The organism is Kitasatospora sp. NPDC028055 (assembly GCF_040637885.1).
Classification (GTDB): domain Bacteria; phylum Actinomycetota; class Actinomycetes; order Streptomycetales; family Streptomycetaceae; genus Kitasatospora.
Map to the genome: position 1 here is coordinate 26857 of NZ_JBEZXE010000009.1, position 45905 is coordinate 72761.

At 75.3% G+C, this 45905-nt stretch carries 45 protein-coding genes and 3 tRNA genes; 11 read left to right on the top strand and 37 right to left on the bottom strand.

Features of this window, described 5'->3' with window-relative positions; genetic code table 11:
* Positions 1-276 precede the first annotated feature (276 nt).
* Positions 277-1326, top strand: coding sequence for a hypothetical protein (locus tag AB0F71_RS12820; protein WP_360231877.1), 1050 nt, complete (start codon positions 277-279; stop codon positions 1324-1326).
* 316 nt (positions 1327-1642) lie between these two features.
* Here the strand turns inward: AB0F71_RS12820 and AB0F71_RS12825 are convergent, their stop codons facing one another.
* The 5 genes from AB0F71_RS12825 to AB0F71_RS12845 form a co-directional block, all read right to left on the bottom strand.
* Positions 1643-2821, bottom strand: a complete 1179-nt coding sequence (locus AB0F71_RS12825) for a tetratricopeptide repeat protein (RefSeq protein ID WP_360231880.1) — start codon at positions 2819-2821, stop codon at positions 1643-1645.
* A 244-nt stretch (positions 2822-3065) separates the two neighbouring features.
* Positions 3066-4433 (bottom strand): lipase family protein, encoded by a 1368-nt coding sequence (locus tag AB0F71_RS12830; RefSeq protein WP_360231883.1) that lies wholly within the window; start codon positions 4431-4433, stop codon positions 3066-3068.
* Positions 4434-4691: 258 nt separating this feature from the next.
* Positions 4692-6683 (bottom strand): molecular chaperone HtpG, encoded by a 1992-nt coding sequence (gene htpG, locus AB0F71_RS12835; RefSeq protein WP_360231886.1) that lies wholly within the window; start codon positions 6681-6683, stop codon positions 4692-4694.
* 150 nt (positions 6684-6833) lie between these two features.
* Positions 6834-8495 (bottom strand): FAD-dependent monooxygenase, encoded by a 1662-nt coding sequence (locus AB0F71_RS12840; protein WP_360231889.1) that lies wholly within the window; start codon positions 8493-8495, stop codon positions 6834-6836.
* 154 nt (positions 8496-8649) lie between these two features.
* Positions 8650-8853 carry a hypothetical protein gene (locus AB0F71_RS12845; protein WP_360231892.1) on the bottom strand — a complete coding sequence of 68 codons (204 nt, stop codon included), beginning with the start codon at positions 8851-8853 and terminating at the stop codon, positions 8650-8652.
* 92 nt (positions 8854-8945) lie between these two features.
* Between AB0F71_RS12845 and AB0F71_RS12850 the strand changes: the two genes are divergently transcribed.
* Positions 8946-10037: a DUF5937 family protein gene (locus AB0F71_RS12850; protein ID WP_360231895.1), complete on the top strand. Its 1092-nt coding sequence runs from the start codon at positions 8946-8948 to the stop codon at positions 10035-10037.
* A gap of 68 nt (positions 10038-10105) precedes the next feature.
* Here AB0F71_RS12850 and AB0F71_RS12855 read toward each other — a convergent pair.
* The 5 genes from AB0F71_RS12855 to AB0F71_RS12875 form a co-directional block, all read right to left on the bottom strand.
* Positions 10106-10185, bottom strand: a tRNA-Tyr gene (locus AB0F71_RS12855).
* A gap of 21 nt (positions 10186-10206) precedes the next feature.
* A tRNA-Ser gene (locus AB0F71_RS12860) sits at positions 10207-10291 on the bottom strand.
* A 10-nt stretch (positions 10292-10301) separates the two neighbouring features.
* A tRNA-Gln gene (locus AB0F71_RS12865) sits at positions 10302-10373 on the bottom strand.
* A gap of 243 nt (positions 10374-10616) precedes the next feature.
* A complete protein-coding gene (locus AB0F71_RS12870) occupies positions 10617-11483 on the bottom strand; it encodes a serine hydrolase (RefSeq protein WP_360232373.1) in 867 nt (288 codons plus the stop codon).
* A gap of 116 nt (positions 11484-11599) precedes the next feature.
* Positions 11600-12547 carry a LysR family transcriptional regulator gene (locus tag AB0F71_RS12875; RefSeq protein ID WP_360231898.1) on the bottom strand — a complete coding sequence of 316 codons (948 nt, stop codon included), beginning with the start codon at positions 12545-12547 and terminating at the stop codon, positions 11600-11602.
* A 143-nt stretch (positions 12548-12690) separates the two neighbouring features.
* Here AB0F71_RS12875 and bla point away from each other — a divergent pair, with 143 nt between their 5' ends.
* The 3 genes from bla to AB0F71_RS12890 all read left to right on the top strand — a co-directional run bounded on the left by bla (position 12691) and on the right by AB0F71_RS12890 (position 15707).
* On the top strand, positions 12691-13641 hold the full coding sequence (bla, locus tag AB0F71_RS12880; RefSeq protein WP_360231900.1) for a class A beta-lactamase: 951 nt from the start codon (positions 12691-12693) through the stop codon (positions 13639-13641).
* 217 nt (positions 13642-13858) lie between these two features.
* Positions 13859-15196 carry a hypothetical protein gene (locus AB0F71_RS12885; protein ID WP_360231903.1) on the top strand — a complete coding sequence of 446 codons (1338 nt, stop codon included), beginning with the start codon at positions 13859-13861 and terminating at the stop codon, positions 15194-15196.
* Between the two features lie 76 nt (positions 15197-15272).
* Positions 15273-15707, top strand: coding sequence for a hypothetical protein (locus AB0F71_RS12890; RefSeq protein ID WP_360231906.1), 435 nt, complete (start codon positions 15273-15275; stop codon positions 15705-15707).
* A 66-nt stretch (positions 15708-15773) separates the two neighbouring features.
* Here AB0F71_RS12890 and AB0F71_RS12895 read toward each other — a convergent pair whose 3' ends face one another.
* On the bottom strand, positions 15774-16094 hold the full coding sequence (locus AB0F71_RS12895; protein WP_360231909.1) for a hypothetical protein: 321 nt from the start codon (positions 16092-16094) through the stop codon (positions 15774-15776).
* Between the two features lie 51 nt (positions 16095-16145).
* Between AB0F71_RS12895 and AB0F71_RS12900 the strand changes: the two genes are divergently transcribed.
* Positions 16146-16862: a hypothetical protein gene (locus tag AB0F71_RS12900; RefSeq protein WP_360231912.1), complete on the top strand. Its 717-nt coding sequence runs from the start codon at positions 16146-16148 to the stop codon at positions 16860-16862.
* Positions 16863-16972: 110 nt separating this feature from the next.
* Here AB0F71_RS12900 and AB0F71_RS12905 read toward each other — a convergent pair whose 3' ends face one another.
* The 14 genes from AB0F71_RS12905 to AB0F71_RS12970 all read right to left on the bottom strand — a co-directional run bounded on the left by AB0F71_RS12905 (position 16973) and on the right by AB0F71_RS12970 (position 28067).
* Positions 16973-17143, bottom strand: a complete 171-nt coding sequence (locus tag AB0F71_RS12905; RefSeq protein ID WP_360231914.1) for a hypothetical protein — start codon at positions 17141-17143, stop codon at positions 16973-16975.
* Positions 17144-17267: 124 nt separating this feature from the next.
* Entirely contained in the window at positions 17268-18101 is an 834-nt protein-coding gene (locus AB0F71_RS12910; RefSeq protein WP_360231917.1) for a maleylpyruvate isomerase family mycothiol-dependent enzyme, read from the bottom strand.
* Between the two features lie 143 nt (positions 18102-18244).
* The gene (locus AB0F71_RS12915) at positions 18245-19429 is read right to left on the bottom strand and encodes a hypothetical protein (RefSeq protein WP_360231919.1); all 1185 of its coding nucleotides are present in this window, start codon (positions 19427-19429) and stop codon (positions 18245-18247) included.
* Positions 19430-19611: 182 nt separating this feature from the next.
* The gene (gene thpR, locus AB0F71_RS12920) at positions 19612-20217 is read right to left on the bottom strand and encodes an RNA 2',3'-cyclic phosphodiesterase (RefSeq protein ID WP_360231922.1); all 606 of its coding nucleotides are present in this window, start codon (positions 20215-20217) and stop codon (positions 19612-19614) included.
* 71 nt (positions 20218-20288) lie between these two features.
* Complete coding sequence (locus AB0F71_RS12925) at positions 20289-20816, bottom strand: hypothetical protein (RefSeq protein WP_360231925.1); 528 nt, start codon at positions 20814-20816, stop codon at positions 20289-20291.
* 119 nt (positions 20817-20935) lie between these two features.
* A complete protein-coding gene (locus AB0F71_RS12930; protein WP_360231928.1) occupies positions 20936-21286 on the bottom strand; it encodes a hypothetical protein in 351 nt (116 codons plus the stop codon).
* A gap of 268 nt (positions 21287-21554) precedes the next feature.
* Positions 21555-22259, bottom strand: coding sequence for a hypothetical protein (locus AB0F71_RS12935; RefSeq protein WP_360231931.1), 705 nt, complete (start codon positions 22257-22259; stop codon positions 21555-21557).
* The gene (locus AB0F71_RS12940; RefSeq protein ID WP_360232377.1) at positions 22259-22798 is read right to left on the bottom strand and encodes a SigE family RNA polymerase sigma factor; all 540 of its coding nucleotides are present in this window, start codon (positions 22796-22798) and stop codon (positions 22259-22261) included. Before AB0F71_RS12940 ends, AB0F71_RS12935 begins: the two co-directional genes overlap by 1 nt.
* Positions 22799-23119: 321 nt before the next feature.
* Positions 23120-23962, bottom strand: a complete 843-nt coding sequence (locus AB0F71_RS12945; protein ID WP_360231933.1) for a siderophore-interacting protein — start codon at positions 23960-23962, stop codon at positions 23120-23122.
* 102 nt (positions 23963-24064) lie between these two features.
* Entirely contained in the window at positions 24065-24262 is a 198-nt protein-coding gene (locus AB0F71_RS12950; RefSeq protein ID WP_360231936.1) for a hypothetical protein, read from the bottom strand.
* 75 nt (positions 24263-24337) lie between these two features.
* Positions 24338-25012 (bottom strand): hypothetical protein, encoded by a 675-nt coding sequence (locus tag AB0F71_RS12955; protein WP_360231938.1) that lies wholly within the window; start codon positions 25010-25012, stop codon positions 24338-24340.
* A gap of 162 nt (positions 25013-25174) precedes the next feature.
* Positions 25175-26266, bottom strand: a complete 1092-nt coding sequence (locus tag AB0F71_RS12960; protein ID WP_360231941.1) for a vWA domain-containing protein — start codon at positions 26264-26266, stop codon at positions 25175-25177.
* Positions 26267-26425: 159 nt separating this feature from the next.
* Positions 26426-26995, bottom strand: a complete 570-nt coding sequence (locus AB0F71_RS12965) for a hypothetical protein (RefSeq protein ID WP_360231944.1) — start codon at positions 26993-26995, stop codon at positions 26426-26428.
* Positions 26996-27224: 229 nt separating this feature from the next.
* Positions 27225-28067, bottom strand: a complete 843-nt coding sequence (locus tag AB0F71_RS12970) for an SAM-dependent methyltransferase (RefSeq protein ID WP_360231947.1) — start codon at positions 28065-28067, stop codon at positions 27225-27227.
* Between the two features lie 282 nt (positions 28068-28349).
* Here AB0F71_RS12970 and AB0F71_RS12975 point away from each other — a divergent pair, with 282 nt between their 5' ends.
* Complete coding sequence (locus AB0F71_RS12975; RefSeq protein WP_360231950.1) at positions 28350-30638, top strand: MMPL family transporter; 2289 nt, start codon at positions 28350-28352, stop codon at positions 30636-30638.
* Between the two features lie 73 nt (positions 30639-30711).
* Here AB0F71_RS12975 and AB0F71_RS12980 read toward each other — a convergent pair whose 3' ends face one another.
* A complete protein-coding gene (locus tag AB0F71_RS12980) occupies positions 30712-31104 on the bottom strand; it encodes a nuclear transport factor 2 family protein (protein ID WP_360231953.1) in 393 nt (130 codons plus the stop codon).
* A 95-nt stretch (positions 31105-31199) separates the two neighbouring features.
* Here AB0F71_RS12980 and AB0F71_RS12985 point away from each other — a divergent pair, with 95 nt between their 5' ends.
* On the top strand, positions 31200-31646 hold the full coding sequence (locus AB0F71_RS12985) for a MarR family transcriptional regulator (protein ID WP_360231956.1): 447 nt from the start codon (positions 31200-31202) through the stop codon (positions 31644-31646).
* A gap of 68 nt (positions 31647-31714) precedes the next feature.
* Here the strand turns inward: AB0F71_RS12985 and AB0F71_RS12990 are convergent, their stop codons facing one another.
* Positions 31715-32239: a YcxB family protein gene (locus AB0F71_RS12990; RefSeq protein ID WP_360231959.1), complete on the bottom strand. Its 525-nt coding sequence runs from the start codon at positions 32237-32239 to the stop codon at positions 31715-31717.
* Between the two features lie 291 nt (positions 32240-32530).
* Here AB0F71_RS12990 and AB0F71_RS12995 point away from each other — a divergent pair, with 291 nt between their 5' ends.
* The gene (locus AB0F71_RS12995; RefSeq protein WP_360231962.1) at positions 32531-33586 is read left to right on the top strand and encodes an AraC family transcriptional regulator; all 1056 of its coding nucleotides are present in this window, start codon (positions 32531-32533) and stop codon (positions 33584-33586) included.
* A gap of 168 nt (positions 33587-33754) precedes the next feature.
* Here AB0F71_RS12995 and infA read toward each other — a convergent pair whose 3' ends face one another.
* The 6 genes from infA to AB0F71_RS13025 all read right to left on the bottom strand — a co-directional run bounded on the left by infA (position 33755) and on the right by AB0F71_RS13025 (position 39084).
* Entirely contained in the window at positions 33755-33979 is a 225-nt protein-coding gene (infA, locus tag AB0F71_RS13000; RefSeq protein ID WP_188306513.1) for a translation initiation factor IF-1, read from the bottom strand.
* A gap of 93 nt (positions 33980-34072) precedes the next feature.
* Entirely contained in the window at positions 34073-34855 is a 783-nt protein-coding gene (locus AB0F71_RS13005) for a GNAT family N-acetyltransferase (RefSeq protein ID WP_360231965.1), read from the bottom strand.
* A 194-nt stretch (positions 34856-35049) separates the two neighbouring features.
* Positions 35050-36150 carry a chemotaxis protein gene (locus AB0F71_RS13010; RefSeq protein ID WP_360231968.1) on the bottom strand — a complete coding sequence of 367 codons (1101 nt, stop codon included), beginning with the start codon at positions 36148-36150 and terminating at the stop codon, positions 35050-35052.
* A gap of 235 nt (positions 36151-36385) precedes the next feature.
* Positions 36386-37612, bottom strand: a complete 1227-nt coding sequence (locus tag AB0F71_RS13015; protein ID WP_360231971.1) for an FAD-dependent oxidoreductase — start codon at positions 37610-37612, stop codon at positions 36386-36388.
* Positions 37609-37806, bottom strand: coding sequence for a ferredoxin (locus tag AB0F71_RS13020; protein WP_360231974.1), 198 nt, complete (start codon positions 37804-37806; stop codon positions 37609-37611). The genes AB0F71_RS13015 and AB0F71_RS13020 overlap by 4 nt, the downstream gene beginning before the upstream one ends.
* Before the next feature lie 78 nt (positions 37807-37884).
* Positions 37885-39084, bottom strand: a complete 1200-nt coding sequence (locus AB0F71_RS13025; protein ID WP_360231977.1) for a cytochrome P450 — start codon at positions 39082-39084, stop codon at positions 37885-37887.
* A gap of 281 nt (positions 39085-39365) precedes the next feature.
* On the opposite strand from AB0F71_RS13025, the gene AB0F71_RS13030 reads away from it, so the two are divergent.
* Positions 39366-39932, top strand: a complete 567-nt coding sequence (locus AB0F71_RS13030; protein WP_360231980.1) for a MarR family transcriptional regulator — start codon at positions 39366-39368, stop codon at positions 39930-39932.
* Positions 39933-40066: 134 nt separating this feature from the next.
* On the opposite strand, the gene AB0F71_RS13035 is transcribed toward AB0F71_RS13030, so the two are convergent.
* From AB0F71_RS13035 to AB0F71_RS13045, 3 genes are all read right to left on the bottom strand, one after another.
* Positions 40067-40648, bottom strand: coding sequence for a hypothetical protein (locus AB0F71_RS13035; RefSeq protein ID WP_360231983.1), 582 nt, complete (start codon positions 40646-40648; stop codon positions 40067-40069).
* 146 nt (positions 40649-40794) lie between these two features.
* A complete protein-coding gene (locus AB0F71_RS13040) occupies positions 40795-40926 on the bottom strand; it encodes a hypothetical protein (protein WP_360231986.1) in 132 nt (43 codons plus the stop codon).
* A gap of 49 nt (positions 40927-40975) precedes the next feature.
* Positions 40976-42328 carry a M14 family zinc carboxypeptidase gene (locus AB0F71_RS13045; protein ID WP_360231989.1) on the bottom strand — a complete coding sequence of 451 codons (1353 nt, stop codon included), beginning with the start codon at positions 42326-42328 and terminating at the stop codon, positions 40976-40978.
* Positions 42329-42476: 148 nt separating this feature from the next.
* On the opposite strand from AB0F71_RS13045, the gene AB0F71_RS13050 reads away from it, so the two are divergent.
* Entirely contained in the window at positions 42477-45338 is a 2862-nt protein-coding gene (locus AB0F71_RS13050) for an AfsR/SARP family transcriptional regulator (RefSeq protein ID WP_360231992.1), read from the top strand.
* Between the two features lie 19 nt (positions 45339-45357).
* Here the strand turns inward: AB0F71_RS13050 and AB0F71_RS13055 are convergent, their stop codons facing one another.
* On the bottom strand, positions 45358-45768 hold the full coding sequence (locus AB0F71_RS13055; protein ID WP_360231995.1) for a hypothetical protein: 411 nt from the start codon (positions 45766-45768) through the stop codon (positions 45358-45360).
* Positions 45769-45905 lie beyond the last annotated feature (137 nt).

The following is a 45905-nucleotide window of genomic DNA, read 5'->3' on the forward strand; positions in this document are numbered from 1 at the left end:
CCCCGGCCCCCCCCCCCCCCCCCCCCCCCGCGCCCCCCCCCCCCCCCGCGGGGGCCCCCCCCCCCGGGGGGGGGCGGGGGGGCCCCCCCCCCCCGCCCCCCCCCCCCCACGGCCCTCTCATCGCCTGGACCCTCAGCGCCAGTACTACGCACACCAGGAGACATCCGTCCCGGGTGTGACGGCCGTCGAGCGGCCCCGGCAGCGCGGCGCGTACCGGGCCCGGGCTCACGAGCAAGCGTCCTTGCCCTGCGGCGGGGGCCGCGCATACTGGCGGCCGTGTCGAGCGCCGATGCCCCCCAGCAGCCCCCTTCCCGCGAACCGGAGCCGGCAGTGCCGGGCCGGGCGACGCCCGATCCGTTCGAGGGGCTCGTCCTGGACGAGCGGTTGATCGGGGAGGCCACCGTCAAGGAGCCGACCGCCCGGACCCGGATGCTCGCGGCGCGGTGGCGGGAGGAGCCGCCGGTGGACCCGGGCGGCCGCCGCTGGACGCCCGGGGCCGCACCCGGCGCGGCCCGCGGCGCGGCCCGCTCGCGGTGGATCCGGCGCGGGCGTCGGCGCACCGTGCTGATCACGGCCACCGCTTTCGCGGCGCTACTGGCCGTCGCGGTCGGGATGGACCCGGCCGGGGTGCTGAACCGGGACGGCCGGTCGATGCGCAGCCCGCGGCCGGTGCCCGGATCGCCCCGGCCGACCGTGGACGTCGCGCTGCCCGGCGGCGGGGTCTCCGACGGCACCAGGTGCGGCACCAAGGGCTTCCACCACTTCGAGCCGGCGCCCGCGTCCTTCACCTTCGCCGGGTCACCGACCGACACCCCGCCGCCGGGACCCCAACTCGTCCTCAGCGCCTACGGGTTCTCGCGGGGCGCGGCACAGGACCCCGGGCACTTCACCATCGGTCTGGGTCTCGCCCCGGGCCCCGGCGGCCACGCGCTGGACCTGTCCGCGCCGCTCGGTCCGCAGGGCGTGGCGGTCGAGATCGAGGGCCCCGACGGCCTGGTCGCCGGGGCCCACGGCCTCCCGCTCACGCACGGCGACGGCGACGGCGACGCTCCGTCCGACCCGGGCGGCACCGTCCACGTCGGGCCCGAGGGCGGCGCGTCCGTACAGGTGACGCTCCCGGCCGCGGCCCTGTGCCCGGGCTTCGACGGCTTCGCCGTCCAGCAGCGGCTGACGGCACCGACCGACTCGAACAACACCGTCACCGGCCAGCCGCCCTACCGGCTCACCGTCTCCATCGCCGATCCGGCGATCGGCGCGCTGCGGCGCCAGCTGGGCTCGACGGTGCCGGGCGACGTGCTGGCGACCGACAACCGGGTGCAGCGGTAGGGCGGTACGGCGGTCCGCCCGGTGTTCACAGGCTGCGGGGGCGCGGGGCCGAGGGGCGTGGCCCGTCAGGGGCGGGTCAGCGCCGCGAGTTCGGCCTCGACGGCCACCGTGGACGGGTGCCGGGCGCCGAAGTGCTCGCGCCAGGCGGTGGCGCAGCGGGTCAGCTGTTGTACGGCCTCGGGGTGTCGGCCTCGGGCGTGTCTGACAATTCGCGTCGGATCAGCGCGCGGCGTTGGGGTGCGTGCATCGCAAGGCGGAGGATGGGGGCACCTCCCGGCCGAAGGCTGGGGGAGCGTCGCGCGCCCGGCGGGAATTGTCAGACACGCCCGAGAGCGGCGAGGGCGCGGCCCAGGGTGGTGGCGGCTTCCAGGGCCCGGTGGTTGTCCGGGTGGTAGTGGGCCCGGGCGAGGTCGACCGCGCGCCTGGCCCGGGCCTCGGCCTCCTCGGGCCGGTCGAGGCCGAGCAGGGCCTGGGCGGTGAGGAAGCCGAACAGCACGGCGAGCGCTCCCCCACCGATCCGCGGGTTGTCCGCTTCGGCGTCGGTGAGGACCTGGAGCGCCTCCGCGGGCCGGCCGAGGGCGGTGAGACTGCGGGCGAGGCCGGCGGAGAGGCCGGTCCCGGGGTGGCGGGCCAATGCCGTCCGGGCGAGGGCCTCGGCCTCGGTGTGCCGGCCGGCGCTGTTGAGGGCGAAGACCTGCGCGCTGGTCACGGAGCGGCGGAGCCTGTCGTCGTCGGGAAGGTCGGACAGCAGGGCCTGGTACTCCCGTTCGACCTGGTCGTGCTCGCCCAGGACCGCGAGTTGCTGGAGCCGGTGCGAGCGGGACGCCAGCAGCAGCCGGTGCCGCTCGCCGAGCACGGCCGGGGCGGCGGTCAGGAGCGTGGTGTACTCGGCGGCGGCCTCACGGTGGCGGCCGAGGCTGTTGAGCGCCAGCGCCCTGGCCCTCCACGCGCGCACGCGTACCAGGTCCACGGCGGGGTGCGCGGTGAGCACGGCGCGCGCCAACTCCTCGGCCTGGTCCGGGCGTCCGGTGGCGATCAGGACGCGTCCCAGCAGGAACCGCAGCTCGTGGACCTCGTCGTGGTCCTCTCCCCGGGCCGCGACGGCGAGCGGGAGGACGGCCCGCAGCTCGGGCTCGGCCTCGTCGTAACGCCTCGACTCGACCAGGGCGCGGCCGAGCACCGCCCGCAGCCCGCGGACCTCGTCGTGGTCCTCTCCCCGGGCCGCGACGGCGAGCGGGAGGACGGCCCGCGCCTCGCGGCCGGCCTCCTCGTGGCGTCCCAACGCGCCCAGGACCGCGGCCCGTTCGCCGCGCGCGGCCAGGGTGGCGGGCGCGTGCGGGCCCAGGTGGTCGGTGCGCAGCTGGATGATCTGCCGCTGGACGGCTTCGGCCTGCGGCCACCGGCCCGCGGCCGCGAGGCGGACCGACTCGTCGGTCAGGGCGTCCGCGAGAGCGGCGGCGCGCCGCTGGGACCGGTTTCGCCACCACGCCGGCATGTCCGCTCCTCTCCCCCGGTCGTCCCGTCGCCCCGGCCCCTTCCAGGGTGCGGCGATGATCATAGTGGCGCACGGGTGCGGGCCGGACAGCGGGACGCGGGGAGGGCGGGGATCACCTGGCCCGGCCCGCACCCGGCCGCGTCCGGGGAGGGGCGCAAGCCGTCGTACCGGGGTGCCGAGTCCCGTTGCAGTACCCCGGTATGACGGTGGCCGGTGCTGCGGGTGCTTCTCGTTCCCGTCCGGGTCAGTGGGTGGGGGTGGGCTGTTGCGGGGTGAGGGGGTTGCCTGGCGGTATGTGGCCGCAGTCGGAGGGGGCGGGGCGGCCGGCGAAGCGGTCGTCGAGCCAGGCGAGGGCCTGCGGGGCCCAGACGACGGGAACGCCGAAGTGGCTGAGGAGGTCGTACTGCTGGTAGGAGACCGGGCTGGTGCCGGTCGCGCAGTACTGCCGGGCGAGTGCCCGGACGTCCCCGGCGACCATCACGCCGTCGCCCGTGCCGATGCCGGCCGGGCCGGCGAAGGTGCCCTCCAGGAAGCCGCCGTTGCCCTGGGCCATGGCGCCGGGCACGGTCGGGGTGGGGGCCGAGCCGAGGTTGTTCCGGTTGATCGCGTCGACGAAGGGCGGCACCGAGTTCGGGTCGGCGTACTGGGGCTTGGCCATCGCCTTCCAGGTCAGCCCGGGGTAGTGGCCCAGGGCGTCGACGATCGAGCCGTGCTCCAGCCGCTGGTAGAGCGAGCGGCCGTAGTCGTTCAGGTAGGGCATGAGGTCGATGCCCAGGGAGCGCGAGACCCCGATCACGGACAGCGGGATGATCCCGCTCCACGCCAGCGAGCCGTCCACGTAGCCGAGGTTGTGCGCCGGGTCCACCAGCAGCCCGCCCACGGTGTAGCCGACCAGCTTGGCGTTCACCTCGGGCGCGTAGCCCGGCGCGAGCGCGGCCGCCCAGCCCGTGGCGACGGCGCCGCCGGAGTACCCCATCAGCCCGAAGCGGGTGTCGGGGCCCATGCCGGTGGCCGGGGACCGGGTCGCGGCCCGGATCGAGTCCAGGGTGTTGGTCGCGTACTCCGGCCCGGCCGCGAAGTCGGCGTTCTGGCCCTCGGTGTCGGGGATGACCACGTTGTAGCCCTGGGCGAGCAGCGGCACCAGGAAGACCGCCTCGATGTTGGGGATCGCGCCGCCGAGGCTGAGGTCGCCGGCCACCGCCCGGGAGGGGCCGTCGCCCGGGTCGAGCGAGTCGTAGAAGGACTGGTACGAGACGGCCTTGCCGCCGTCCCCGGTCAGGCTGCGCACCACGGTGGTGACGTTGGCGGACGGGCGGCCCTGCGCGTCGGTGGTGCGGTAGAGCAGTTGGACCGCCGTCACCGGGGTGGGCAGCCCCAGCACGTGGTACGGCAGGGTCCGCGTCTTGAGCACGGTGCCCGGGGTGAGCGAGGCCAGTGGCGTGCTGCCGTCGTAGGCGTAGAAGGGGTCGCTCGCGGCGGCGGAGCGCGGGGCCGCCGTGGCCGCCGCTCCAGCCGTGGCCGCGGCGGCCGGGCCGACGGTGACGGCCGTGGCGGTGGCGGCCAGGGCGGCGGTGACGGCGGCGGCGAGCAGCCGGGACGTGCACGTGCGCATGGTTCCCCCGGGTCGTGGGATTCCTGGTGGTCCGTCGGAGAACGCCGGGTTACCAACTGGTAGGCAGCGCCCCGGAGAACATCATGTCGGCGGCCCGGCGCACTGTCCCCTGGCCAGGTCACAAAGATTCCGGACGCGGCTTGTGACCGGTCACAAGCTGACACCCCGTACGACACCCTGTACGACACCCCTGTGCGACACCCCCGTGCGGCGGCCGGCCCGGGGTACGGCCGGCCGCCGCGGTGACGGGCTGCGGGGTTACAGGCTGTGGGTGAGGTGGTCGGTCAGGAGGCGGGTGAAGCGGGCCGGGTCGGGCAGGTCGCCGCCCTCAGCGAGCAGGGCGCTGCCGTGGACGAGTTCGGCGATGTCGGCCAGGGCCGGGTCGTCGGACTTCGCCCGGTGGGCCCGGTGCAGGGCGGTGACCAGGGGGTGGGTGGGGTTGAGCTCCAGGATCCGCTTCACGGGGGGCAGTTCCTGACCCATCGCCCGGTACATCTTCTCCAGGGTGGGGGTCAGGTCGTGGGCGTCGCCGACCAGGCACGCGGCGGAGGTGGTGAGCCGGGTGGAGAGGCGGACCTGCTTGACGTGCTCGGCCAGGGTGCCCTGCAGCCAGGTGAGGAGGTCGGCGAAGTCCTCCTCGCGCCGGGCCTTCTGCGCCTTCGCCTCCTCGTCGCCGTCGCTGTCGGCGTCGTCGCCGAGGTCGACCTGGCCCTTGGCGATGGACTGGAAGCGGTGGCCCTCGAAGGCGGGGACCTGGTCGGTCCAGACCTCGTCGACGGGGTCGGTGAGGATCAGGACCTCGTAGCCCTTGGCGGTGAAGGCCTCCATGTGCGGGGAGTTCTCCACCATCTGACGGTTCTCGCCGGTCAGGTAGTAGATGGTGTCCTGGCCGTCCCTCATCCGCTCCACGTACTCGCGCAGCGTGGTCGCCTTCTCCGGGTCGGCGGTCGAGGCGGCCGAGACCAGCGGCAGCAGCGCGTCGGTGTTGTCGCGGTCCTCGATCAGACCTTCCTTGATCACCCGGCCGAACTGCTCCCACATCGTGGCGTAGGCCTCGGGGTTGGTGGCCTGCATGTCCTTGAGGGCGCCGAGGACCTTCTTGACGAGTCGCCGGCGGACCGCGGTGATCTGGCGGTCGTGCTGCAGGATCTCGCGGGAGACGTTCAGCGACAGGTCGTGGGCGTCGACGACACCCTTGACGAAGCGCAGGTAGTTCGGCATGAGCGCGTCGCAGTCGTCCATGATGAACACCCGCTTGACGTACAGCTGCACGCCCCGCTTGGTGTCCCGGGAGAACAGGTCGAACGGCGCGTGGGCGGGGATGAACAGCAGCGCCTCGTACTCGAAGGTGCCCTCGGCGCGCATGTGGACGGTCTCGGCCGGGGGCTGCCAGTCGTGGCTGATCTGCTGGTAGAACTCGTGGTACTCGGCCTCGGTCACCTCGCTGCGCGGGCGGGCCCACAGGGCCTTCATCGAGTTCAGCGTCTCGAGCGCGCCGGCGGGTTCGGCGCCGTCCACGGCCTCGTCCGCGGCACCGTCCACGGTCTCGGCACCGTCCGAGGCGGCGGATCCGGCGGCAGGTCCGGCGGCGGGTTCGGCGGCCATGCGGATGGGCCAGCGGATGAAGTCCGAGTACTGCTTGACGATCTGGCGGATCTTCCACGCCGCGAGGTAGTCGCCGAGACCGTCCTCACCGTCGGCCGGCTTGAGGTGCAGCGTGACCGAGGTGCCCACCGGCAGGCCGTCGACCGGCGCGATCGTGTAGGTGCCCTCGCCGTCGGACTCCCACGCGGTGCCCTGCTCGGTGCCGGCGCGGCGGGTGTGCAGGGTGACCTTGTCGGCGACCATGAACGCCGAGTAGAAGCCGACCCCGAACTGGCCGATCAGGTTCTGCGCCGCTTCCGCGTCCTTGGCCTCCTTGATCCTGGCCAGCAGGCCGGCGGTGCCGGACTTCGCGATGGTGCCGATCAGGTCGACGACGTCCTCACGGGTCATGCCGATGCCGTTGTCCCGCACCGTCAGGGTGCGGGCCTGCCGGTCGACCTCCAGGGTGATGTGCAGGTCGGAGGTGTCGGCCGCGAGGTCGGTGTCGGTGAGGGATTCCAGGCGGAGCTTGTCGAGGGCGTCGGAGGCGTTGGAGATCAGCTCGCGCAGGAAGATGTCCTTGTTCGAGTAGATCGAGTGGATCACCAACTGCAACAGCTGGCGGGTCTCCGCCTGGAACTCCAGCGTCTCGGTCGGGCTGGCCACGAGGGGTCTCTCCTTTTCGTGTTCGTGCGCACCACGTGGTGACCAGGCAAGGATACGGAGGCCGGCGGTGCTCGGCGAAGGCCGGCCGGTGACGACTGCGGCCCGGGTCAGCCGCGTTGCGCGGGAAGGCCCCTCGCGCGATCGCCGGGATCACCGCGCCCCTGGGGTGCGGAAGACGCGGGCCAGGTGGGCGGTCAGGCCCTCGGCCGTGGGTGGGTGGAGGCGGGCGCCCAGGTAGCCGTCCGGGCGGATGACGAAGGCCGTCGGGCCGTCCTGGGTCGCGTAGGCGCGGGCGAACTCGCCGCGGGTGTCGCGGTACACCGGGAGCTGCGTCCCGCCGGCCGGGCGCCGTGCGCCGTCGGCGAGGATCACGCAGGAAGATGTCTGATGACCAGTCAGTTCGCTTGCGAGGGAGGCGAGTTCGTCGAATCGGGCGGTCGACTCCCGGCCGGTGCCGTACAGCAGCAGCACGTGTTCGCCGACCCGCAGCACGTCGTACAGGCGCTGCGGGTAGGTGGCGATCTCCCCGGTGAGGCCGGCGCAGTCGGGGGCCCGGTCGCCGGGGCGGGGGGCCGGCCCGGCGTCGGCGGCGGCATCTGCGTCGGCGGCGGCATCGGCATCAGCGTCCGGGGGGCCGACGATCGGGCTGTCCCGGTAGCCGACGAGCAGTTGGGCTTCGCGCAGCAGCAGGGTCGCCGGGTCCTCCGGGTCGGCCTGGACGCCTTCGGCGGCGTGTCGGACGGTGCGGCCGACCACCTCCTCGCCGACCGGGCGGCGTTCGGCGTCGTAGCTCGCGAGGAGGTTCTGCCGGGCGGCGCCGCCGATCGTGAGGGCGAGCTTCCAGGCGAGGTTGTAGGCGTCCTGGATGCCGGTGTTCATGCCCTGCGCGCCGGTGGGCGGGTGGATGTGCGCGGCGTCCCCGGCGACGAGGACCCGGCCCTCCCCGTACCGGTCCACCAGCCGGTGGCTGATCCGGAAGACCGAGGACCAGCGCATGGCCGAGGCGGTGGTCGGCTGCGGGGAGAGCCGGTCCAGGACCGCCTGGACGTCGGGCAGCGCCGGGCCCCGGCCGGCCCCCAGGCCGTGCGCGATGCCGGAGGCGGCCGGTGCTGCCGACAGCTCGGGCGGCACCGGCATCGACATCCGGTAGCGGCCCCGGCCGGGCAGCGGGATGCAGACCAGCAGGTCGTCGACGCGGCCGTCCTCGGCCCGGTGCACGGCGCGCACGCCGTAGCCGGAAGGCAGGTCCCAGTCGACCTCGACGTCGGCGAGCATGTACTCCTCGGGAAACGCCCCGCCCCGGAAGCCGAGCCCGAGCCCCTTGCGGACGGTGCTGTGCGCACCGTCGCAGCCGATCAGGTACCGGGAGCGGACCTCCTCCTCCCCCTCGGAGGTGGCCAGGCGGCTGGTCACGCCGTCGTCGTCCTGGGTGAACGACACCAGTTCGCTGCGGCGCTCGATCCGGCCCCCGAGGCGGATCAGGTGCTCCTCCAGGATCCGCTCGGTCTCGTACTGGGGCAGCGCCGCGAAGCCGTACGGCACTTCGGGCGGCAGCGCCAGGTCGGTCCGGAGCTGCTCGGTGCCGTTCTCGTAGAGCAGTTGCCCGCGCATCGGGACGGCGGCGTCGAGCGCGGCCCGCACCAGCCCCATCCGGTCCCAGATCTCCAGCGTGCGCGGCTGGACTCCGACCGCTTTCGCGAACGGCAGCCGCTGCGGCAGCCGTTCGACGAGCCTGCATCCGATCCCCCGCCTGCGCAGTTCCACGGCTGCGGTCAGGCCGACCGGTCCGGCGCCCACGACGAGTACGTCCACTGGAAACCTCCCGGGTGCGTCCCGGTACGTCCCCCCTGGTCCACTTCCCATGGTGGCGGGCCGGGCGGGTGACGGCGACCGCGCCACGGCCCCGGCCCCGGTACTGGCCCCGGTACTGGCCCCGATACTGGCCGGCCGGTGGGCGCAGGGCCCGTCAGCCCTGGGCGCTCAGCCAGCGGCGGAAGGCGAAGCGCAGGCGGCCGGGGGTGGGGCGGCCGGCGACGACCGCTTCGAAGCGGCGGTGGTCACGGGCCGCCCGGAGCACCGCGAGGTCGTGGGTGCCGGGGGCGGGCGGGGCCGGTTCGGCGTGCTGGGCGGCGCGGTAGCTGTCCAGGAGGTGCTGCTGCAGTGCGTTCATGCGCCCACCGTGCACCACGGCCGCCCCACCGGTCCCGCCGATTGACGACCCCCGTCAAATGACGTGATCAGCGGGCCCGGCACCATGGAGGGGTGAGCGTGACCATTGACATCACCGGACTGCCGCACGAGCGGATCGCCTTCCACCCCTCGCCGCTGGCCGAGCTCGGCAACGCGCTGCACGTGCTCGCCGAGCCCGCCCACCACCCCCGCCTGCACGCGTGGACGACGGCGACCGCCGGCACGCTCGAACCGGAACTGGCCGGCCGGATGCTGGAGGCCGACTTCATGTGGCGCTCGACGCGCTCCGACCTCCTGATGCCCGCAAGCCCCCGGCAGACCCTCGCCGAGGAACTGGACGACCTCGACCGGATGCCGGACGAGAAGTTCGTCGGCGCCGCCCTGGAGATCTCCTGCAGCACCAGCCACTACCCCAAGGGCCTGCCCTCGCCCCTGGTCGACGCGTGGTCGCGGCGCCGCGCGCTCGACCTGGCGGCGGCCCGCGGCCCGCACCAGGCGGCGTTCGTCGAACGGATGCTCAACGACCCCACCGGCACCCGGGCGTGGATCCGGCGCCTCCTGGAGGACTGCGACCGGGCGTTCTTCGCCGACACCTGGCGCCGGGTCCGCGTCCAACTCGCCGCCGACGCCCGGCAGAAGACCGAACTGCTACGCCGCAAGGGCCTGGCGGAGGCCCTCACGGCGGCGTCACCGGCGCTGAGCCTGGAGGAGGACGAGCACGGCAGCCGCATCGTCGTCGACAAACTCCTGCACGGGCGCACCGACGCCCGCGACACCGCCGTCACCCTGCTGCCCAGCGTCTTCGGCTGGCCGCACCTGTTCACCCTGTACGGGCCGGGCTGGCAGCCCGTGATCCAGTACCCGGCCGCGGCCCACGAGATCGGCGGCGCCGAGCCGGTGGAGACGGTCAGGCTGCGCCTGGACGCGCTGACCCACCCGATGCGGATGAACCTGTGCCGCAACCTGGCGCGCGCCGCGTACTCGACGAACGAGCTGGCCGACGCGTACGGCCTCACCGCCCCCGAGATCTCCCGCCACCTCGCCGTCCTGCGCAAGGCCGGGCTGCTCGTCACCCGGCGCCGGGGGCGCTACGTCCTCCACAAGCTCGACATCTCCGTCGTGGCCCGGATCGGGAGCGACTTCCTGGAGTCGGTGCTGCGCTGAGGCCCGCCCGGCGCCGGGGGCGGCGGGCGGTGGTGGTGGTGCGTGGTGGTCGGTGCGCGGTGGTCGGGTGGGCGAGGGCGGATTCGAACCGCCACAGCCGAAGCGGGGGTGTTACAGACCCTTGGGCTCTCCAGTGCCCAGCTCGCCCGTCGAACTGCTCGGTGGTGCGCGGAGAGTGCGCGGATCGAACGCGCGCGGGCTGTCACCCGACGACGGCTTAGCAAGCCGCTGCCTTACCACTCGGCCAACTCTCCAGGTACTGCGCTGCCGGACGAGGATTCGAACCCCGATCGCCTGATCCAGAGTCAGGTGTGCTGCCTGTTGCACCATCCGGCACGGTGGGCGGCACACGAAAGGGCCGCCCGGGCGGGGACGCGGCCCCGGGGCGGCCCGGCGAAAAGCCGGTCAGCGCGCTACGAGGACGTCCCGGTGAACCGGTGACTGGAGGAGCGCTGATACGACTGGACACGGGTGGTGGTGTTCACGGCGGCGCTCCTTCCTGGGCCTGTGCGGCGCGATGTGCCCACTGTGCCGGACCCCCGGCGGCGCGGACAACCGGTTTTACGCGGACAACCGGTTCTATCCGGCCCGACCGGCGGTGGCCGCGCGGGCCCGGAGGGCGTCGACAGCGAGGCGGGCAGTGGTGCCGATGGCCGCGTCGGCGGCGGGCAGGGTGATGGTGGTGGCCGCGGCACGGGTGAAGACGGCCAGGGCGTAGCGGCCGCCGTCGGGGTACTCGACGACGCCGACCTCGTGGCGCAGCGTGGGGAGGGTGCCGGTCTTGCCGTGGACGCGGACGTCGTCGAAGGGGAAGCCGGAGGCCAGCCGGTGCGGCCAGACCTGGAGGCCGAGGAGGCGGCGCAGGGCGGCGCCGTGGTCGCCGGGGCAGGCGTCGCCGTACCAGAGCGCGGCGAGCAGGGTGGTCATGTCGCGGGGGGTGGTGTGGTTGGTGAAGGCGGGGTCGAGGACTCTGAGGCGGGCGACGACGGCGGGGTCGACCGGGGAGTCCGGGCCGGTGTCCTCGGCGAGGGCGGCGCTGAGGTCGCGGAGTTTGTGGACGGCGACGGTGCGGGTGAGGCCGAGGTCGGCCATGGTGCGGTTGACGGCGTCGAGGCCGATCTCGTCCCACAGGGTGTCGGCGGCGGTGTTGTCGCTGACGGCGGCGGTGAGGTAGGCGAGGTCGCGCAGGGAGAGGCGGGCGGGGTCGAGCATGGCGGCGAGGCCGGTGCCGCCGGGGGTGCGGCCGGTGGCGGGGACCTCGACCTGCCGGGTGAGGTCGATCCGTCCGGCGGCGGCCTCGCGGTAGAGCGTCACGAGCAGGCAGACCTTGTGGACGCTGGCGGTGCTGACGGCGGTGTCGGCGCCGAGGCCGATTTCGGCGCCGGTGTCGAGGTCGCGCGCGTGCAGCCAGCCGGTGACGCCCGCGTCGGCGAAGGCCGCGGTGATGCGGGTGCGCGCGGCACGGCTGTGCGGGGTCCGGTCGGCGGGCGGGCGGGCGGCGGACGGGCTGTCGGCTCCGGTGCGGACGGCGGACGGGCGGTCGGCTCCGGTGCGGTCGCTGGTCACAGCGGGAACTCCATTGCGGGCCGGGGGTAGAGCGGGCGGTGGGGCGGTTGGGGCAGCAGGCCGCCCGGTCCGGTCAGCGCCTCGTGGGCGGTGCGGGCGAACAGCCGGACGGCGGGCCCGCCCCGCCCGGCCGGCCAGGCCGTGGAGGTCCGCCAGGCCAGCGGGGTGCCGGTGAGCGGACGCCAGACTGTACCCGGTGGCGGCGCGGTGCGCGGCACCAGGGCGATGGCGCTGCCGGTGAGCACGAGCGCGCCCGCGACGTCGGGCCCCGGCGGGTCGACCACGGCCTCGGGGGTGCAGCCGTGCCTGGTCAGCGTGGTGAGCACCTCGTCGTACAGGGCCGGCGCGGTGGCGCGCGGGAAGAGGACCAGGCGCAGGCCGGTGAGTTCGGCCACCGCGAGCTCCGGGCGGTCGGCGTACGGGCTGCGCTCGGCGAGCAGGACCCCGAGCGGCTGGTGCAGGACGGGGCCGAAGGCCAGTCCGTCGGCCGGGCAGGGGTGGCGGACGACGGCGACGTCGACGGTGTGCTGGGCGAGTTCGCGCACCACGGCCGCCACCGGCACCTCCCGCAGTTCGAGCCGGGTGCCCGGGGAGGCGGCCTCGAAGCCGGTGAGCAGCGCGGCGAGGGTGGCCGGCCCGAGGTCGGGCGGGACGGCCGCGCGCAGGGTGCCGGCCCGTCCGCTGCGCAGGTCGGCGGCGGTGGCGAGGAGGCGGGCGGCGCTGTCCAGCGTCTCCTCGGCCTCGGCGAGCAGCAGCCGGCCCGCCGGGGTGAGGTCGACGCCGCGCGGGCCGCGGTCGAAGAGGGTGACGCCGAGTTCGCGTTCGAGGCGCTGGATCCGCTGGGAGAGCGAGGGCTGGGCGATCCGCAGGCGCTCGGCGGCGCGGCCGAAGTGCCGTTCCTCGGCGACGGCACGGAAGTGGCGCAGGTGCCCCAGCAGGTCCATGGGCAGCCATCATAGGTGTTTTCTTATCGTCCACTTCACGATTGCGGTCTTGGACTGGGGAGTCGGCGGCCTGGTTGGCTGAGCGCGACGGCGCGACCGCACCGGCGCGGCCGTGACGGCACGAACCACCTGGGAGAGCACTGATGACGTCCGACCTCCACCGCCCCCGCATCGCGCTGCCCGCCGTGGCCCTGTTGGCGGCCGCCCTGATCGGCGGGTGCGGCGGGGCGGGCAGCACCTCGACGGCCTCCGGCGCGGCGGCGGCACCGGTGGCGGGGACGGCACCGGTGGCGGGGACGGCACCGGCCGATGCGGCGGACGCCTCCTTCGCGGCGCTGGAGCAGCGCTTCGGCGCCCGGCTCGGCGTGTTCGCGGTGGACACCGGCAGCGGCCGGGAGGTCACCCACCGGGCCGACGAGCGGTTCGCGTTCGCCTCCACGATCAAGTCGCTGGCCGCCGGGGCGCTGCTGCGGAAGGCGTCCGACGCGGACCTGGACAAGGTCGTGTCCTACCGCCAGGAGGACCTGCTGGAGTGGGCGCCGGTCACCTCGCAGCACGTGGCCACCGGCATGAAGCTGCGGGACCTGGCCTCCGCCTCCATCCAGTACAGCGACAACACGGCGGCCAACCTGGTCACCGCCGAGCTCGGCGGCCCGGCGGCCGTCCAGAAGTCCCTGCGGGACCTGGGCGACTCGACCACCAGCGTCGACCGCACCGAACCCACCCTCAACGAGGCCACCCCGGGCGACACCCGCGACACCAGCACGCCGCGGGTGCTCGCCACCGACCTGCGCCGCTACGTGCTCGGCGACGTCCTCCCGCCGGACCGGCGCGGGCTGCTGACGGACTGGCTGGTCGGCAACACGACCGGCGGCCCGTACGTCCGCGCGGGGGTGCCCGCCGACTGGCGGATCGGCGACAAGACCGGCAACGCGGGCTACGGCACCCGCAACGACGCCGCCGTGGCGTGGCCGCCGGGCGGGCGCGCCCCGATCGTGATCGTCGTCCTGTCCGACCGCGGCAAGGCGGGCGCCAAGTCCGACGACGCCCTGATCGCCGAGGCGACGAAGACCGTCGTCAGCACCCTCGGCTGACGTCCGCAGCCGCCCGGGGCCTCGCACCCCTTCCTCCTCGGCGGCCCCCGCACCCAGCGGTACACGGCGGCCATGGGCGCGATGCTGCGCGGCCCACCGCCGACGCGGAGGCGGCCGAGGAGGCAGGGGCGGCGGGTGGCGGAAACCGGGTTGCCCGGGGGGTGGTCGGTCGAGGATCATCCTGGGGTTCTGTATGCCCTCTGACCTCGGGAGACACATGACCAGCGAACTGTCCGAAGCCTGGGAGCTCTGCAAGTCCGGCGACTCGCAGGGATCGATGCGGGTGCTGCGCTCCGCCGCGGACCGGCTCCCGCCCGCCGAGGTCGCGCCGCTGGTGGCCCGGCTGGCCCAGGGCGCAGGTTTCGAGGACCTGGCGCAGGCTTCGACGGCGCTGGCGGCCCGGCCCGGGGAGGTCGAGCGGCTCTACGACTACGGCTACGCCTGCGTCGAGCGCGGCATCGACGCGGTGGCCGTGCCCGCGCTGCGGGAGGCGCTGCGGCTGGTCCAGGCGCCGCCGGCGGCCGCGGTGCGCGGCGGCCTGTTCCGCCGCAAGGCCAAGCCGCAGGCCGGCCCGCCGCTCGGGCTGCGCAAGGTGCTGCTGGAGCTGGTCTCGGCCCTGGAGGGCTGCGAGCGGCACGGCGAGGCCCTGGCCGTGCTGCGCGAGCACGACGAGCGGCTCGACGACTGGCCGGACCGCTACCTGACGGTCTACAACGCCCTGATGGACGGTCAAATAGCCCTGGCGCGTGAGGTGTTCGGGGCGATGTCGGCCCCCGAGGGGGTCTGGGTGGGGCCGGGGCAGCGGGTCGGACGGATGCTGGAGCGGGCCGCGCAGCTGCCGCCGGTCGACGAGCGGGACCTGCGGGGTTGGCACTACGTGCTCACCGGCGGCCTGCTCACCACCCTCTCGCCGCACGGCTTCGAGCAGGGCATGACCGGCCGCTGGGCCTACCTCCAGGACGACTTCGGGCACTGCCGTTACGGTCTGGAGCGGCTGCGCGCCGTCCTGGCCGCCACCGGCCGCGAGCCCGACTCGGTCGCGCTGCTGGCCGACCGGGGCAGCCGGGCGCTCGGACTGGCCGCGGCGCGGCTGCTCGGGGTCCCGGCGGCGCCGTTCCAGCCGGGCACGCCGGGTGCGCTGGTGGTCGCGTACGACCTGAACGAGTGCGATCCCGCCGTGGTGGCGCAGCTGAACGAGCGGGTGGCGGGCCAGCTGCTCTTCGAGCACGCCACCTGCTGGACGGACCCGCCGACCGTGACGGCCGATGTCTCCACCCTGCTGGGGCAGATCGTGAACGCCCCGTGGGAGCCGGGCCTGCAGTTCGGCGAGGACGGCGAACCGGCGGAGGCCGGGCCCGACCCGCGCTCGGCCGAGGAGCTCGCCGAGGCGATCCTGGCCGCCGCCCCCGAGGCGTCGGAGGGCGACGGCGGGACCCCGGCCGACCCGGACGACGTCCTCACGGCCTTCGCCGCCCGCGCGGCCGGCTGGCCCGCCGCCGGTCCGCGCGACCGGGTGCGTTCCGCCGGGCCGGTGCGCAGCTCCCGCTTCGCGTGACGGCCCGCCCCACCCGCCGGAACGAACAACCCCCCTGGTCACAGGCCTGCCGGTGCCACCTGGGAGGATCTGCGCCATGACGACCGACATCCGCCGCGCGGCGGGCACCAGAACCTTCTCCGACGTCCTGCTGTCGATGGTCGGCCTGCGCCGGCCGAGCACGGAGAAGGACCTGGCCGACCTGCGGGCGGGCACCACCTTGCAGGTGGCCTGTTCGAGCCCGACGCTGGGCACGGTCAGGATGCTGCCGGTCGGCAAGGGGCGCACCGTCGCGCACACGGCCTCCGGCTACCTGCACCTGACGGCCGGCTCGGTGGCCTGGCGCAACCGGCGCACCGGCGAGGACGTCGCCCTCCGGGGGCCGTTCGGCCTGTCGGCGTCGGAGCAGCGCACCCCGCACCCGAAGATGGCGCGCTTCGACCTGGTGGCGGACGGCGCGCAGCACGTGATCCTGATCCCCAAGGCCGATGTCCCCCTGGTGACGCAGGTGCTGGAGGCGGTCGGGCGGTAGCGCGCCGGGCGGTAGCGCGGCCGGCCGGTAGCGCGTCGGGGCGGGGCGGGGGTGTACGGGGTGCCGTCAGGGGGCCCGGTGGCCGTCGCCGAGCATCAGGTCCGTGCCGCCCAGGAAGGTCAGGCCGGTGGCGCCGTTCAGTTCGGCGGGGAAGCGGGCCAGGGCGAGTTGCAGGGCCTGCAGCGGGTCCACGCCGAAGATCTCGGTCACCCGGTCGCTGATGTCCGGGTGACCGGTGATGCGGCACGGGCAGGACCAGTCCGGTCCCTGCGGATCCCGGCGGGGCGCGCCGAGTTCGAGCAGCACCGGGGACCGCGTCCCGTCCGGGGCGGTGTACAGCAGTTCGCGGTGGGCGATGACCTGGCCGATGTCGTGTGCGGTGCTCATCGGAGCAGTACAGCACCGTGGCACGACAGTGCAGGCCCTAGGCTCGCCCGCATGGGTCGTGACGGGCAGGGAAGTGACGGTGGGGTGCGGGTACCGGTGCAGGTGCCGGTGCCGCCGTTGGGCGGTTACGAGGCCGGGCGGCTGTTCCACCGGCTGTTGCAGTTGTTCCTGCGGGACTCGAAGGAGGCGGGGCAGCCGGTCGGCCGGCACCAGTACCTGCTGGGTGGCGTGGTGCAGTTGCACGAGCCCGCCCGGGCGCAGGGCGGTGACGCCGGGTCGGAGCAGCCGCGCTGTGCGTGCTGCGGTACGCCGTACCCGTGCCGCACGGTGCTCGGCGTGGCGGTGAGCGCGGGGTTGCCGATCCCCTGGGACTCCCCCGCCGCCGTGGTCCCGGCGCTGCGGGACGCGGGGCTGGAGCCCCGGCCGGGCGGTGAGGTCACGGCGGAGCAGGTGCGGTGGACGCGGGGCTGGGACGCGCGGCGGACGGCGCACGGGGCCTGGGAGATCGGCATCGCGCTCGACCGGGGCGAGGTGGAGACCCTGGCGGTGGCGGACGACGCGGCGATGGCCCGCTACCTGGCCGTGGCGGCGGTGGCCCTGGGCAGCCCGTACCCGTACGGCTGGGCCGAGGACGAGGCCGAGGCGGCGGCGGTGCGCCCGGCGGCGCACGCGCAGGTGGCCGAGTGGCGGGAGCGGGTGCGGCTGCCCTTCCTGGACGTGCACCGGCAGTACGGGGCGGACGGGGCGGACGAGGGCGAGGCGAACTGACGCCTCGGCGGCGGTGGCCCGCCCGTCCCGCGCGAACGGCGCAGCAGAACCGCGGCGTCCGTACGGGACGAGCAGGACGGGCAGGACGGGCGGGGCGGGGGCGGGGCCCGCTACCTGCGGTTCTCCCTGTCCTCCTCGCCCTCCGGCGGCAGGCCGACCTCCTCGCGGTCCTCCTCGGTGCGCTCCTCCAGCTCGGCCTCGTCGGGGCGCCGGGGCAGGCCGCGGCCGTGGCCGGTGTCGGGATCGCCCTCGACGTCCTTGTTCGACTTGTGGTGCGACATGGGGATCCTCCTCGGCCGGACGGCGCCTGGTCGGGTACGGGTTCGGTACTCGCCCCCTCCCATCACCTCTCCGGGCCCGGCGGCCCGCAAGTCGGCCGGGGCGCGGTGGGTCGGGCGGGCGGGTTCAGGGGGCGGTGAACAGGGCGGGGAAGGCCGGGGCCAGCCAGGGGCGGCGGCCCCAGGCGAGGACCTTGCCGCGCAGCAGGGCGTCGGTGGCGCCCAGGCGGCCCAGGGCGATGAGGAAGAACGCCACCGGCTCGGTGAGGATCGTGCAGTCGGGGCGGCGCGGCGGCTGCGGGCTCACCGTGGCGGCGCCGTCCGTGAAGGTCACCGCGAAGCCTTCCAGGCCGCGGATCCGCAGGCGGTAGCAGGCGTTGTGGCCGGCCGCGGCACGGGGGTCGACCACCCGGGGCATGGCGGCGCGCAGGAACGGCAGCGTCAGCGCGACGCGCCGGCGGTCCAGCGGGTGCGGGCGGCCGAGGGCGCGGGCGATGTCGTGGAGGTGGGCGAGCATGTGGGTCAGCAGGTAGGCGGTGAGGGTGTCCAGGTCCATCGCGCCGAGCGGGGTCGTCACCGGTGCGGTGCCGGGGCGCGGGGTGGCCGCCGCGGTGAACTCCCGTGCCTGCTCGGCGATCTGCGCGGCGAGGACGGCCGGGTCGCGCCCGGGCCGGGCGGCCAGGGCGGCCGCGTTCGCGGCGGCCAGCGAGCCGGGGGTGCCGTCGCCGTAGGGACGTTGAGCGCCGGCGGCCAGGGCGGCCATCAGCTCGTTGGCCATCGCGAGGTGGGCGGCGGCTTCGGCGACCGTCCAGGCGGATCCGGGGACGGGGGTGTCCCCGTCGCAGCCGGCCAGCAGGGCGGGGGCCTCGTCGCCGACCTCGGTCACCGCCCGCAGGAGCGCGGTGCGGTCGGCGCCCGGGCGGGCGGCGCCGGGGCGGTGCGGGGGCTGCGGGGCGTTCATGGGGGTGAAGCGTGGCCCACTGCCCCGCCGCTGTCCAGGGGTGCGGCGCGGTCAGCGCGGGGACGGGGCCGGGCCCCCGCCCGGCGGGCGGGGGCCGTCGGACTACCGGGGCCGTCGGACGGCCGGGGCGGTCCGGCGCTCGGTCAGTGGGCCACGATCTGGAGGTTGGCGCCCTGGCCGGCGGTGCCGCCCACGTAGAAGGTGTGGCCGTCGGGGCCCAGCGCCAGGCCGGTGAGGTTGTCCTCGTCGAGGTCGCCGGCGCCGTCGGCGGGGACGGGGGCGCCGGTGGCGGTGTCGAGGGCGAGGACGGAGGTGCTGCTCGCGCCGTAGTTGCTGTCGGCGAGGTAGAGCCGGGTGCCGTCGGCGCTGACCTGCGGGTTCTCCAGGACGTCGCCGCCGGTGGCGGGGTGGAAGGTGGTGGTGACGGTGTCGGTGGCCGGGTCGATGACGGTGCTGGCGCCGCTGCCGAGTTCGGCGAGGCCGAACAGGCGCTTGCCGTCGGGGGTGAACGCCAGGTTGTAGTCCAGGTTCGTGGCGGTGCCCCGGACGGTGCCGGCCACGGTCGGCGCGGTGGCGGCCGCGGCCACGTGGACCACGCCCTGGCTGGTGCCGACGTACACGTCGCCGGTGCCCGGGCGGGCCGCGGGGGCGCCGACGTAGGGGGCCGGGACCTGGACGGAGGCGGTGAAGGCCCGCTGCGCGGTGGCGAAGGCCAGGATCCGGCTCTGGCCGTTCTGCCGGTAGGCGGTCGCGCCGTTCTGGGAGACGTACAGGGTGGATCCGTCCGGGCTGAGGGCCAGGCCGGAGGTGGAGCCCGTGCTCCAGCCGGCGGGGCGGGGCTGGTCGGGCAGGGCCAGGGTGGCGAGCAGGGTCAGGGTGGCGGTGTCCACCACGCTGAGGCGCTGGCCGTCGAGGACGTACAGGCGCGAGCCGTCCGCGCTGAGCGCCGGGTGGGCGCTCCACTGGAGGGCGCCCAGGGCCAGGCGGGCGGTGACGGCGCCGGTCTGGGTGTCCACCGTCTTCACGGTGGAGGTGTTGTCGGCCTCGGTCACCACGACGTAGGCCTTGGCGCCGTCGGGGCTGACCACCGGCACGGCGCCCCGGGCGCCGACGGCGACGGTCGCCTCGGTGCCGGACAGCGGCGCGGCGGCCGCGGTGGCGGTGGTGCCGGTGCCGGACAGCGGCGCGGCGGCCGCGGTGGCGGTGGTGCCGGTGCCGGACAGCGGCGCGGCGGCCGCGGTGGCGGTGGTGCCGGTGAGGGCGAGCAGGGCCGTGGTGGCGGCCGCGGTGAGTGTGGCGGCGGTGCGGCGGCGGGTCGTGCGGGACATCGGTTTCCCCCTGGTGGAACGTACGGTGCGGTGCAGTGTGGTGGCAGGCCTGGCGGGCCTGGCGGACCTGGCGGGCCGTCAGTGTTGGGCGACCTGCGGACCTGCGGTGCCGGGGGCAGGCTAGCCGACGCGGGCGAAGATCTGATCGACGTACGGGCGAGCGTACGGTGACCGTTCGTCGGTTACGGCTCGGCGGGGACGCTGCCGGGGGCGGTGCCCAGGTGCCAGGCCTCGATGTCGCGGTAGTGGATCGGGCCGGGGCCGCGGCCGGTGTTGCTGCCGACCAGGTGGAGGCGTTCGGCCCGCCAGGGGCGGCCGTGGAAGCCGGTGAGGCCGGCCGCGGCCAGCGGGACGCTGGTGGGGTCGTCGCGGCGGGCGCGGGCCAGGGTCAGGTGGGGGCGCAGCGGGCGCTCGTTGAAGTCGATGCCGCAGGTCCTGGCCAGGGTGCGGACGTCGGTGGCGAGTCGGTGCAGGGCTTCGAGGTCGCCGCCGATGTCGGCCCACAGGAGGCGGTCGTCGAAGTGGCCGCCGCCGTGCAGGCGCAGGCGCGGGGCGGGGTGCGAGGGGGCCAGGGCGGCCAGGGCGGTGCGCAGCGGCGGTACGGCGGTGGTGGGCAGTTCGCCGAGGAAGGCGAGGGTGATGTGCCAGTCCTCGATCCGGTTCCACCGCAGTCGCGGGTAGGCGGTGTAGGCGGGGGCGAGGGCGTGGGCCAGCTCGTCCTTGGCGTCGTCGGGTGGGGCCAGGGCCACGAAGACGCGCCGGGTCGGGGGCTGGGGGTGATCGTCCACGGGGGATTTCTAGCACCCCGGCCGTCGGGTGGGTCGGGGCGGGGATCAGGGGTGAGGGCCAGGGGTGGGGGTCAGGGGGCGGCCGGGGCGAGGTCGAGGACGACCATCTTGTCCGTCCGGTAGCTGTCGAGGTCGGGGTGGTGCCACGACTGGCCCGCGCGGATCCGGTGGAACCTGAACGTCGCGTTCGTCCCGTTGGCGGCGACGATGCAGCGCACCGGGCCCGGGTGGTCCGCTCCGGTGAGGAGGCGGCGGAACTCCAGGGCGAGGGCGGTCCCGTGCAGGAGGAGGAGGCGTTGGTCGTCCTCGGAGATCTGCGGGGCGTCGTCGACGATCCGGACCTCGACGGGGACGTGGTCCTCCAGGTGGAAGGAGCTGTCGGCGCACTCCCAGGCGGTGAGGTCGGTGAAGGCGGCGGGCGCGGCGTCGGCGTCGCCTGTCGAGTCGGCCCAGGTGAGGACGGCTCCGCGGCGGGTGATCCCGTGGGCGAGGCGGTCGCGCAGGCCGGGGGCGAGGCCGCCGGGCGGCGTCAGGGCGGCCGGGTGGTCGAGCACTCCGAGCGCCTGGGCGGCGGCGTCGTTCATCCTCAGCGACAGCATGCGGCCCATGGTCGCAGCCGCAGCGGGCGGCACCGGGGGCAGGTCCCGGGCTGGGGTCCCGGGCAGGGGCCCGGGCAGGGGCCCGGGCAGGGGGCCTGGGCGCAGGTCCTGGGCGGGGGTCAGTCTCCTTGGGACCAGGCGGCGACGGGCAGTGAGAGGTAGACGCCGAAGTCGGTGAGCCCGGTCGCGGCGCGGATGTTCGCGTGCAGGGTGTCCACGCGTTCCTGGCGGTCGGCCGCCCGGCTGGCGAACCACTTCGACTTGACCTCGATCACCACCGCCAGGCCGCTGCGGTCCAGCGGGCCCAGCGGCCGGAACCGCAGTTCGACGTCGCCGGGTCGCAGGTCCCCGTCGTACGGCTCCTCGGGGCACTGCACGGCCAGGGACACCAGGTGCGGCAGCACCGAGCCCAGGTCGCGCAGGGTGGACTCGGGCACGGTGGGCGCGTGGGTCACGTCGACGAGCGGCATGTCCGACACCCTAAGGCGGGTCTGACAATTCCCGCCGGGCGCGCGACGCCGGGGCACGCACCTCGCCGCGTTGTCGTCAGTCGCCGATGGCCCCCAGCCTTCGGCCGGGAGGTGCCCCCACCGCATGGACTCCCTCCTCCGCCTTGCGATGCACGCACCCCAACGCCGCACGCTGATCCGACGCGAATTGTCAGACTCGCCCTAGAACGCCCGGCCCGGGCCGGTGGTGCCTCCCGCGGACCGGCCGCAGGAGACACCAGTGCCGGGGCTACAGGCTCTTGCTCGCCAGCAGCTTTCCCTGGGCGTCGTACGCGGCGAGCCTGATGCCGGTGAGGGGCTGGGGCCGGCCCTTCCCGGCGCCGGTGGGCTTGAGGGCGGGCGCCCAGGCGTAGCCACTGGCGTAGCCCGGGGTGCCGGGGAGCGAGGCGACGGTGGCCCAGTGGGCCTGGCCGTCGAGTTCGACGGTCATCCGGGCGACCTGTCCGGGCCCGTGGTAGACGAGGTTGTACAGGCCCTGCTGGTCGGGGCCCGCGTAGTACTGCACGGTGAGCTCGGTGGTGGCGCCCGCATCCCAGGAGTAGCCGCTGCAGCCCGGGCCGCTGCCGTAGGAGGGGGCGTCGTGGATGCAGATCTCCCGGTCCTTCAACTGCATCCACCAGTCGGGGCGGCCCAGTGGCAGTTGCCGGCCGGGCTCGGCGACGACGGCCTCGGGGGCCACTCCCGCCGGGAGCAGCGGGGCCTGGGTGGCCAGGGCCGCGGCCGGGGCGAGGGCCCCGTCGCCGTGCCGGGCGGACAGCACCGTGCCCGTGCCGACCGCCACCGCGAGCGCGGCCGCCACGGCCGACGCGCCCACCGCCATCCGCCGGCGCTGGCGGCGGGCGTGGATCCGTACGGGCTCGGCGGACCAGTGCGCCACCGTGAGCCGGGACGCCTCGTCGCGCAGGGCGCCGCGCACCATGTCCTCGGTGTCCATCAGCTGTCGTCTCCGTTCGTGCCGTCGGTCGTCGAACCGCTGCCGCCCGCGTAGGGGGCCAGCGCCGGATGGGTGCGCAGTTTCGCCAGGCCCCTGCTGGCCTGGCTCTTCACGTTGCCCGGCGAGCAGCCGAGGATCTCGGCGACCTGCTGCTCGCTCATGTCCTCCCAGTAGCGCAGGACGACCACGGCCCGCTGGCGCTGCGGCAGTTGGGCCAGCGCCTGGAGCAGTACCGAACGCTCCTCGACGTCGCGGTGGTCGGCGCCCGCGGTGTGCGCCCGGTCGGGCAGGACGGGCACGAGCAGTTGCCTGACCCTACGGCGCCGGTACCGGCTCAGGTTGTTGTTCACCAGGGCCCGGTGGACGTAGGCGTCCGGCTCCTGGAGGCGGCTGATCCGGGGCCAGTTCCGGAAGGCCTTCGCGAACGTCGCCTGTACGACGTCCTCGGCCTCGTGGTGGTCGCCGGTGAGCAGGTAGGCGGTGCGCACCAGCCGTGGCCAGCGCGAGGCGGCGTACCCCTCGAAGTCGAGCTCCCGCAGGCCGGGGCCGCCCGCGGCAGCGGGGGCGGGCCGGGGCCGGTCCTCCACCGGGGCGGGCAGTATCCTCGCGGTCATCCAGTTCCTCTTCACGTTCCGCGCGACGGCCCGACCGGGCCATCGCTCTGCCCTACTCACCGCCGCGACGGCGCAAGGGTTGCACGACGGAACCGAATCTCCGCCCGGGGTTCCACGCGTCCTGGCGGCCGGAGGGCGGGACGCGCCACAGGGGGGCGCGGGGGCGGGCTGCGGCGGGTCACCGAGGGCCCGCGGCCGCAGGCCCGGCGGGCGCGGGGTACCACCGACCGCCCGCCGGGGCCCGGGTCAGCCGGCCTGTTCCTGCTCGGCCTCGACCTGGGCGTTCCACTCGCGCTTGACGGCCCGCCAGGCCTCGTCGCTCTGGCCGAGCCGCCAGTAGCCCGAGACCGACAGCCGCTCGCGCGGGACGCCGCGCTCCACGCGCAGCAGGTACCGCAGGTCCTTCACGAAGCCGGCCTCGCCGTGCACGAACGCGGACACCGTGCCGGCGGGGAACTCCAGGGCACCGACCGCCTCGACCAGCGCCCGGCCCACCGGGCGCGCGCCGCGGTGCAGCCAGTGGACCGCGGCCCGGGCGGGCGAGCGGAGCTTCTGCTCCTCGGCGGCGTCGGCGACCTCGACGAAGGCGTGCACCACGGCGTCGGCCGGCATCCGCTCCAGCGCCGCGGCGATCGCGGGCAGCGCGCTCTCGTCGCCCGCCAGCAGGTGCCAGTCGGCGTCCGCGTCGGGGGCGTAGCCGCCGCCGGGGCCCAGGAAGCGCACCGTCTCGCCGGGCTGCACGCGGGCCGCCCAGGGCCCGGCGAGGCCCTCGTCGCCGTGCACCACGAAGTCGACGGTCAGCTCGTGCAGCGCCCGGTCCCAGGCCCGCACGGTGTACGTCCGGGTGACCGGCCGCTGCTCGGGCGGGAACTCCTCGCGGATCCGCGCCAGGTCGAAGGGCTCGGGGTAGTCCACGCCCTCGGGGGTGAAGAGCAGCTTGACGTAGTGGTCGGTGAACTCGGTGGCGTCGAAGTCCGCCAGCCCCGCGCCACCGAGGACCAGGCGCACCATGTGCGGGGTGATCCGCTCGGTGCGCAGCACCCGTGCCTCACGGGCGCGCGGTGTCCGGCGGGTCGGTTGCTCTGCCATGGTGCCCCCTGGGCCGTGTGGTCGTCGCACTGCCTGGTTAGGCTTGCCTAAGTTAGCACTTCTGGGGCGGCGTCCGGCCCGGGGGTGGGGGTGTGGCGGTGCTCAGCGCGGCGGGTCGATCCGCTCGACCGGGCCGAAGTCGCGGAAGGTGCCGCGGGTGCGGACCTGCACGCCGCCCAGGTCGGTCTTCCGGTCGAAGCGGACGGTGCGGCCCTGGGGCGTGTCTTGTGGATCAGGCCAGGCCCGCGACGCCAGGGCACGCACCTCGCCGCGTTGTCGTCGGTCGCCGATGCTCCGCATGGACCCCCTCCTCCGCCTTGCGATGCACGCACCCTGACGCCGCGGTCTGGTCCGACCTGATCCACAAGACACGCCCTAGGCGTCGATCCACTGGTCGAGCCGGAAGCTCTCCACGCCCTTGCTCTTGAGGATCTTGTACTGCTCGGCCTCCAGCGGCTTCATCTGCTCCACGCCGACCGTGCCGGAGAGGTGGAAGCAGGGCGTGCCGTCGCAGTCCTCCATCCCCGTGCGAGCGGACGGGCCGAGGGCCAGCAGCGCCTTGGCGTAGCCGTGGTAGTCGGCGACCCGGTCGCCGAGCGGCGAGGTGCGCCAGCTGCTGCCGCTGCGGATGTAGGTGGTGCCGTCACCGGTGACGACGACGTTCGGGGTGTCGCTGCCGCCGCCGACCATGTCGCCGCCGGCGGCGGTCATGGACTCGGTGAGACGGCCGGAGCGGACCGGGCCGTTGAGGTTCACCCGGGCCTTGGTGCGCGAGTTGAGCGGGCCGGCCTCGGTGGTGAAGTCCTGGGTGGCCGCGTACGGGGTCGCCTCCGCGAGCGCGAGCGCCTTCTCCGGGTCGATCGCCCCGCCCGCCGTCGTGGCCACGGCGGCGGGGGTGGGGGTGGGCGTGGGCGTCGGGGTCGGCGCGGCCCCGGCCGTGGTGGCCGACGCGGTCGGCGAAGCGGTCGGCGCCTTGCCGTCGTCGCAGCCCACCAGGGCGACGAGGGAGACCGCGGTGGCGGCGACGGCGAGCACGGTGGAGCGGCGCATGATCAGGAGACCCCCCGGTCGGACGAAGTGACGGGGCATCCTGACACGAAGGCTGCTCCGCAGGCGAACCGATTTCCCGTCAGCCCGCTGCGGCCCGTGGCGCCGCTCCCCGGCCGCCGGCCGCGCCACGGGCCGCAGCGGCCGGTGCTCAGCGGTCAGCGGTCAGCGCAGGACGAGGAGCTTGGTGCCGGGGACGAGCTTGCGGTTGACGGAGGTGGACTGGACGAAGACGGTGTAGGAGGGGTTCTCGCCGGGCTTGACGACGGCCTCGGCGGCGGGCAGGCCGAGGAGTCGGCGGGCGGCCGGGCCGGAGAAGACGCGGCCGGTCATCCGGCCGGTGGCCGGGTCCTTCTCGGCGACGGCGAGCTGCTTGTTGCCCTGGATCTTCTCGCGCTTGGAGAGCTCGTAGAAGGCGCAGCCGGTCTTGTACGGGTGGCCGGCGCTGGTGACGAAGTCGCGGATGGGGGTCGCCTCGTCGACGGGTATGAGGATGTACTTGCCGGTGTCCAGGGCGTCGAGGTTGGCCTTGACCTGGGCGGTGTCGAGGTCCTGGCCCATGGCGAAGAGGTTCTTGGTGCCGCGTACGCCCTGTTCGCGCCCGCGCAGGAAGCTGGTGGCGGCGGACTTGACGGTGCCGATGGCCTCCTCGACGCCCTTGCTGGAGTCGGCGTCCCAGATGGCGATGTTGCCGGCCGGGAAGCCGTACTCCTGGGCGGTGCGCTTGGCGAGGGAGTTGGGGACGAGGATGGCGGAGGTCCAGTGGTCGGGGAGGTCGTCCATGGCGCCCTGGATGCGGTCGAGCCAGGAGCGCAGGACGGCGGCGCCCTGGCCGGCGTTCATCCGGGTGTGCATCTGGCCGCTCTGGGAGCAGCCGGAGGCGTTCTCCTCGCCGTCGGTGACGACGACCTGGAGGAAGGAGTGCTCGCCGTAGCCCTCCCAGATGTTCTTGAGGTCGTCGACGGATTTCACGGCGGCCTCGATCAGGGCGGTGGCGCCGTTGTCGACCTGGTAGAGGCCGCGCAGGGAGGGCAGGTGCTTGACGTCCATGTCCCAGACCAGGTTCTGCACTTCGTGGTCGAAGGCGTAGAGGCTGATCCGGGTCTCGTGGCCGAGGCGGTCGGACTCCTCCTGGAGGCCCTTGACGAACTCGTCGACGACGCGCACGAGTTGGGCCTGGTGCTGGTGCATCGAGCCGGACTTGTCGACCACGAGGGAGACGTGGTTGACCTTGTGCTTGATCCTGTTCGCGGACATGGCTATCCCCTTTTCCGGCGCGCTTGCGATGCATTTCCGGAGTCCTCTCGCGGGGTTTTCCCGCGGCGCCTTTCGGCGTTCCCTCCAGCGTTGTCTCCACCTTAGGGGTGGGCACTGACACTCCGTCGGGCGGTCGGAGGGGCGGCCGGAGGGCGGGGGTCAGTCCTCGTCGGCCTCGTCGTCCTCGGTCTCCTCGTCGTCGGCGCGGGAGAGGGCGTCGGTGATCAGGCGGGTGGCGAAGTCCTGGTCGTCGCCGCAGATGCGGTTGACGTACTCGGCGAGCAGGGTGGCGGTGGCTTCCAGGGGGTTCATCTCGGCGTCGGTCCAGGGGCCGTACTGGGCGCGCCACAGGTTGGGGCTCAGGCCGCTGCCGGCGGCGACGAGCAGGCCGGCCATGGTGGGGACGACCTCGGGGCGGAAGGTGCGGGGCATCATGCGCATGGTGGCCAGGAGGTTGGGCAGCACGTACTCGATGACGTCCTTGCCCTGGTCCTCGCAGGCCTTCCGCAGCCAGTTCATGTACAGGTAGATGAGGGTGCAGGCGCCCTCCAGCAGGGCGGCGAAGCCGTCCGGGCCCAGGGAGGCGGCGAGGTGGTCGACCATCTCGCGGTGTTGGGGGTCGGTGCCGGTGCGGCCGTCGTAGAGGGCCTTGAGCCGGGAGTCGATGACCATGAGCGCCGCGCTCACGTCGCCGGCGGGGGCGTACTGGGGGTCGCAGGGCGAGGTCACGGGGCTCCTCCGGGGCGGGGCTCGGGCGGTGCGGGCGCTCCCAGCAGAGCGGACCGGGGCCCGGGCGCGGGCCGGAACCGTCCCGGCGTCACCCGGACGGGATGCGGTGGCGGCCGGGGTGTTGACGGGGTGTCGAGGGCCGGGTCCCGCGCCGGGGCACGCACGGCGAGGGCCCGCGGTGGAAGCCGCGGGCCCTCGCCGTGTGCGGTGGCGGTGTGCTGTCGCCGGGTCAGGGCTTGAGGGCGACGCCGGCGTAGAAGGAGACCTGGGCGTCGGTGACGCCGGCCGGCAGCAGGTCGGCCTCGTCGGTGCCGTCGGGGTGCCAGCGGTGGGCGGGCACGATGCCCGGGTCGAGCAGGTCCAGGCCCGCGAAGAAGGTGGCGAACTCGGCGCGGGGGCGCAGCCGCAGGGAGGTGCCGGCCTGGTTGTAGATCTCCTCGACCTTGGAGGCGCCGGGCGGGTCGAGTTCGGCGGTGGCGTGGGAGAGGACCAGGGCGGAGCCGGCGGGCAGCGGGTCCAGGAGGTGCCGGACGATGGCGCGGGCGTCGTCGGGGTCCGGGACGAAGTGGAGCAGGGCGATCATCGACAGGACGACCGGCTGGTCCAGGTCGAGGGTCCGGGCGACCTGGGGGGTGGCCAGGATGGCGGCGGGGTCGTGGACGTCGCCGTGGACGTAGGCGGTGCGGCCCTGGGGGGTGCTGGTCATCAGGGCGCGGGAGTGGGCCAGGACGACGGGGTCGTTGTCGGCGTAGACGACCCGGGCGCCGGGTTCGACGGCCTGGGCGACCTCGTGGAGGTTGGGCGAGGTGGGGATGCCGGTGCCGATGTCCAGCCACTGGCGCAGGCCGCGCCGGGCCAGGGCGCGGGTGGCGCGGTGCATGAAGGTGCGGTTGGCCCGCACGGCGGTGCGCATGGTGGGGAAGACGGTCAGGACGCGTTCGGCGGCTTCGCGGTCGACGGCGAAGTTGTCCTTGCCGCCGAGGAAGTAGTCGTACATCCGGGCGCTGTGCGGGATGTCCTGGCGTATCTGCGGCACCGCCGGCTGCTCGGGATCGGGCTCGGTCGCGGTCATCCAGGATCCTCCCATGCTCGTTCATGTCCCTTCTTGATCACACCGGGCCGGGGCAGTCTAGCCAACTCGCCGGTGCCGCGCGGGAAGTCGGCGGGGGTTGGCGGCCCTGACCCGACGGTGGGCGAGGCGGTGGCGGGAGCGGGGGCGGGGTGGCGGGGAGGCGGGGGCGGGGTGGCGGCCTTCGGGGCGACTACCCGCCGGTACCGGAGGGCGGCGGCCGCCCGCGGGGAACACTGCGCCGGTTCGGCGCACCACCGCGCAGGAGACCCCGGGAGCCCGTCCATGCCGCCGTCCACCCGCCGTGTCCCCCCTGCCGCCGCGGCGCCGCCGCCCGCCGGGCGCGGGGCGCTGCGGCGCCTGGGCGAGTGGTGCGCGCGCCACGCGCTGGTCGTCGTCGTGCTGTGGATCGTCGCCCTGGCCGGCGTCCAGGCCGCCAACCGGGCGGTCGGCGGCAGCTACTCGGACGACTTCTCCCTGCCCGGCACCCAGGCCCAGCAGGGCCGGGACGTGCTGCAGGCGCACGAGCCGGGCGCCGCGGGCACCAGCTCCCCGGTGGTGCTGCACGACGCCCGGCCGCTGACCGGCTTCCAGCCGCAGATCGCCCAGGCCGTGACGGCGCTCCAGCAGCTGCCGCACGTGGTCAGCGCGCAGAGCCCGCTGCCGCCGGCCGGGCAGAGCGCCCCGCCGGGCGGGCCGCTGGCCCCCGACGGGCTGACCGGGTACATCACCGTCCGCTTCGACACCACCCCCGCGCTGCTGGGCCACGACTACCTGGGCGGGGTGGACGCGGCGGTGGCGCCGCTGCGCCAGGCCGGGGTGCAGGTGGAGTACGGCGGGCCGCTGGGCGAGCTGGCCCGGCCGGCGGCGGACGACCGCTCCAGCGAGGTGATCGGCTTCGCGGTGGCGGTGGTGGTGCTGCTGGTGGGCTTCGGCAGCGCGATCGCGGCCGGGCTGCCGCTGCTGACGGCGCTGATCGCGGCCGTGGTCGGGCTGGGGGCGCTGGGGCTGGTCGCGGCGCTGTCCACCTTCGCCACCGTGGCGCCGACCCTGGCGACGATGATCGGCATCGGGGTCGGCATCGACTACGCGCTGTTCCTGCTGACCCGGCACCGGCAGAACCTGATGGACGGGGTGGACCCGGTCGCCTCCGCCGGGCAGGCGGTGGCCACCAGCGGGCGGGCGGTGCTGGTCTCCGGCTGCACGGTGATCATCGCGCTGTCCGGGCTGTCGGTGTCGGGCATCTCCTTCATCGCCAAGCTCGGGGCGGCGGCGGCCGTCACGGTGGTGTCGGCGGTGCTCGGCGCGCTGACCCTGCTGCCGGCGCTGATGGGGCTGATCGGGCGCCGGATGGACCGCTTCGCCGTGCGCCGTCCGATCGCCGAGGCCGGGGACGGCGGCGAGGCCGGGGGCAGCGGCGAGGCCGGGGGCAGCGGCGAGGGCGGGGGCAGCGGCGGGGGCGGCGGGAGCTGGCACCGCTACGCCCGGCGGGTGGAGGCGAACCCGTGGCGCTACCTGGTCGCCGGGGTGGTCACGCTCGGGGTGCTGTCCATCCCGCTGTTCTCCATCCAGCTGGGCCACATCGGCGACGGCGCCGACCCGACCTCCTTCACCGACCGGCGCGCCTACGACCTGGTCGCCCAGGCCTTCGGCCCGGGGGCGAACGCGCCGCTGACCGTGGTGGTCGACCAGAGCGCCGTGGCGCCCGGATCCCGCGCGGGCGTGCAGGGCGCCGTGCAGCAGGCCCTCACCGGCCTGCCCGGCGCGGCGAGCACCACCCCGCTGCAGACCAGCCCGGACGGCGCGGTGCTGTTCGCCACCGTCGTCCCGGCCGGCGCCCCGCAGGACCGGGCCACCACCGACCTGGTCGACCGCCTGTCGGGCACCGTGCTGCCCGACGCGGTGGCGGGCAGCGGCGCGCGGACGTACGTGACCGGCAACACCGCGGCCCAGGTCGACTTCCTGGACCTCGTCTCCAGCCGGCTGGTCCCGATCATCGCGGTGGTGGTCGCGCTGGCCTTCCTGATCATCCTGGCGGTCTTCCGCGGCCTGCTGGTCGCCGTCAAGGCCGCGGTGCTCAACCTGCTGTCGATCGCGGCCTCGTACGGGGTGGTGGTGGCGGTGTTCCAGTGGGGCTGGGGCGGGCCGGCGCTCGGGGTCGCGGGGAAGGTCCCGATCGAGAGCTACGTGCCGATGATGATGTTCGCGATCGTCTTCGGGCTGAGCATGGACTACGAGATCTTCCTGCTCTCGCGGGTCCACGAGTCCTGGCTGCGCACCGGGCGCAGCCAGGACTCGGTGGCGCACGCGCTGGAGATCACCGCGCGGGTGATCACCTGTGCCGCGCTGATCATGGTGAGCGTGTTCGCCGCGTTCATCGTCAGCGACAACGTGGTGATCAAGATGATGGGGCTGGGCCTGGCGGTCAGCGTGCTGGTGGACGCCACGGTGGTGCGGCTGCTGCTGGTGCCGGCGGTGATGACGCTGCTGGGGCCGGCGGCCTGGTGGACGCCGCGCCTGCTGGACCGGGTGCTGCCGCGCATCGACACCGAGGGCGCGGGCGAGCGGCCGTAGGGCTGGGGCGACCGTGGGGCGGGGGCGGCCCCGCCCCACGGCCCCTGCCCTACGGCCGGGGTGTGCCGGGTGTTCAGCGGGCGCTGCCGAGGTCGCGGTCGTGGTCGGCGCCCTCCAGCAGGAGGGTGGTCTCCTCGATGCGGCGGAAGCGGCCGTCGGGGGCGAACTCGGCGAAGAGGTAGACCTCCATGCGGACGGTGGAGCCGTCGGTCTTGGTGATGGTCATGGTGTGGCGGTCGGCGTAGCGGTGACCGTTCACCAGTTCCTCGTGGACCTCGACGGAGCCGTCGGCCACGACCGTGCGCAGGTGGGCGATGTGGGCCAGGAACTCCCCGCGGTCGTCCCAGCGGCCGTCGGTGCGCTGGCGGTAGTCGGGGGCGAAGTGCCGGTCGACGGCCTCGTTCAGGTCCAGGCCCGGGGTGAGGAGCAGGTCGGCCAGGGCGGTGGTGATGTCGGTGTGCTGCACGGGGTCCTCCGATGGTCGTCACGGGAAAGTGCGTGCCTCAGGCACGCATCTGACGGTACAGGAAAAGCGTGCGCAGCGCACGCTAATCTGAGGGGGTGACGAATCCGACCGGACACGAGATCGCCGAGGCCCTGGGACTGCTGCTGCGGCGCAGCACCCGCGCCGGCCTGCACGCCCAGCTCACCGACGGCCTGGGGGAGGCCGTCGACGAGCTCACCTACCCGGTCCTCAGCGGCCTGGCCCGCACCGGCCCGTGCAGCGCCGCCGACCTGGGCCGCGAGATCGGGCTGGACCGCACCACCGTGACCCGCCGCGCCGACCGGCTGGAGGAGGCCGGGCTGCTGCGCCGCGAGGCCGACCCCGGCGACCGGCGCGCGACCCTGCTCGTCCTCACCGACCCCGGGCAGGACGCGGTACGGGCCACCAGGCAGCGCCTGGCGGCCCGCATCGAGGACTCCCTCGCCTCCTGGCCGGCGCAGGACGCCCGGACCTTCGCCCGGCTGCTGCGCACCTTCGTGGACGAGGGGCCGTTCCAGGCCTGAGGGCCCGGGCCCGGGGCTCCGGGCGCCGGGGCGTCAGACCCGGGCCTGCGGCGCCGGGCCCCAGGGCGTCAGACCCGGGCCTGGGGCGCCGGGCCCGCGGGTGCCGGGCGGCCGACGGGGGCCAGGTGCCGGGCGAGGAGGGCGCGCAGCGCGTCGGGGTCCGAGGTGCCGCGCTTGGCCAGGATGAGCAGGCAGGAGCCGCTGCGGTTCAGCGCCAGGAACAGGTGCGCCGTCTCCACGAAGCCCGACAGCGTCGCCCAGGCCCGGGTCTGGGTGCCGCACCGGTCGGTGACGCTCACCCCGGCGTCGTCCACCACCACGGTGCGGGGCCCGCCCCGCCGGGACACCCGCCGGTGCGCCAACGCCGCCTGCAGCCGCGGGGCGAACAGTGCCAGGGCCGCCATCGCGGCCGCGGCCACCGCGTCCGACACACCCGCCCCGCCGTCCGCCAGTTTCAGCGCGCCGCCGAGCAGCGAGACGGCCGCCGGGACCCACCAGACCACCCGCGCCAGCCGGCCCGCCGTGGTGTGCCGGGCCTGGGCGGCGAAGGCCTCCCGGAAGTCCTCGCCCGTCGGCGTGTACGCCAGCTCCATCCGCCCCTGCTCCACTGCTGCTCCCTTGATCCACTTCTCGGTGCGCAGATGCTAGCCAAGGGTTCGCCAATCGGTGCGCCAGGGCCCTCCCCCGCCCGCCTCGCGCTGATCCCCTGCCCCCGACCCCCTCCGGCTACCGGCTGCCCCTGCACCCGGGCCCGGACCCGGGCTCGGACCGGGGGTGGGCGCGGGGGTCCGGGCGGGCGGACGGGCGGGGATCGGTTACGGTCGACGGTCCGGCAGCGGCCGGGCCGGGAGACGGAGCGGGAAGGGGGCGGCGAGGTGGCCGCGGTGACGGGGAGCGTGTTCCGGGGCGAGGGCCTGCCCGCGCGGGAGCGGTTCGACTGCTGGCGGGAGCTGATCGGGCGCACCCGGGCCAGCGAGATGACCAGCGAGCACGCCGACGACTTCCGGGCGGAGATGCGCCGCCTGGAACTGGGGCCGGTGACCCTGCTGCGGTCCTCGTTCCCGCCGACACGCTTCCGGCGCTCCGCCGCCATGGTGCGGCGCACCGACCCCGGGGTGTACCACCTGACGATGCCGCTCGCCGGCGGGCTGTCGCTGACCCGCGGCACCAGGGAGCGCACCCGCACCTTCGGCCGGGGCGACCTCTACCTGGTGGACAGCTCGCACCCGTACGAGGTGCGGGCCCTCGGGGCCTGCGGCGGCGGCCGCCGGGAGCAGCGGACCGAGGCCGTGGGGATCGACTTCCCGGTGTCGCTGCTGCCGCTGCCGCCGCACCGGCTGCGCGACCTGCTGGGGCGGGGGTTCTCGGTGCGCGAGGGCACCTGCGCGCTGCTGTCGGACTTCCTGGTCGGGCTGGACCGGCAGGCGGCGGTGCTGGGGCCGGCCGGGGCGGCCCGGCTGGGGAGGATCGCGGTCGACCTGGTCGCCGCCTGGGTCGCGGGGGAACTGGAGGCCGAGGCGGCCGTGCCGGAGGAGACCCGGCAGCGGGCCCTGGCGGAGGCGGTGCGCGCCTTCGTGCGGCGCAACCTCGCCGACCCCGACCTGTCGCCGGCGGTGATCGCCGCGGCCCACCACGTCTCCGTCAGCCACCTGCACCGGGTCTTCACCCGGCAGTCCGGGGAGTCCGGGGACGGCCGGACGCTGGCGGCCTGGATCCGCGGGCAGCGGCTGGAGCGGGCCCGGTGCGACCTGGCCGACCCGGCGCTGCGCACCCTGCCGGTCCAGGCCGTCGCGGCCCGCTGGGGCTTCCCCCGGGCCGACGATTTCAGCCGTGCCTTCCGGGCCGCGTACGGGCTCTCGCCCCGTGAGCACCGCCACCGGGCCCTGGCCGGGCGGGAGCAGGACGGCGACGGCGCCGCGGGCGGTACGGGCGACGCGTAGACGCATTGCCAAGGAAGTGGAGACGCAGGGACAACACGGGCCCGGCGCGTCCTGGCATCCTCCACGAGGAACACCGCGACGCGCCGGGCCCGTCAGCCCCGCGCGGCAGAACCACCGGTGGCCCGGCACGCCACGGGGGAGCGTGCCGGGCCACCGGTTCTCCCGCTGCTAGTTGCGGTAGCGGTAGCGGATCCGGCCGCGGGTGAGGTCGTAGGGGCTGAGCTCCACGAGCACCCGGTCGTGCGGGAGGATCTTGATGTGGTTCTTGCGGACCTTCCCGCTGATGTGGGCCAGGACGACGTGCCCGTTCTGCAGTTCCACCTTGAAGTTGGCGTTGCGCAGGCACTCGATGACGGTGCCTTCGACTTCGATGCCGTTCGTTGTCTTGGTCATGGTGTTCACCTCTTCATTCGTTCGTTCGTTCGTTTGCTTGGCGTCGGTGCCGGGGTCGTTCGTTCGATGCCGGGGCGGCGGCCGGTGCGCGGGTCAGCGGTGGACCAGCTCCAGGGTGGCGCCCGCGCGCCGGGCGCCGACGCCCTCCAGGAGCGCGGTGGCGGCCGGGTCGGACTCCGTCGCCTCGGCCCAGGCGGTGGCGGTGCCGCCGCGGTGCAGCGAGTCCAGCGCGTGGGCCAGCAGCGCCCGGGCGATGCCCCGGCGGCGCAGCTCGGCGCGCACGGCGATCAGCCCGATCCGCGGCCGGCGGGGCGGGGTGACCCGGATCAGCCCCACGTAGCGGTCCCCCTGGCGCGCCACCGCGTACTTGGTGGGGTCGACCACGATGGTCCCCGCCGGGCGGGGCAGCACCTGGGCCGGCACCGCCGGCCAGCCGGCGCCGGCCTCGACCTCGGCGTGGACGACGCGCTCCAGGGCGCGCAGCGGGCCCTCCTCGGCCAGGCCGGCGGGCAGGATCGTCACACCCTCCGGGGGCCGTACCGCGCCGAGGCCGGTGGCCCGCGGGTCGGTGGGCACCAGGTAGGCCCGTTCGCGGCGCGCGGTGGTGAAGCCGGCCCGCTGCCAGGCGGACCGGGTGTCGTGGTCGGCCTCGTCGACGACGGTGTGCAGCGGGGCGGGCAGGTCGGTGAGCAGTGCGGCGGCGAGGCGGTCGAAGACCGTGTCGTGCCAGGTGTCGATGCTGACGAACAGCCGCCCGTCGGGCCGCCGGGAGGCGTCGGCGCGGCCGACCGCCCGGCCGTCCTCGACGGCCTGCCACTCGGTGTCCGAGAGCCGCGTCACGGCAGGGGTGTGCGGGGCGGGATGCGGAGAGTTCATGGTGTTGCCTTTCGGAAGTGCCTTGCCTGAGGCGCTCCCGGGCGACACCAACGTCAATCGCCCACCGTGACGACAAGGGGGAGCACCCACCCGGTTACTGCCTTCATGGGTCTCACCTCCTCGCGTTTCTCTCACGGCTGCGCTGACGGTAGCAGCCGACGGCGCACCGGCCCAAACGGTTTACCGATGCCGGGTCAGTAGCGCAGGTCGGCGGCGATGCCGCCGGCGTCGGCGAGGGTGCCGTCGGGGACGAAGGCGACCCGGGCGCCGGTGTCGAGGGCGCGCTCGACGACCTCGTCGACGATGTCCTCGCGGGCACCGGCCTCGCCGGCCTCGGCGGGGACGAGGTGCTCGCCGGCGTCGCGGACGGTGGCGCGGTGGTTCTCCTCGACCACCAGGAGCGCGACGCGCCCCTCCCCCACCCCCTGCCAGACCTCGTCGAGGCCGGCGGCGAACCCGGAGCGGCCGCGGGCCCGGTCCAGCCGGGCGAGGGCGTCGGCGGTCTCCTGCTCGGCATGGGCGCGCACGGCGGGCGCGACCACCTTGCGGACGGTCTCGACGTCGGCCTGGGCGAGGCCGCCGTGCGGGATCTGGGCGGTGGCCTCCTTGGCGATCGGGCCGGCGGCGTCCAGCAGGGCCAGGGCGGGCGCCTCGCCGACCACGTACAGCGGGCGGGGGTCGGCGGCCAGGACCTTGCCGAGCGCGGTGTCGGCCTGGCGCAGGAAGGTCTTGGTCTCCTCGTCGCGGAAGGTGCTGGGGGTGTCGCCGATGCGCTCGCGGCGCTCCGGGTCGGGGTTGTCGAAGAAGGCGCGGGTCAGCGGGAAGCCGTGGGCGCGGTCCTCGGTGACCCGCTCCGGGGTGCCGCTCCACAGCACGGCCCGGTCGGCGGCGACGGCCAGCACCCAGTAGGGGCGCTCGGCGGCCTGGGCGGAGACCAGGTTGCGGGTGAGGAAGGTGTCGGACAGCACCACCCGGGCGGGGGCGGTGCGGGCGAAGGTCCACACCTGGTGCTCGCCGGGCGCGGCGAGGATCGCCAGGCCGTCCTCGGCGTGCACCAGGTCGACCTCGGCGAGGGCCTTGTCGAGCTGCCCGGCCACGTCGATCCGGTCGGCCCGGGAGACCTCGGGGTCGGCCTGGAGCCGCTCCTTCGCCTCGGCCAGCAGGTTGCGCAGCCGTACCGGGTCCTGGGCGTTGTCGGGTTCGCGGCGGTGGGTGGGCATCAGGACGGACACCGCCGGGTAGGGCCGGGGCCGGCGCAGTTCGGCGAGGACGGCGGGGCTGAGGGCGGGGTGCATGGGGACCCTTTCCGAAGGCGGTCGGCCTTCTCTGCGTGGGCGCACGGTGCCTGGCGCTGCTGCCAAATGCCCCCAATGTAGCGATTTGCCCCCGAGGTCGCCGGGTCGCCCGGCCGGTTCGGCCGAGCTGCTCGGTTGAGCGGCTCGGTTGAGCGGTTCAGCCGGGCGGCTCGGTTGAGCGGTTCAGCCGGGCGGCTCGGTTGAGCGGTTCAGCCGGGCGGCTCGGTTGAGCGGTTCAGCCGACGGGCGCGGCCTGCCGTTCGGCGGCGGGCGGCCAGGGGGCGTGGGCGGCGACCTGGGCGCGCAGTCCGCGCAGGGCGCGGGCGGCGGCGATGCCCACCGCGCCGGTGACCCGGCCCTCCCGCAGGCAGGCGGCGGCGAAGCGGTGCTCGGCGAGGCTGCCGTCGACCAGTTCGAAGCGGTCGGCGGCGCCGGGGCTGCCGAAGGCCTGCACCCGCAGGCCGTACTGGTCGGTCCACAGGTACGGGACCGGCGCGTAGGCCTGGCGGGTGCCGTCCGGGCCGGCCAGCAGGTTGCGGGCGGCGAGCAGGGCCTGGTCGGTGGCGTTGGTGCGCTGTTCGAGGCGCCGGCGGCGGCCGGTGCGCGGGTCGGGCCAGCAGGCGGCGTCGCCGGCCGCCCAGACGCCGGGGCCGGCGGCGCAGTGGGCGTCGCAGGCCACGCCGCCGTCCGGCTCCAGCGGGACCCCGCTGCCGGCCAGCCACTCGGTGGCCGGCACCGAGCCGATCGCCATCAGCACGGCGTCGGCGGCCAGTTCGCCGCCGTCGGCGAGCCGTACGCCGGCCGCCCGGCCGTGCCGCCGGAGCACGGCGGCGGCCGTGCCCCGGTGGATCCGCACCCCGTGCTCGCGGTGCAGGCCGGTCAGCAGCGCGGCCGTCTCCGCACCGAGGACGGCGGCCAGCGGCGCGGCGGCCGACACCAGCCAGGTCACCTCGGCGCCGAGCCCGACGGCGGTGGCCGCCGCCTCGGCGCCGAGCAGTCCGCCGCCGACCACCAACAGCCGTGCGCCCGGGCGCAGTTCCTCGCGCAGGGCGAGGGCGTCGGGCAGTGTGCGCAGCACGTGGGCGCCGGGCAGCGGTGCCTCGGCGCCGGGCAGCCGGCGCGCTCGCACCCCGGTGGCCACCACCAGGGCGTCGCAGCGCACCTGCCGGCCGTCGGCCAGGTGCAGGGTGCGGGCGCCGCGGTCCAGGCGTTCGGCCGCCACGCCCAGGCGCAGGTCCAGCCGCAGCTCCGCGAGGGCGGCGGGCTCGCGCAGGGTGACCTTCCCGGGCTCCCACTGGCCGTCGAGGAGCTGCTTGGACAACGGCGGCCGGTCGTACGGGAGTTCGGGCTCGGCCCCGACGAGGGTGAGGCGGCCGTCGTAGCCGGCCCGGCGCAGCGCCTCGGCGGCGTGCAGTCCGGCGGCGCCGGCTCCGACGACGGCCACCTCGCGCGGTGCGGTCACACGTTCTCCAGGGTGATCGCCGTGGCCGGGCAGACGGCGGCGGCCTCCTGGACGGCCTGGTGGAGGTCGGCCGGGGGGCGGGCGTCGAGCAGGACGACGATGCCGTCCTCGTCGCGCTGGTCGAAGACGTCGGGGGCGGCGAGCACGCAGTGGCCGGCGCCGCAGCACTTCTCCTGGTCGATCCGGACGAGCATGGGGTTCGGTTCCCTTCGGGGGGGTGGGGTTCGGGGGCGGGGTTCGGGGATAGGGGTGGCGGTGGTCGCGGGCCCGGACTACCAGGCGACGGGCAGTTCGTGGACGCCGTAGATGAGCATCTCGCCGCGGAAGCGGACGTCCTCGAAGGCGGTGGCCAGGCGCAGTTCGGGCAGGCGCCGCAGCAGGGTGTCGAGGGCGATCTGCAGTTCCAGCCGGGCCAGCGGCTGGCCCAGGCACTGGTGGACGCCGAAGCCGAAGGCGAGGTGGCGGCGGGCGTCGCGGGTGAGGTCGAGGGTGTCGCCGTCGGGGAACTGCGCGGTGTCCCGGTTGGCGGTGCTGATCATGCAGACGACGCCCTCGCCGGCCCGGATCCGCACCCCGCCGAGCTCGACGTCCTCGGTGGCGACCCTGGTCAGGCCGGAGTGCACGATGGTCAGGTAGCGCAGCAGTTCCTCGACGGCGCCGGGGACGGCCTCGGGGTGGCGGCGCAGGTGGTCGAGCTGGGCGGGGTGGCGCAGCAGGGCGAGGACGGACAGCGCGGTCATGTTGGCGGTGGTCTCGTGCCCGGCGACCAGCAGCAGCCGGCCCATCGCTCCGATCTCCCGGGTGTTCAGTTCGCCGCGCTCGACCAGGCGGCTGAGGATGCCGTCGTCGGGGTGGGTGCGCTTGGTGTCGGTGAGTTCCTCCAGGTAGTCGGTCAGCCGGGCCTGGGCGGTGATGACGTCCTCGACCGGGGAGTCGCGGCGCAGCAGGACGCGGCTGCACTCCTGGAAGAACTCGTGGTCCTGATAGGGGACGCCGAGCAGCAGGCAGATGACCAGGGAGGGCAGCGGCAGGGCGAACTCGCGGACCAGGTCGGCCTCGGTGCGGCCCTCGGTCATGCGGTCGAGCAGTTCGTCGGCGATGCGCTGGACCTCGGGGCGCAGCGCCTCGACCTTCTTGATCATGAATTCGCCGGTGAGCATCCGGCGCAGGCGGGCGTGCTCGGGGTCGTCCATCCGGATGAAGACGGGCTGGCCGTTGTTCAGCTGGCGGGCGCCGGCGCTGACGAAGGGGAAGCCGGGGCGGGTGGAGTCGGAGCTGAAGCGGGCGTCGGAGAGCACCGCCTTGATGTCCTCGTGGCGGGTGAGCAGCCAGCTGGGGGAGCCGTCCCAGAGGGAGATGCGGCTGATCGGCTCGTCCTGCTGGGCCTGCTGGTAGGCCGGCGGCGGGGCGAAGGGGCAGGTGCCGCGGGCGGCGGGGTGGGTGAAGCGGGGGGTCTGTGCGGCGGTGGCCATGGGGGGCTCCCCTCTCGGAGCTGGCTGTGCCGGATGGGTCGGTCCGGTCCGGCCCGCGGTGCCGTGCGGGGCACGCGAGGGTGCGGCCGTGCGGGGGCACGCGGGTGCGGTGGGCGTGCGGGCCCGGAGCATTTACGTGCCAAAAGCAACTAACTCGCTGTCACGCTAACTCGCGGTCCGTGGCGGCGAAAGGGCCCATCCGGTGGGCGCCGAATCTGTCCGAAATCCGGTGACCGGTCTGCGCCGCAGCCGGGAGGCGCACCGGCCGCTACAGTTCCCCCATGTCGGACGCCGCAGACGATCGGACCGCCACCGCGGACACCGCCACCGCAGACCTGGAGGCCGTACTGGCCTCGCTGGCCTACCTGCTGACCCGCTCCCAGGAACACGAACGCCGCACCGCCAGGGCCGGCATCACCGCCGCACGCTCGGACGTCTACCTGCTGCGCGCCCTCGCCGAGGCCGACGGGCCCAGCCGGGTGGGCGACCTGGCCGAGCGGCTGATGGTCAAGCCCTCCCACGTCACCCGGCAGATCGACCGCCTGGAGGGCCAGCACCTGGTGGCCCGCACCCCCGACGCCCTGGACCGCCGGGCCCGCCGGGTCGCCCTCACCTCCGACGGGCGGGACCTCCTGGAGCGGCTGAAACAGGCCAACATCACCGGCCTGGCCGACGCCCTGGCCGGCGTCCCCGAACCGGACGTCGCCGCGACGGTCAGCGTGCTGTGCCACCTGATCGAGCGCTACGTCCAGCGCGTGCGGGGCTCACTGCTCTCGGAGGACGACACCACTCCCCCGGCCCCGGGGCCCGTCCCCCGCGCCGCGCTGCGCGACCCCGTCGAGTCCTGAGCGCCCGGGCTCCCCGGGAGTCCGGGCTACGGAGGCGTGCGGCCGACGGTCCTGTCAGTGGTCCGGCCTGCGGTCGCGAACACGCCGATCTCACCCGATACAGCGGGGCGGTTCGCTACCCGGGTACCGCTGATTCAGTTCTCGAAGTACCCGAGGGGCTCGATCCGGAAACGGGGGCTCAGCGGGATCCCCTCGCTCGGGGTGAATCGAGTGTCAGACTTTTTCGGAACCTGAGTCATAAACGGGACGCGGATCCGATGGTCGAACAATTTCGCCAGGAACTCCGTCATCGGCCCGTGGAACTCGTACACCTCTTCCTCCGTGTCTCCGAGCACCACCGTGGGCCACGAATGAGGGTCATCCGAGTCAACACGCCAATGGAATGTCTCAGCGGTCGACGAGTTACCCCACCTCAGAAGCCCATGAGGAGCCGGATAAATGGGGAACGGCTGCTGCTCTCGAATGATGGGGCGCTGCTCCATTAGCTCATTCAAGCTCGTCGACTGATGAACGAGCTCGCTGGACGAGTCCGCGACTCCCGGAATCAACACTCCCAGGTAGTTGCTCCACCCACCAGGGCCGAAGTGGCCGACGTACTCGGCATAGTCAGACGGCAGGGAAGTCCCGAGCCCCCGTTCGACCTCGCGCCATGGCACCACAAACCTCCGCGCCTCGGTCAGACCACCGAGAACTGCCAGGTCTTCAATAGATCCCATCTCACCCCACCTTCCGCTAAACCGATTAGACGTTGTCAATAGGAACACTGATGTTCAGGCCGCCCGTACCCACTGCCTTGAACAGCTCCGGCCACACGGCGAGTTGAGCGCGCGGGGCCAGCCGGGCCCGCACCGCGTCGACCGCCTCATCCGCCCTCGCCACCTCCGCTGCCGTCGCCGAGCCGGTGCCAGCGGGAGGCGTTGTCGGCGGGGGCGTACTTGGTGATCCGGTACACGTGGGACGGCGCGGGGCGGTGACGCCGGGGGCGGGAGCTCACCGGGCCATCCTGCCGGAGCCACCGGAGCGCGTGGCGCCGGGGCGGGCGGTCAGGGGAGGTGGGGGGCGGCCGCGGCGGCTTCGGCGGTGTTGGCGTGGTGGGCGGCCTGGCGGGTGACGGGGAGCCAGGTGGGGCGGAAGCGGTGGCGGTAGTGGGCGCACCAGGTGTGGAGGAGGGCGGCCGGGCGGGGGTCCGGGGCGGGGGTGGCGCGGCGCAGCAGGGCGGCGGCGCGGACCGGGATGCGGTGGGCCCACAGGTCGATGCCGGCCAGGTGGGCGCGGGTGGGCGGGGGCGACGGCGGCAGGGGCCCCTCGGGGGTGCGCGGGTCCCAGGCGTCGGCGAGTTGGCGCAGTGCGGTGAGCTGGGTGCGGGCGGCGCGCAGCAGCGGGGTGTCGTGCGGGCCGTCGTGCGGGGGCAGGGCGGTGAGCAGTTCGGTGAGGCGGTGGCCGCGTTCGCGCAGGTGGTCGGCGGCGGCGCGCAGGTGGCGGTCGGCGTCCTCGGGCGGGACGGGGGCGGGGTCGCCGAGCCGGTCGCTGGTCCAGGCGGGCACCTCGACGACGACGGTGCGCCCGCCGTGGCGCCGGGGGGCGAACCAGGTGGCGGCCCGGGCGCCGCCCCGGGCCTCGGGCTGCTCGGTGAGCATGCCGGTGGTGTTCTCCTGGGTGTCGATGTGCTCGGGCTCCATCAGGAAGACGCCGGGGCTGACGGCGGGCAGCCGGTGGGTGTCGAAGGAGCCGGTCTCCACCGGGATGCCGAGGGCGGCGGCGGAGCGGGCGAAGGGGGCGGCGAGGGCGGTCGGGTCGGCGGTGGCCTGGAGGAAGGTGCCGCCGACGTCCGCGGTGTGCAGGGAGAGTTGGAGGGCGGGCCGCAGTTCGTCGATCAGGTCGAGCAGGATCCGGCTCTCGGGGAGGCGGCCGCCGATCGCCGGTGCCCATTCGGGCTGCTCCTCGGCGGCGGGGCGGTAGTAGCCGGCGAAGTAGGCGGGCAGGGTGCGGGCGAGCAGGCCGCCGCGGGCCAGGTGGGCGCCGTCGGGGTCGAGGCAGAGCAGCAGGTGCCAGGTGGTGGCCGGGTGCCGGGCGGGGCGGGCCAGCACCCGGTGGGCCAGTTCGACGAGGCCGGCGCGGCCGGAGAACTCGTCGGCGTGGGCGCCGGAGACGACCAGGACGTTGTCGGTGCCGCGGTCGGCGGCGGGCCGGTCGGTGGCGGTACCGCGGTCGTCGGGGCCGATCGAGAGGAGGTGGAGGGGGCGGCCGGCGCGGGAGGTGCCGAGGGTGCGCAGCCGGCAGCGTCCGGGGTGGCGGGCGGCCAGGTGGCGGGCGGTGTCGGTGAGTTCGTCGAGCGTGGGGTAGCGGTCGTGGAGCAGGATCGCCCTGCCCGCGGCGGTCGAGGTGTCGGTCAGCATCGGTCCCCTCCCCTGGTGTCCGGAGGTGGTATTGGATCCGATCGGGTACGGCTCCGTCCAGGGCGCCGCGCGGGCCGGTGCGGGGTGGTCCGGGGGCGGGGAACCGTGCGTCATCGCAGGGTTGCCTACTGTCATATGCTTGCCATATTTGCTGGTCAGGGTGGGGGCGCGGGTGGAATTCCGGTTGTTGGGCTCGGTGGCCGTGGTGGCCGCGGACGGACGGGAACTCGCCCTCGGCTCGCCCAAGCGCCGCAGCCTGCTGGCCGCGCTGGCGCTGAACCCCGGCGCGCCGGTCGGCATCGACCGGCTGACCGAGGCCCTCTGGGAGGAGGAGCCGCCCCGGCACGCCCGCACCGTCATCCACAACCACGTCTCCGGGCTGCGCGCGGTCCTCGCCGAGCACCGGGCCCCCGCCGCCGGGGTCGAGCTGGCCACCGACGGCAGCGGCGGCAGCGGCGGGTACCTGCTGCGGGTGCCCGAGGCGGCGGTGGACGTCCGGCGCTTCGAACGGCTCGTCCGGGACGCCCACGGCGCCCGGGAGGCCGGCGCGGCGGTGGCGGCCCTGCGGGAGGCGCTCGCGCTGTGGCGCGGACCCGCGCTCGCCGGCACCGAGCCCAGCCTGCCGCTGCAGTGCGCCGCCCAGGCGCTGGAGGAGCTGCGGCTGTCCGCGGTGGAGGAACTGGCCCGCGCCCACGGCCGGCTCGGCGACCACGGCGCGGCCGCGGGCGTGCTGGCCGCCGAGGCCGCGCTCCACCCGCTGCGGGAGTCGCTGGTCGCCGCGCTGGTGGTGGCGCTCGGACGGGCCGGGCGGCGCCCGGAGGCGCTGGAGTGGTTCCACCGCACCCGCCGGACCCTGGCCGAGCAGCTGGGCATCGACCCCGGGGCGGAGCTCGCCGAGGCCCACCAGCTGCTGCTGCTCGGCGACGTGGCGCGGGGTTCCGCCGGGGCGCGGGGTTCCGCGCTGACGTCGGGGCACGCCGTGGGGCCCGCCCCCGTCCATGCGCTGACGTCCCGGCCCGGGCCCGCCCCCGCTTCCGCGGCGGCGGAGCCCGTCCCCGCGCCGTGGCCCTTCCCCCGGCGGCCCCGGGGGTTCTCCGGGCGCGAGGACGAGCTGGCCGCGCTCGACCGGGCCGCCCGCGCCCCCGGCGCCATCGCCGTCGTCACCGGCGGGGCCGGGGTCGGCAAGACCGCCCTCGCCGTGCACTGGGCGCACCGGCGCCAGGCCGACTTCCCCGACGGACGGCTGTTCGTCGACCTGTGCGGGCACAGCCCGCTGCCCGAACGGGCCACCGGCGCGGTGCTGCGCGAACTGCTGCTCGCCCTCGGCCTGCCCGCGGAGCGGATGCCCTCCTCCCCCGAGGCGCTGGCCGCCCGCTACCGGGAACTGACCGCCGGGCGCCGGATGCTGATCGTGCTGGACAACGCCCGCCGCTCCGAGCAGGTCCGCCCGCTGCTGCCCGACGGGGACGGCTGCGTCACCCTGGTGACCAGCCGCGACCGGCTCGGCGGACTGGTCGCCTCGGACGCCGCCCGGCCCGTACCGCTGGCCGAACTGTCCGCCCCGCAGTCCGTCAGCCTGCTCGCCACCACCCTGGGCCCCGACCTCGGCCCCGAGCTGGTCGGCGCCGAACCCGAGGCCGCCGCCCGGCTGGCCCGGCTGTGCGACGGGCTGCCGCTCGCCCTGCGCCTGGCCGCCGCCCGCCTCGCCACCTGCCCGCACCGGGGACTGGCCGCACTCGCCGACGAACTCGCCGACGAACAGGGCCGGTTGGGGCTGCTGGAGGTGGAGGACACCAGCGTCGCCGCCGCCCTGGCCCTGACCGTCCAGCACCTGTCCGCCCCCGCCCGCCGGCTCTTCCGCCGCCTGGGCACCCACACCGGCACCACCCTCGACAGCCGCACCGCCGCCGCCCTCGCCGGCTGCGAACTGCCCGACACCGCAGGCGCGTTGGGGCAACTGGCCACCGCCCACCTGGTCGTCGAGATCGACCGGGACGCCTACACCCTGCACGACCTGGTGCGCCTCTACGCCCGCAGCCTGCGCACCCCGCCCGAGGAGGACGACTCCGACACCCTGCCCCGGCTCCTCGACCACCTGCTGAACACCCTGCTCGCGGCGAGCGCCGCCGCCGAACCCGGCAGCGAACCGTGCTGCGCACTGCCCGCCGGGGCCCGGCGGCCCGTCGAGGTCCGCCCCTTCCCCGACCGGGCGAGCGCCCTGGCCTGGTACGCCGCCGAACGCGACACCCTGCGCGGCGCCGCGCTGGCCGCCGTCGGCGCCGGACTGCACGACCGGGCCTGGCGGCTGGTCCTGCTGCAGTGGCCGCTGATCGTGTGGCAGGTCCGGGACGGCTGGGTGCCGCTGCTCGAACACGGCCTCGCCGCCGCCGAGGCCGACCTCGACCCCGGCGCCCAGTCCCGGGCCCGGGCCCTGCTCGGCTGGGTGCTGCTGGAGGAGGGGCGGCCCGAGGAGGCCCTGGTCCACCTCGAACGGGCCCCCGGCCTGGCCGCCCTGGCCGGCGACCGCAGCGCCCAGGCCGTCGCCCTGGTCAACCTCGCCGCCGCGCTCACCCGCTACGGCGCACCCGGGCCCGGGAACCTCCCCGCCCGGGTGCGGGACCTGCTGGGCCGCGCCCTCGCCCTGGCCGAACAGGCCGGCCGCGCCGACCTCGTCGCCCTCGCCCGCCAGCACCTCGCCGACACCTGCCTGGCCGGCGGCGACCCCGAGGCGGCCGCCGACCACGCCGCCCGCGGCCTCGCCCTCGCCGAACCGCCCTTCCCGGCCGCCCGCCGGGTCGTCCTGCAGACCCTGTACGGCCGCGCCCTGGCCGCCACCGGACGCCGCGAGGAGGCCGCCCGCCACCTGGACGCCGCCCTGCGCGCGGCCCTCGCCCACCGGTACGACGAGGGCGAGGCCGCCGCGCGGGCCGCCCTGCGGGACCTGTCCGGCGGCGCGGGCGCGGGCGGCACGGGCGGCGCAGCGCGCACGGGGCCGGACCGGCGCTGCTGACGGCGGGGCCGGGCCGGCGTCAGCGGTAGACGCGGGCCGCCCGGGCGCGGTCGGCCAGGACATCGGCGATGAACAGGCCGAGATCGAAGTCCTCGGCGTCGACGAACGGGGTCGGGTCGTCCGCCGGGCCGGACCACTCCGGCGGCACCGGGTAGCGCAGTTCGGCGACCCGGCCGACGGTCAGGACGCACTGCGGGCCGACGATCCGGTGCCGGACCGCGGTGGCGGCGTCGAGGCGGGTGTCGTGCTCCCCCACCCGGATCCGCAGCCCGTCCGTGGCCCGGTAGAACACCACGCCGACGCGGGCCAGTTGTCCGTAGTGGCCGTGGACGCGCTGCCCGGGGTCGGCGGTGCGCCCGGGACCGAGCAGCCCGGTCGCCGGGTCGAAGTCGGCGACCCGGCCGAAGGTGTCGAAGTCGGCGATCAGCACGGCGGGTTGCCTCCCACGGGGTCCGGTACTCGACGGCGCCGGGGGCGGGGGGGGCGGGGGGGCCCCCCCCCCCCCCCAAACAAACCCCAGGTAAAACACACCAATTCCCCGAGCGATTTCCCCCCCCAGGCGCACCA

What these genes read in the sequence shown, in the direction of transcription:
- AB0F71_RS12825 (WP_360231880.1), bottom strand. Translation starts at nt 2,821, where the DNA reads ATGCCGGCGTGGTGGCGAAACCGGTCCCAGCGGCGCGCCGCCGCTCTC.
- AB0F71_RS12830 (WP_360231883.1), bottom strand. Translation starts at nt 4,433, where the DNA reads ATGCGCACGTGCACGTCCCGGCTGCTCGCCGCCGCCGTCACCGCCGCC.
- AB0F71_RS12845 (WP_360231892.1), bottom strand. Translation starts at nt 8,853, where the DNA reads ATGAACGCACTGCAGCAGCACCTCCTGGACAGCTACCGCGCCGCCCAG.
- AB0F71_RS12875 (WP_360231898.1), bottom strand. Translation starts at nt 12,547, where the DNA reads ATGGACCTGCTGGGGCACCTGCGCCACTTCCGTGCCGTCGCCGAGGAA.
- bla (WP_360231900.1), top strand. Translation starts at nt 12,691, where the DNA reads ATGACGTCCGACCTCCACCGCCCCCGCATCGCGCTGCCCGCCGTGGCC.
- AB0F71_RS12885 (WP_360231903.1), top strand. Translation starts at nt 13,859, where the DNA reads ATGACCAGCGAACTGTCCGAAGCCTGGGAGCTCTGCAAGTCCGGCGAC.
- AB0F71_RS12890 (WP_360231906.1), top strand. Translation starts at nt 15,273, where the DNA reads ATGACGACCGACATCCGCCGCGCGGCGGGCACCAGAACCTTCTCCGAC.
- AB0F71_RS12895 (WP_360231909.1), bottom strand. Translation starts at nt 16,094, where the DNA reads ATGAGCACCGCACACGACATCGGCCAGGTCATCGCCCACCGCGAACTG.
- AB0F71_RS12900 (WP_360231912.1), top strand. Translation starts at nt 16,146, where the DNA reads ATGGGTCGTGACGGGCAGGGAAGTGACGGTGGGGTGCGGGTACCGGTG.
- AB0F71_RS12905 (WP_360231914.1), bottom strand. Translation starts at nt 17,143, where the DNA reads ATGTCGCACCACAAGTCGAACAAGGACGTCGAGGGCGATCCCGACACC.
- AB0F71_RS12910 (WP_360231917.1), bottom strand. Translation starts at nt 18,101, where the DNA reads ATGAACGCCCCGCAGCCCCCGCACCGCCCCGGCGCCGCCCGCCCGGGC.
- AB0F71_RS12915 (WP_360231919.1), bottom strand. Translation starts at nt 19,429, where the DNA reads ATGTCCCGCACGACCCGCCGCCGCACCGCCGCCACACTCACCGCGGCC.
- AB0F71_RS12925 (WP_360231925.1), bottom strand. Translation starts at nt 20,816, where the DNA reads ATGCTGTCGCTGAGGATGAACGACGCCGCCGCCCAGGCGCTCGGAGTG.
- AB0F71_RS12930 (WP_360231928.1), bottom strand. Translation starts at nt 21,286, where the DNA reads ATGCCGCTCGTCGACGTGACCCACGCGCCCACCGTGCCCGAGTCCACC.
- AB0F71_RS12935 (WP_360231931.1), bottom strand. Translation starts at nt 22,259, where the DNA reads ATGGACACCGAGGACATGGTGCGCGGCGCCCTGCGCGACGAGGCGTCC.
- AB0F71_RS12945 (WP_360231933.1), bottom strand. Translation starts at nt 23,962, where the DNA reads ATGGCAGAGCAACCGACCCGCCGGACACCGCGCGCCCGTGAGGCACGG.
- AB0F71_RS12950 (WP_360231936.1), bottom strand. Translation starts at nt 24,262, where the DNA reads ATGCGGAGCATCGGCGACCGACGACAACGCGGCGAGGTGCGTGCCCTG.
- AB0F71_RS12955 (WP_360231938.1), bottom strand. Translation starts at nt 25,012, where the DNA reads ATGCGCCGCTCCACCGTGCTCGCCGTCGCCGCCACCGCGGTCTCCCTC.
- AB0F71_RS12960 (WP_360231941.1), bottom strand. Translation starts at nt 26,266, where the DNA reads ATGTCCGCGAACAGGATCAAGCACAAGGTCAACCACGTCTCCCTCGTG.
- AB0F71_RS12970 (WP_360231947.1), bottom strand. Translation starts at nt 28,067, where the DNA reads ATGACCGCGACCGAGCCCGATCCCGAGCAGCCGGCGGTGCCGCAGATA.
- AB0F71_RS12975 (WP_360231950.1), top strand. Translation starts at nt 28,350, where the DNA reads ATGCCGCCGTCCACCCGCCGTGTCCCCCCTGCCGCCGCGGCGCCGCCG.
- AB0F71_RS12990 (WP_360231959.1), bottom strand. Translation starts at nt 32,239, where the DNA reads ATGGAGCTGGCGTACACGCCGACGGGCGAGGACTTCCGGGAGGCCTTC.
- infA (WP_188306513.1), bottom strand. Translation starts at nt 33,979, where the DNA reads ATGACCAAGACAACGAACGGCATCGAAGTCGAAGGCACCGTCATCGAG.
- AB0F71_RS13005 (WP_360231965.1), bottom strand. Translation starts at nt 34,855, where the DNA reads ATGAACTCTCCGCATCCCGCCCCGCACACCCCTGCCGTGACGCGGCTC.
- AB0F71_RS13010 (WP_360231968.1), bottom strand. Translation starts at nt 36,150, where the DNA reads ATGCACCCCGCCCTCAGCCCCGCCGTCCTCGCCGAACTGCGCCGGCCC.
- AB0F71_RS13020 (WP_360231974.1), bottom strand. Translation starts at nt 37,806, where the DNA reads ATGCTCGTCCGGATCGACCAGGAGAAGTGCTGCGGCGCCGGCCACTGC.
- AB0F71_RS13025 (WP_360231977.1), bottom strand. Translation starts at nt 39,084, where the DNA reads ATGGCCACCGCCGCACAGACCCCCCGCTTCACCCACCCCGCCGCCCGC.
- AB0F71_RS13030 (WP_360231980.1), top strand. Translation starts at nt 39,366, where the DNA reads ATGTCGGACGCCGCAGACGATCGGACCGCCACCGCGGACACCGCCACC.
- AB0F71_RS13035 (WP_360231983.1), bottom strand. Translation starts at nt 40,648, where the DNA reads ATGGGATCTATTGAAGACCTGGCAGTTCTCGGTGGTCTGACCGAGGCG.
- AB0F71_RS13045 (WP_360231989.1), bottom strand. Translation starts at nt 42,328, where the DNA reads ATGCTGACCGACACCTCGACCGCCGCGGGCAGGGCGATCCTGCTCCAC.